The sequence below is a fragment of the Neisseria sp. genome, assembly GCF_030527965.1.
In the GTDB taxonomy this organism is placed as follows: domain Bacteria; phylum Pseudomonadota; class Gammaproteobacteria; order Burkholderiales; family Neisseriaceae; genus Neisseria.
In genome coordinates, this window is the sequence record NZ_JAUMZU010000012.1 from 1 (window position 1) to 57,671 (window position 57,671).

At 48.4% G+C, this 57,671-nt stretch carries 49 protein-coding genes, 1 tRNA gene and 1 pseudogene (1 of these 51 running past the window's edge); 18 read left to right on the plus strand and 33 right to left on the minus strand.

Annotation, left to right across the window (positions count from 1 at the left end):
- Positions 1 to 53 precede the first annotated feature (53 nt).
- From Q4A84_RS06555 to Q4A84_RS06565, 3 genes are all read left to right on the plus strand, one after another.
- Complete coding sequence (locus Q4A84_RS06555) at positions 54 to 878, plus strand: aromatic amino acid transport family protein (RefSeq protein ID WP_303088133.1); 825 nt, start codon at positions 54 to 56, stop codon at positions 876 to 878.
- A gap of 310 nt (positions 879 to 1,188) precedes the next feature.
- Positions 1,189 to 2,616, plus strand: a complete 1,428-nt coding sequence (locus Q4A84_RS06560) for an aminobutyraldehyde dehydrogenase (protein WP_303088134.1) — start codon at positions 1,189 to 1,191, stop codon at positions 2,614 to 2,616.
- 14 nt (positions 2,617 to 2,630) lie between these two features.
- Positions 2,631 to 3,050, plus strand: coding sequence for an ester cyclase (locus tag Q4A84_RS06565; RefSeq protein ID WP_303088135.1), 420 nt, complete (start codon positions 2,631 to 2,633; stop codon positions 3,048 to 3,050).
- A gap of 404 nt (positions 3,051 to 3,454) precedes the next feature.
- On the opposite strand, the pseudogene ccoP reads toward Q4A84_RS06565, so the two are convergent.
- The 4 genes and pseudogenes from ccoP to ccoN all read right to left on the minus strand — a co-directional run.
- Positions 3,455 to 4,507: pseudogene (gene ccoP, locus Q4A84_RS06570) on the minus strand (cytochrome-c oxidase, cbb3-type subunit III); the annotation flags it as partial.
- Between the two features lie 42 nt (positions 4,508 to 4,549).
- A complete protein-coding gene (locus Q4A84_RS06575; protein WP_303088136.1) occupies positions 4,550 to 4,699 on the minus strand; it encodes a CcoQ/FixQ family Cbb3-type cytochrome c oxidase assembly chaperone in 150 nt (49 codons plus the stop codon).
- 4 nt (positions 4,700 to 4,703) lie between these two features.
- The gene (ccoO, locus tag Q4A84_RS06580; protein WP_303088137.1) at positions 4,704 to 5,312 is read right to left on the minus strand and encodes a cytochrome-c oxidase, cbb3-type subunit II; all 609 of its coding nucleotides are present in this window, start codon (positions 5,310 to 5,312) and stop codon (positions 4,704 to 4,706) included.
- Between the two features lie 27 nt (positions 5,313 to 5,339).
- A complete protein-coding gene (gene ccoN, locus Q4A84_RS06585) occupies positions 5,340 to 6,776 on the minus strand; it encodes a cytochrome-c oxidase, cbb3-type subunit I (RefSeq protein ID WP_303088138.1) in 1,437 nt (478 codons plus the stop codon).
- Positions 6,777 to 7,104: 328 nt separating this feature from the next.
- On the opposite strand from ccoN, the gene Q4A84_RS06590 reads away from it, so the two are divergent.
- On the plus strand, positions 7,105 to 8,871 hold the full coding sequence (locus Q4A84_RS06590; RefSeq protein WP_303088139.1) for a M61 family metallopeptidase: 1,767 nt from the start codon (positions 7,105 to 7,107) through the stop codon (positions 8,869 to 8,871).
- 231 nt (positions 8,872 to 9,102) lie between these two features.
- On the opposite strand, the gene Q4A84_RS06595 is transcribed toward Q4A84_RS06590, so the two are convergent.
- From Q4A84_RS06595 to Q4A84_RS06640, 10 genes are all read right to left on the minus strand, one after another.
- Positions 9,103 to 10,281 carry a phosphoglycerate kinase gene (locus tag Q4A84_RS06595; protein ID WP_303088140.1) on the minus strand — a complete coding sequence of 393 codons (1,179 nt, stop codon included), beginning with the start codon at positions 10,279 to 10,281 and terminating at the stop codon, positions 9,103 to 9,105.
- Positions 10,282 to 10,384: 103 nt separating this feature from the next.
- Positions 10,385 to 10,810, minus strand: a complete 426-nt coding sequence (locus Q4A84_RS06600) for a TIGR01244 family sulfur transferase (RefSeq protein ID WP_303088141.1) — start codon at positions 10,808 to 10,810, stop codon at positions 10,385 to 10,387.
- 139 nt (positions 10,811 to 10,949) lie between these two features.
- Positions 10,950 to 11,732, minus strand: a complete 783-nt coding sequence (locus Q4A84_RS06605) for an acetoin reductase (RefSeq protein ID WP_303088142.1) — start codon at positions 11,730 to 11,732, stop codon at positions 10,950 to 10,952.
- 202 nt (positions 11,733 to 11,934) lie between these two features.
- A complete protein-coding gene (locus tag Q4A84_RS06610; RefSeq protein ID WP_303088143.1) occupies positions 11,935 to 12,417 on the minus strand; it encodes a type VI secretion system tube protein Hcp in 483 nt (160 codons plus the stop codon).
- Between the two features lie 82 nt (positions 12,418 to 12,499).
- On the minus strand, positions 12,500 to 13,996 hold the full coding sequence (gene tssC / locus Q4A84_RS06615; protein ID WP_303088144.1) for a type VI secretion system contractile sheath large subunit: 1,497 nt from the start codon (positions 13,994 to 13,996) through the stop codon (positions 12,500 to 12,502).
- A 39-nt stretch (positions 13,997 to 14,035) separates the two neighbouring features.
- Entirely contained in the window at positions 14,036 to 14,554 is a 519-nt protein-coding gene (gene tssB, locus Q4A84_RS06620; RefSeq protein WP_303088145.1) for a type VI secretion system contractile sheath small subunit, read from the minus strand.
- Positions 14,555 to 14,639: 85 nt separating this feature from the next.
- The gene (tssA, locus tag Q4A84_RS06625; RefSeq protein WP_303088146.1) at positions 14,640 to 15,701 is read right to left on the minus strand and encodes a type VI secretion system protein TssA; all 1,062 of its coding nucleotides are present in this window, start codon (positions 15,699 to 15,701) and stop codon (positions 14,640 to 14,642) included.
- Between the two features lie 5 nt (positions 15,702 to 15,706).
- Positions 15,707 to 16,273, minus strand: coding sequence for a TagF domain-containing protein (locus Q4A84_RS06630; protein WP_303088147.1), 567 nt, complete (start codon positions 16,271 to 16,273; stop codon positions 15,707 to 15,709).
- A 149-nt stretch (positions 16,274 to 16,422) separates the two neighbouring features.
- The gene (locus Q4A84_RS06635) at positions 16,423 to 17,220 is read right to left on the minus strand and encodes a Cof-type HAD-IIB family hydrolase (protein ID WP_303088148.1); all 798 of its coding nucleotides are present in this window, start codon (positions 17,218 to 17,220) and stop codon (positions 16,423 to 16,425) included.
- A 160-nt stretch (positions 17,221 to 17,380) separates the two neighbouring features.
- Complete coding sequence (locus Q4A84_RS06640) at positions 17,381 to 17,566, minus strand: MFS transporter (RefSeq protein WP_303088149.1); 186 nt, start codon at positions 17,564 to 17,566, stop codon at positions 17,381 to 17,383.
- Positions 17,567 to 17,720: 154 nt separating this feature from the next.
- Between Q4A84_RS06640 and Q4A84_RS06645 the strand changes: the two genes are divergently transcribed.
- Positions 17,721 to 18,413, plus strand: coding sequence for a Sir2 family NAD-dependent protein deacetylase (locus Q4A84_RS06645; RefSeq protein WP_303088150.1), 693 nt, complete (start codon positions 17,721 to 17,723; stop codon positions 18,411 to 18,413).
- Positions 18,414 to 18,477: 64 nt separating this feature from the next.
- On the opposite strand, the gene Q4A84_RS06650 is transcribed toward Q4A84_RS06645, so the two are convergent.
- The 3 genes from Q4A84_RS06650 to argG form a co-directional block, all read right to left on the minus strand.
- On the minus strand, positions 18,478 to 19,776 hold the full coding sequence (locus tag Q4A84_RS06650; RefSeq protein ID WP_303088151.1) for a DUF6792 domain-containing protein: 1,299 nt from the start codon (positions 19,774 to 19,776) through the stop codon (positions 18,478 to 18,480).
- Between the two features lie 2 nt (positions 19,777 to 19,778).
- Positions 19,779 to 20,441 (minus strand): hypothetical protein, encoded by a 663-nt coding sequence (locus Q4A84_RS06655; RefSeq protein WP_303088152.1) that lies wholly within the window; start codon positions 20,439 to 20,441, stop codon positions 19,779 to 19,781.
- A 247-nt stretch (positions 20,442 to 20,688) separates the two neighbouring features.
- A complete protein-coding gene (gene argG, locus Q4A84_RS06660) occupies positions 20,689 to 22,035 on the minus strand; it encodes an argininosuccinate synthase (RefSeq protein WP_303088153.1) in 1,347 nt (448 codons plus the stop codon).
- A 139-nt stretch (positions 22,036 to 22,174) separates the two neighbouring features.
- On the opposite strand from argG, the gene Q4A84_RS06665 reads away from it, so the two are divergent.
- Complete coding sequence (locus Q4A84_RS06665) at positions 22,175 to 22,954, plus strand: molybdopterin-binding protein (protein WP_303088154.1); 780 nt, start codon at positions 22,175 to 22,177, stop codon at positions 22,952 to 22,954.
- 92 nt (positions 22,955 to 23,046) lie between these two features.
- Here Q4A84_RS06665 and Q4A84_RS06670 read toward each other — a convergent pair whose 3' ends face one another.
- The 4 genes from Q4A84_RS06670 to tsaE all read right to left on the minus strand — a co-directional run bounded on the left by Q4A84_RS06670 (position 23,047) and on the right by tsaE (position 27,279).
- Entirely contained in the window at positions 23,047 to 24,189 is a 1,143-nt protein-coding gene (locus Q4A84_RS06670) for an 8-amino-7-oxononanoate synthase (RefSeq protein WP_303088155.1), read from the minus strand.
- Entirely contained in the window at positions 24,186 to 25,481 is a 1,296-nt protein-coding gene (gene bioA, locus Q4A84_RS06675) for an adenosylmethionine--8-amino-7-oxononanoate transaminase (protein ID WP_303088156.1), read from the minus strand. The genes Q4A84_RS06670 and bioA overlap by 4 nt, the downstream gene beginning before the upstream one ends.
- Positions 25,482 to 25,546: 65 nt before the next feature.
- The gene (locus Q4A84_RS06680; RefSeq protein ID WP_303088157.1) at positions 25,547 to 26,821 is read right to left on the minus strand and encodes an N-acetylmuramoyl-L-alanine amidase; all 1,275 of its coding nucleotides are present in this window, start codon (positions 26,819 to 26,821) and stop codon (positions 25,547 to 25,549) included.
- On the minus strand, positions 26,806 to 27,279 hold the full coding sequence (gene tsaE, locus Q4A84_RS06685; protein WP_303088158.1) for a tRNA (adenosine(37)-N6)-threonylcarbamoyltransferase complex ATPase subunit type 1 TsaE: 474 nt from the start codon (positions 27,277 to 27,279) through the stop codon (positions 26,806 to 26,808). The genes Q4A84_RS06680 and tsaE overlap by 16 nt, the downstream gene beginning before the upstream one ends.
- A gap of 182 nt (positions 27,280 to 27,461) precedes the next feature.
- Here tsaE and murI point away from each other — a divergent pair, with 182 nt between their 5' ends.
- Complete coding sequence (murI, locus tag Q4A84_RS06690; protein WP_303088159.1) at positions 27,462 to 28,271, plus strand: glutamate racemase; 810 nt, start codon at positions 27,462 to 27,464, stop codon at positions 28,269 to 28,271.
- Between the two features lie 212 nt (positions 28,272 to 28,483).
- Positions 28,484 to 28,645, plus strand: coding sequence for a hypothetical protein (locus Q4A84_RS06695; RefSeq protein ID WP_303088160.1), 162 nt, complete (start codon positions 28,484 to 28,486; stop codon positions 28,643 to 28,645).
- Positions 28,646 to 28,753: 108 nt separating this feature from the next.
- Here the strand turns inward: Q4A84_RS06695 and Q4A84_RS06700 are convergent, their stop codons facing one another.
- From Q4A84_RS06700 to pilC, 4 genes are all read right to left on the minus strand, one after another.
- Positions 28,754 to 30,724, minus strand: coding sequence for a DUF3488 and transglutaminase-like domain-containing protein (locus tag Q4A84_RS06700; protein WP_303088161.1), 1,971 nt, complete (start codon positions 30,722 to 30,724; stop codon positions 28,754 to 28,756).
- A gap of 94 nt (positions 30,725 to 30,818) precedes the next feature.
- Positions 30,819 to 31,763, minus strand: a complete 945-nt coding sequence (locus Q4A84_RS06705; RefSeq protein WP_303088162.1) for a DUF58 domain-containing protein — start codon at positions 31,761 to 31,763, stop codon at positions 30,819 to 30,821.
- The gene (locus Q4A84_RS06710) at positions 31,750 to 32,658 is read right to left on the minus strand and encodes a MoxR family ATPase (RefSeq protein ID WP_303088163.1); all 909 of its coding nucleotides are present in this window, start codon (positions 32,656 to 32,658) and stop codon (positions 31,750 to 31,752) included. The genes Q4A84_RS06705 and Q4A84_RS06710 overlap by 14 nt, the downstream gene beginning before the upstream one ends.
- A gap of 93 nt (positions 32,659 to 32,751) precedes the next feature.
- A complete protein-coding gene (gene pilC, locus Q4A84_RS06715) occupies positions 32,752 to 35,790 on the minus strand; it encodes a PilC family type IV pilus tip adhesin (RefSeq protein WP_303088164.1) in 3,039 nt (1,012 codons plus the stop codon).
- 554 nt (positions 35,791 to 36,344) lie between these two features.
- Here pilC and Q4A84_RS06720 point away from each other — a divergent pair.
- Entirely contained in the window at positions 36,345 to 37,874 is a 1,530-nt protein-coding gene (locus tag Q4A84_RS06720) for an MFS transporter (RefSeq protein ID WP_303088165.1), read from the plus strand.
- Positions 37,875 to 37,958: 84 nt separating this feature from the next.
- Here the strand turns inward: Q4A84_RS06720 and Q4A84_RS06725 are convergent, their stop codons facing one another.
- Complete coding sequence (locus Q4A84_RS06725; protein ID WP_303088166.1) at positions 37,959 to 39,062, minus strand: conjugal transfer protein; 1,104 nt, start codon at positions 39,060 to 39,062, stop codon at positions 37,959 to 37,961.
- A 666-nt stretch (positions 39,063 to 39,728) separates the two neighbouring features.
- Between Q4A84_RS06725 and pilB the strand changes: the two genes are divergently transcribed.
- From pilB to Q4A84_RS06755, 6 genes are all read left to right on the plus strand, one after another.
- On the plus strand, positions 39,729 to 41,405 hold the full coding sequence (gene pilB / locus Q4A84_RS06730) for a type IV-A pilus assembly ATPase PilB (protein ID WP_303088167.1): 1,677 nt from the start codon (positions 39,729 to 39,731) through the stop codon (positions 41,403 to 41,405).
- Positions 41,406 to 41,518: 113 nt separating this feature from the next.
- On the plus strand, positions 41,519 to 42,766 hold the full coding sequence (locus Q4A84_RS06735; RefSeq protein ID WP_303088168.1) for a type II secretion system F family protein: 1,248 nt from the start codon (positions 41,519 to 41,521) through the stop codon (positions 42,764 to 42,766).
- Positions 42,767 to 42,770: 4 nt separating this feature from the next.
- Positions 42,771 to 43,634: an A24 family peptidase gene (locus tag Q4A84_RS06740; RefSeq protein ID WP_303088169.1), complete on the plus strand. Its 864-nt coding sequence runs from the start codon at positions 42,771 to 42,773 to the stop codon at positions 43,632 to 43,634.
- Entirely contained in the window at positions 43,631 to 44,239 is a 609-nt protein-coding gene (gene coaE, locus Q4A84_RS06745) for a dephospho-CoA kinase (protein WP_303088170.1), read from the plus strand. Before Q4A84_RS06740 ends, coaE begins: the two co-directional genes overlap by 4 nt.
- 39 nt (positions 44,240 to 44,278) lie before the next feature.
- Entirely contained in the window at positions 44,279 to 44,458 is a 180-nt protein-coding gene (locus Q4A84_RS06750) for a DNA gyrase inhibitor YacG (RefSeq protein ID WP_303088171.1), read from the plus strand.
- Positions 44,459 to 44,486: 28 nt separating this feature from the next.
- The gene (locus Q4A84_RS06755) at positions 44,487 to 45,065 is read left to right on the plus strand and encodes a hypothetical protein (protein ID WP_303088172.1); all 579 of its coding nucleotides are present in this window, start codon (positions 44,487 to 44,489) and stop codon (positions 45,063 to 45,065) included.
- A 199-nt stretch (positions 45,066 to 45,264) separates the two neighbouring features.
- Here Q4A84_RS06755 and Q4A84_RS06760 read toward each other — a convergent pair whose 3' ends face one another.
- From Q4A84_RS06760 to adhP, 4 genes are all read right to left on the minus strand, one after another.
- A complete protein-coding gene (locus Q4A84_RS06760; protein ID WP_303088173.1) occupies positions 45,265 to 46,305 on the minus strand; it encodes a cytochrome d ubiquinol oxidase subunit II in 1,041 nt (346 codons plus the stop codon).
- Positions 46,262 to 47,611, minus strand: a complete 1,350-nt coding sequence (locus tag Q4A84_RS06765; protein ID WP_303088174.1) for a cytochrome ubiquinol oxidase subunit I — start codon at positions 47,609 to 47,611, stop codon at positions 46,262 to 46,264. The genes Q4A84_RS06760 and Q4A84_RS06765 overlap by 44 nt, the downstream gene beginning before the upstream one ends.
- 414 nt (positions 47,612 to 48,025) lie before the next feature.
- Complete coding sequence (locus Q4A84_RS06770; protein ID WP_303088175.1) at positions 48,026 to 49,870, minus strand: NAD(P)-binding protein; 1,845 nt, start codon at positions 49,868 to 49,870, stop codon at positions 48,026 to 48,028.
- A 233-nt stretch (positions 49,871 to 50,103) separates the two neighbouring features.
- On the minus strand, positions 50,104 to 51,147 hold the full coding sequence (gene adhP / locus Q4A84_RS06775) for an alcohol dehydrogenase AdhP (RefSeq protein WP_303088176.1): 1,044 nt from the start codon (positions 51,145 to 51,147) through the stop codon (positions 50,104 to 50,106).
- A gap of 453 nt (positions 51,148 to 51,600) precedes the next feature.
- Between adhP and Q4A84_RS06780 the strand changes: the two genes are divergently transcribed.
- A complete protein-coding gene (locus tag Q4A84_RS06780) occupies positions 51,601 to 53,082 on the plus strand; it encodes an aldehyde dehydrogenase family protein (protein WP_303088177.1) in 1,482 nt (493 codons plus the stop codon).
- 178 nt (positions 53,083 to 53,260) lie between these two features.
- Here Q4A84_RS06780 and asd read toward each other — a convergent pair whose 3' ends face one another.
- Together asd and Q4A84_RS06790 are read right to left on the minus strand one after the other, a co-directional pair.
- Positions 53,261 to 54,379, minus strand: a complete 1,119-nt coding sequence (asd, locus tag Q4A84_RS06785; RefSeq protein ID WP_303088178.1) for an aspartate-semialdehyde dehydrogenase — start codon at positions 54,377 to 54,379, stop codon at positions 53,261 to 53,263.
- A gap of 269 nt (positions 54,380 to 54,648) precedes the next feature.
- A tRNA-Phe gene (locus tag Q4A84_RS06790) sits at positions 54,649 to 54,724 on the minus strand.
- Between the two features lie 188 nt (positions 54,725 to 54,912).
- Between Q4A84_RS06790 and Q4A84_RS06795 the strand changes: the two genes are divergently transcribed.
- A complete protein-coding gene (locus tag Q4A84_RS06795) occupies positions 54,913 to 56,307 on the plus strand; it encodes a deoxyribodipyrimidine photo-lyase (protein ID WP_303088179.1) in 1,395 nt (464 codons plus the stop codon).
- Between the two features lie 33 nt (positions 56,308 to 56,340).
- Positions 56,341 to 57,498, plus strand: coding sequence for an FUSC family protein (locus tag Q4A84_RS06800; protein WP_303088180.1), 1,158 nt, complete (start codon positions 56,341 to 56,343; stop codon positions 57,496 to 57,498).
- Positions 57,499 to 57,558: 60 nt separating this feature from the next.
- Here the strand turns inward: Q4A84_RS06800 and Q4A84_RS06805 are convergent, their stop codons facing one another.
- Positions 57,559 to 57,671: the 3' portion of a sigma-54 dependent transcriptional regulator gene (locus tag Q4A84_RS06805; RefSeq protein WP_303088181.1), read on the minus strand. Its footprint extends 1,192 nt past the window's final position; only the last 113 of its 1,305 coding nucleotides appear in the window; its start codon lies beyond the right edge, outside the window; its stop codon occupies positions 57,559 to 57,561.

Genomic DNA, 57,671 nt, shown 5'->3' on the forward strand with positions numbered 1-57,671 from the left:
TAGGGATAATTCTAACTTAAATTTGAATTTCCCTAGTTATCTAGGACAGCCCCTTGTTTTTTATTCCGGCGGTGGTGATTCTGGGCTTGGGGCTGAAGGCTTTGGGGCGCAGTGAAAAGATGATTACTTTGCTGATGGTGTTGATGTTGTTGGTGCTGGTGGGGGCAACGCTGTTGTTTCCGACAACCGATTTCAGCCATTTGCTGGAGGGCAGTTGGGCTTATATGGTGCCGGTATTCAATCTGGTGGTGTTTATTTATTGTGCTCAATATATCGTGCCGGAAATTGCCCGCGGTTTGTCGCACCAGCCTAAGCAGCTGCCCAGAGCCATTGTTACGGGCATGGTATGCACGTTTGGCTTGCTGGCGCTGGTGCCGCTTTCGGTGATTTCGTTAAACGGTTTGGAGAATATTAGCCAGGTTGCGACCATCAGTTGGGGCAAGGCGCTGGGCAGTTGGGCGTTTTTTACAGCCAACGGCTTTGCTTTGTTTGCCATGCTGACTTCTTATTGGGGCATAGGCGGCAGTTTCTTAACCAATATTGCCGACCGTTTCAGCCTGCCGGTTGACACTAATCTGAAAGTACGGCTGCTTATCGTGGGCTTGGTGGCGCTACCGCCTTTTGCGCTGGCGTATAGCGGCATGGTGGGATTTGTGGATGCACTGTATTTTGTCGGCGTGTTCAGCGGCGTGGTGTTGAGTATCTTGCCGTTTCTGATTGTGCACGGCGCCCGTAAATTGGGCAACAAGCAGCCAGAATGGCAATGCCCAGCTTGGATGACCCGGCCGGTTATCTACATCATGATTTTCTTGTTATACAGCGCCAGCGCGGTATATGCTGTTTTGGCTAAGATGGATTTGCTGCCCGCAGGCTGGTAGCTCGGTGTGTTTCAGACAGGCATTGATGCCTGTCTGAAGATGATTTGCTATTTTCTGATTTACCCATTCTTTTTATATTATCAGTTTATCTTATTTGTTTGTGTCGTACCCCTTGATGTGAATGAAACGATAGGGTCTTTGCCGTTATGCAGCGCAGCATGTTTGGTTGAGCGGTCGTAATGTTCAAAAAAGTGGTTTGCCAGAACTTAATCGCTTATCCAACGTCATATAAAAATCAGAGGCGGTTACATGTTTGTCTTTGATATTAAAGCTGCTTTTTAAAAATAACTTTATACAGAGGAGAAGCAACATGAAAAAACTAAAACATTTCATTAACGGTGAATATGCCGAACCGAAAGGTGCGGAATATTTCGATTTGGTCAGCCCGGTAACGGGGGAGGTTTACGCCCAGTCGCCCAATGCGGTAGACGAAGATGTTGAAGCGGCTTACAAGGCGGCAGAGGCGGCGTTTGCAGAATGGAAAAACGCTACTCCATCGACGCGTCAGAAAGCCTTGTTGGCATTGGCCGAAGCGGTTGAGCAAAACGGCCAGCGGCTGGTTGACGCTCAAAGCTGCGAAACAGGGCAAATCAAAAGCCTGATTGCGAGCGAGGAAGTGGCGGTTTCGGCCGATCAAATCCGTTTTTTTGCCGGTGCGGCCCGTTGTTTGGAAGGCAAATCCACCGGCGAATATATGGCAGGTACTACATCCAGCATCCGCCGCGAGCCTTTGGGTATTGTAGGGCAGGTAACGCCTTGGAACTATCCTTTGATGATGGCCGTATGGAAAATCGTTCCGGCACTTGCTGCGGGCAATACCGTGATTTTAAAGCCCAGCGATACCACGCCGCAGAGCACGCTTTTGTTGGCGGAATTGGCAGCGCCGCTGTTTCCAAAAGGCGCGTTTAATGTGCTGTTAGGCAAAGCGGATGCGGGCAACCGAATCGTTGCTCATCCCGGTATCGCGCTGGTGTCGATTACCGGCTCCGTACGAGCAGGCATGCAAGTGGCCGAAGCAGCTTCGAAGCATCTGGCTCGGCCGCATTTGGAATTGGGCGGCAAAGCGCCGGTTGTGGTGTTTGCCGATGCCAATCTGGAACGGGCGGCCGAACATATCGCCATGACAGGATTCTTTAATGCGGGGCAGGATTGCACCGCCGCATCCCGTGTATTGGTTGAAGCAGAGGCGTATGACAAATTTGTTGCCCTGATGGTTGAGCAAGCTCGCAATACTCGATTCGGCGATCCTGATGATGAAAACGCTTTGTATGGTGCGTTAAACAACAGTAATCAAATGGCGCGTGTATCGGGCTTTTTTGAGCGCTTACCCTCTCATGCCAAAGTGGAAATCGGCGGCAAACGCGCAGAGCGCCCAGGCTATTATTTCGAGCCTACCATTATTACCGGCTTGAAGCAGGAAGATGAAGCGATACAAACGGAAATCTTCGGCCCGGTCATTACGATTCAGAAATTTAATAATGACGATCAGGCATTGGAAATGGCCAACGGCGTGCAGTATGGCCTTGCCTCCAGCGTGTGGACCGCCAATCATGCGCGGGCTCAGCGTTTCAGCCGCGATTTGGATTTCGGTACCGTGTGGATTAACACCCATATTCCGCTAACTGGCGAAATGCCGCACGGCGGTTTCAAAATGTCGGGTTACGGCAAAGATTTGTCGGCTTATGCTTTGGAAGAATATACCCGGATTAAACATGTTATGAGCAATCATGAAGTTTGAGAGAGGAGCAGAAAATGTCTGATCAATCATTTGAAGCCATCATCCGAACCTATATGCAGGCTTGGAGTAACCATGATATTGAAGCCGCCGCCGGATTTATGGCCGATGACGTGGTATTTTACGATGCCAGTATCGGCACGCCGTTGAAAGGGCGAGACAGCGCCAGAGATGATGGAATTGCTGTTTTTATCGGTGCCGTTCCCGATGTGAAATGGGAAATGACCAGCGAACCGATTGTGGGTAAAGACGGCATTGCCTGCCAGTGGCGTTTTTCAGGCACCAATACGGGGGCATGGGATGAGGATACGCCGGCCACCGGTAAAGCGTTTGCTTTTGAAGGTGCCAGTTTTATCCGCATTAAAAACGGCAAAATCGTTTATCAAGGTGATTATTATGACGCTTTGAATTTCCATAAACAGCTAGGATGGTTGTGAGCGGTATCAACCAACGGTTGCAATATGTTTTTAAGAGAAGCCTGATGTGATTTGAATCTAGGCTGTCAACCTAAATGCCTGTCTGAAAATGTTCAGACAGGCATTTTTTATGATTGATCACTTTGATACACAAGCAATTTGTAGAGAAAGCCTCCCCTCTGTCTTGGCCCAAGTCATTTGCATGCAATGGCGCCGATTTTTTGGTACTAAAGATGGAAATAAGCCAACTAACGGATAAATGAACTGTTCTTGATAAATGAACTGTTCTTTATAAATTGTGCAGCGGAGGTAAGTTTTATTCAAAATTGAAACAACCGGCCGGCTGTAAATAAAAACCCCAGTTGTTTCAACCGGGGCTTCTTTTTAAATAAACGTTTAACTTATTTGGTTTTGCCGGCCGATGCAGCCTCTGCCGAAGCAGCAGCTGGAGCAGATGCGGCGCTAGCGGCAGGTGCAGTTGCTTTGGCTTTAGCCGCCGCTTTCGCTGCTTTCTCACCTAAGGCATTCTCGGTGTCTGTCGGTAAAGGTTTACCATTCGGATGCGACAAGCCCCATACATAAGCAGTCATAATATGGATTTTATCTTCATCCAAGAAATTGCCCCATGTTGGCATTTGGTTATGCCGGCCGTTGGTAATGGTTTCGATAATGGCTTTTTGAGTTCCGCCCCATAACCAAACGTCGTCGGTTAGATTAGGTGCAGTGCCCTGAATACCTTGGCCTTTATCACCATGACAGGTATAACAGTTTGCCGGAGGGCCGTGGAAAATCGCATCGCCGCGTGCCGCACGTGAAGGATCGTATTGCCCTTCTGGTTTGGATAAAGACATTACATAGTTCGCAACATCTTTCACTCGTTCTTCGCCTAAAACCGGACCCCAAGCAGCCATGATGCCGATACGGCCGTTTTTGATGGTTTCATGGATTTTCTCAGGAGTGCCACCCCACAACCAATCGGTATCAGTCAGGTTAGGAAAGCCGCGGGAACCTTTGGCATCCGAGCCATGACATTGGATACAGTAAGTATCAAACAAGTTTTTACCGATGCGTTGCGCTTGCGGGTTTTTGGCAACTTGATCAATCGGCATTTTGGCAAATTTCGCATAAATCTGTTTGTATTGCTCGTTTGCCTGTTTTACTTCGGTTTCATATTGGTTTTTACTGGTCCAATTTCGAAAACCTTTAAAATCGCCCAATCCCGGATAAGCCAGCAAATAGCCGATACCGAAAATCACGGCGGAAATATAAAGGATAAACCACCAGCGGGGGAGGGGATTGTTGTATTCTTCAATACCGTCCCACGAATGGCCCATCGTTTTAACTTCTTCCCCTTTGGGCGGTGCTTTTACTTTGTTTTGGGAAAACAAAAGCCAGAGTAAACCGATAAGACTCAGCACGACAATGGCAATAATGTAGTAGCTCCAGAAGCTGCTGGTAAATTGTGAAGTTGTGTTCATTTGTTTTGCTCCGTGTTGTCACGGGATAGTTATTGGGTGCATTTATTGTGGAGAATCGTCATCTTCAATGATGCTGTTGGCCGCATCTTCATGGTTTTTCTTATTCCGTTTATTGAATACGATATAAAGTACCAGAATAAAGCAGACAAAAATCCAGATGGTAAACAAGCTACGCACCCAATTGATATCCATGACGTTACCTTTTTTTCAGTGCTAAGCCCAAACCTTGCAGATAGGCGATAACCGCTTCTATCTCGGATTTGTCTTTTAACATTTCGGGTGCTTTAGCGATTTCTTCATCACTGTACGGAGTACCAACGGCACGCAATGCTTTCATATGCGCAACCACTGCGTCCGGATCCACCTTATTGCGAGCCAACCAAGGGAAGGCAGGCATGTTGGATTCAGGAACCACGCTACGCGGATTAAGCAAGTGCAAACGGTGCCATTCATCAGAATAGCGGCCGCCGACACGAGCCAAATCCGGTCCGGTACGTTTTGAACCCCATTGGAAGGGATGGTCGTAAACCGATTCCCCGCCAACGGAATAGTGACCGTAGCGCTCTGTTTCGGCACGGAACGGACGGATCATTTGAGAGTGGCAGTTATAACAACCTTCGCGTACATAAATGTCGCGGCCTGCCACTTGTAAGGCGTTGTAAGGTTTGACACCTTTGGTCGGTTCAGTTACGGCTTTGGTAAAAAACAGAGGGACAACTTCAACCATCAGGCCCACACTAATAACCAAAAAAGTAAACAGAATCAGAAAACCAACTTTTTCTTCAACAAGTTGTTGTAATTTCATTTTGGTAGCCTATTTTCTTTATATTTTTTAGTGGTGTTGTGTTTGGGAAAGAACGGGGATTTTGGCATCAACCGCTTTACCCTCTGAAACAGTACGGAATACGTTATAAGACATAATCAACATACCGCTCAGATACAAAAGGCCACCGGCGAAGCGAACCATGTAGAAAGGTTTGCTGTCTTTTACGGATTCCACGAAAGAGTAGGTCAGCGTACCGTCTGTATTCAAAGCACCCCACATCAGGCCTTGCATTACACCGGATATCCACATGGATGCGATGTAGAGAACTACGCCGATGGTGGCAATCCAGAAATGCGCTTCAACCAGTTTAACGCTGTGCATTTCTTCGCGGCCGAATAAACGGGGAATTAGATAATAAATAGAACCGATGGTGATAAATCCTACCCAGCCCAATGCGCCGGCATGCACGTGACCTACGGTCCAGTCGGTGTAGTGGCTCAATGCATTTACCGTTTTGATAGACATCATCGGGCCTTCAAAGGTAGACATGCCGTAAAACGATAGAGAGACTACCAAGAATTTCAGAATCGGGTCGGTACGCAATTTATCCCAAGCGCCGGAAAGGGTCATGATGCCGTTAATCATACCGCCCCAAGAGGGTGCGAACAGAATCAGCGATAAAACCATGCCTAGAGACTGAGTCCAGTCGGGTAGGGCGGTGTAGTGCAAGTGATGCGAGCCGGCCCACATATAAGTGAAAATCAGTGCCCAGAAGTGAACGACAGACAAACGATAAGAGTAAACAGGACGACCGGCTTGTTTGGGAACGAAATAATACATCATGCCTAAGAAGCCTGCGGTCAGGAAGAAACCTACCGCATTATGGCCGTACCACCATTGCACCATGGCATCAATCGCACCCGCATAAACGGGATATGATTTCATCATTCCGGCAGGAATGCTGATATTGTTCACGATGTGCAGCAGCGCAACTGCCAGAATAAAACCGCCGTAAAACCAGTTTGCCACGTAAATGTGTTTGATTTTGCGTTTGGCGATGGTGCCGAAAAACACGATGGCGTAAGCAATCCAAACTGCGGCAATCAGAATGTCAATCGGCCATTCTAACTCGGCGTATTCTTTACCTTGGGTGTAGCCCAAAGGCAGGGTAATCGCCGCTAGAACAATGACGAGCTGCCAGCCCCAGAAGGTGAAGGCCGGTAGAAATCTGCCGCCAAACAGCCGGGTGTTGCAGGTGCGTTGTACAACGTAATAAGACGTACCTAACAACCCGCAACCGCCAAAGGCAAAAATCACGGCGTTGGTATGCAGGGGACGAATACGACCGAAGTGGAACCACGGGCCGATATCAGATAAGTTAAGCATGGGTGCAAACAACTGGGCGGCTGCAATGACGCCGACCAACATACCCACAACACCCCAAACTACAGTCATGATGGCGAATTGGCGCACCACCTTGTAGTTGTAAGTTTGCGTTTCCATAAAGGTCTCCATTAAACATGGCAATTTAAACATCTGGCAGGTTGTTAATGAAAGCCGCCTGAAACAGCCCGCATAAAACTACCTTAATTATCTTAATTTAACACCATAGCCGGGAAGGAAGCTTGACGGGTATGGAGGTTTAACCTTGGTATTTTAAATCAAAATATCGGTTGAACCAAGTCAAATCGGCATCGGGCAGGTTTCGATATTAAACGCAGGTTGCCAAATGCCGGATTTTGTAAGAGTATAAGCTTTATTAACAAGTTTATTTGACCGATGTCAAACAGCCTGAAAATCATAAACAAATCTTAACAAAATAAGACTACCTATGTTGCACTACACTCTAAGCCCAGAACCATTCAGCCACCTTTGGCGGATTACATTGACTTTCAAACAAGAGAATCATACTTCTTTTGTGTTGCGTTTGCCCAATTGGGTTCCCGGAAGTTATATGATTCGTGATTTTTCACGTCATATCATTACTTTGGATGCCGTTTGTAACGGGCAGCAGATCGATTTGGCGCAAATGGCGAAAAATCTGTGGCAGGCGCAAGGGCAGGCAGGAGAATGGCGGATTAGTTATACCGTATATGCGTTCGACCTTTCCGTGCGCGGTGCTTACCTGGATACTCGACGCGGTTTTTTTGACGGAGCGTGTTTGTTTCTCAGCGTGGGCGGTAGGGAAAATGAGACGTGTGTGGTCAATGTGGAAAACCTGCCGCGCGGTTGGCGAACTGCTACGACCTTGCCATGCCTGTCTGAAAACGGGTATCAGGCAACCGATTATGCTGAATTAATTGATCATCCTTTTGAGTTCGGCGATATTGAAACGATTGCATTTCAGGCTTGCGGTATCCCGCACCGTATCGCCATCAGTGGCTATCACGCGGGTTTCGACAGGAATCGTTTGAGAAACGACATCCAAAAAATTTGCGAAACCCAATTAAAAATGTTTCCTGCTCCGGCTCCGTTTAAAGAGTATTTGTTTATGTTGTTTATCGGCGACAATATTTACGGCGGCTTGGAGCATATCAGCAGCACGGCTTTGCATGCCGACCGCCGATGCCTGCCGGCTGAGGGTATGCAAGAAGCCGATGAAGACTATACCTTACTGCTCGGCCTTTTTTCCCATGAATATTTCCATGCGTGGAATGTCAAATCGATTAAGCCCGCCGCTTTTATCCCTTATCGGCTCGACAGTGAAAGTTATACCGAGCAGCTTTGGGCTTTTGAAGGCATTACGTCTTATTATGATGATTTGTTTTTGGTGCGTAGCGGTGTGATTAGTGTGGAAGCTTATCTGAAGCTACAAGCGAAAAATCTGACTCGTGTGCAACAAGGCAAAGGCCGCTTGCATCAAACATTGGCGCAATCGAGTTTTACGGCTTGGAACAAATATTACAAACAAGATGAAAACAGCCCGAATGCCATTGTCAGTTATTACCAAAAAGGCGCTTTGGCGGCGATGTGTTTGGATTTGACGATTCGTCGGCTTAGCCTTGGCAAGCTGAGTCTTGATGATATTATGAGTACGCTATATCAAGATTGGCTGGCTAGCGGCAAAGGCCTATCTGAAAATGAATGGCAGCAGCGAGCGGAAGAGATTACCGGTTTGAATCTGCAAGATTTTTTTCAGATCGCTTTGTTCAGCACTGAAGATTTGCCTTTGGAAGCCTGTCTGAAAAGTGCGGGCGTTGAGTTGATGTGGCAGAGTGCGCCCCGAGGTTACGGCGGTGCGCTGGTTGACGCCTTTTCAGCGCCTGAAGCCATACCTGATTTCGGCGCTCGTTTTAAACAGAATGCGGAAGGTATTGTTTTAACCCATGTGTTTAACGGCGGCAGTGCTGAAAATGCCGGTTTGTGCGCTCAAGACAAAGTCATCGCGCTCAATGGTTTTTGTTGCACTGATTTTGCTCGGCAGTGGTCGCAGCTGGTTGTTGGCGAGTCGGTAAAGTTGCATTATTTCCGTCATGGTGTATTGCATGAAGCGGAGACTTTGATTCAGGCGGCCGAGGCCGATACCGCGTTCTTGAAAATTGACGATCGCCGGTTGCTCAATGCTTGGTTGGCTATTGCGGATAAGATTTCGGCGTAACTTGGCAGATGATTTGCTGCCATTTCTTAATGGGCGAGTGAAAGACTATAAGCAGCCTAAGCTAGCTTTAATGAAATAATAAATGCCTGTCTGAAAACGTTCAGACAGACATTTTTTTAGATAAGCCTGATTGGTACTACAATCAGGTTTTCAGGCAGTCGGCCGTATTTTTATTGCCTTTTGTCGTTGCTATGCGACGTTGCTTGGCGAGGCAGATTTATTCCGCTTTCTTTAGCCGGCAAATTTTTCCAATGCGGCGACTGCCGGCAATTCTTTGCCTTCCAAAAATTCAAGAAATGCGCCGCCGCCGGTAGAAATATAACTGATTTTATCGGTAACGCCGAATTTAGAAATGGCCGCCAAGGTGTCGCCGCCGCCGGCAATAGAAAATGCAGCGCTTTCGGCAATTGCTTTGGCCAACGCTTCGGTTCCGCCGGCAAATTGGTCGAATTCAAACACACCCACCGGGCCGTTCCATACGACGGTGCCGGCCTGTTTCAGTAAACCGGCCAAAGCGGCGGCTGATTGCGGGCCGATATCCAGAATCATCTCATCGGCAGCAACATCATCAATGGATTTGACTGTTGCTGCTGCGTTTTCAGCAAACTCTTTGGCCACGACCACATCGGTCGGTAGCGGTACGGCGCCGCCTTTGGCCGCCATTTTCTGCATAATTTTTTTGGCTTCTTCCACCAAATCTGGTTCGGCCAGCGATTTGCCAATGGGTTTGCCTTGAGCCAGCAGGAAGGTGTTGGCGATGCCGCCGCCAACAATCAGCTGATCAACTTTATCTGCAAGGCTTTCGAGAATGGTCAGCTTGGTTGACACTTTGCTGCCGGCTACAATCGCAACCATCGGGTGGGCGGGCTCTTTCAAGGCTTTACCCAAAGCATCCAATTCACCAGCCATTAAAATGCCGGCTACGGAGAGCGGTGCGGCGGCGGCTACGGCTTCGGTGGAAGCTTGTGCGCGGTGGGCGGTGCCGAAAGCATCGTTGACAAACACGTCGCATAAGGCGGCATAGGCTTGGCCTAATGTGGCATCGTTTTTCTTTTCACCTTTGTTGATGCGCACGTTTTGCAACATGGCCACTTCGCCCGCTTTCAAGGCCGGGCGGTTTTCACGCCAATCGTTCAATACTTTAACGTCTTTGCCCAGTAACTGACCCAAATGGGCGGCCACCGGTGCAACATCGTCTTCAGGGTGGAATTCGCCTTCCGTCGGGCGGCCCAAGTGGGACATCACGATAACGGAAGCACCGTTATCCAGTGCGTAACGAATTGAAGCGAGCGACGCGCGGATGCGGGTGTCGTCGCTGATTTTGCCGTCTTTAAACGGAACGTTCATATCCGCACGGATAAGCACGGTTTTGCCTTGCAGGTTTTGGTCGGTCAGTTTGAGGAATGCCATTTCACTATCCTTTGTGTTGAGAAGGGGTTTATTTCAGTATATTAACATAAAAGGAATGCCTGTCTGAAACCTTGGGCTTAGCGGTTTCAGACAGGCATAGTGTTTATGGCAATTGCAGCTTGGCGGCGAAGTTGCTTAAATCCAATCCGGTTGCCGCTTTGACTTTGGCAATGATTTCAGTGGCATCTCGGCCTTGTTCGACTTGATTGATTGCCCATAACAGCGAGCAACGCGTGCCGGTGCGGCAATAGGCTAGAACAGAGCCTCGGCTGTTTTCCAGTTGCTCGGCAAAGGCTTTGGCATCGTTGGCGGTAATTTGCGGTGCGATAACAGGTTGGTGCCGTATGTCGGTTATTCCTGCTTCGGCAAACCAGGCAGCCGCTTCGGAAAACGCAGGTTGGCCAGGCTCTTCCTGATCCGGCCGGTTGCAAATCACGGTTGTGATGCCCAGCTTGGCGGCTTCAGCGGCGTCGTTACGATTGATTTGAGGCGAAATATACAGTTTGTCGGTTAAACGGAAAAAATTCATGGGTTTCCTTTCTGGTGGTCGGATGATGGTTTTTTTAATCTGAGCATTATTATCGCTCAAGTATGTTTTCAGACAGGCTTTCAATGCTGAAAACCGCCTGAAGTTCGGCTTCAAGCGGCTTGTGAGTCGACGATTCGGCTTAGCGGAATACCATGCCGCCGTCGGTAATGATGGCTTGTCCGGTGATGTAGTCGGAATCTGATGATGCCAAAAAGCTGACTAGTGAGGCAACATCGGAAGGAATCTGAGTGCGCCCCATCAAAATACCGGAAGCAAATTTTTCGAAGGCTTCGCCCGGTTTGAGCCCTAAATGTTTGCCCATTTCCTCGTCAATACGATCCCACATTTTGGTACCGGCTACGCCGGGGCAATAGGCGTTGACAGTAATTTTACTCTTGGCAAGCTCTTTGGCTGCGGCTACCGTCAATGCGCGGGTGGCGAATTTACTGGCGCAATAAAGACCGAGCAAATCATAAGATTCATGTGCGGCGATGCTGCAAGCGTTGATGATTTTATAAACGCGATCTCCGCCTTGTTTTTTCATTTGCTCGGATGCGGCTTGAATACCCCATAGCACGCCTTTTACATTGATATTGAAGATGCGGTCGAAATCGGCCTCTCCTGCTTCGTTGAGCAACATCACTTCTTCGATACCGGCATTGTTGATAAATACGTCCACCCGCCCGAAAGTATCAACGGCATATTTGACTAACGCAAACTGGTCATCCCGCTTGCTGACATCTCCGCGAAACGCGCCTACTTCAAGATTTTGCGCTTTGAATTCGGCTTCTGTTTTTGCCAATGTGTCAGGGTTGATGTCTGACAGCACTATGGCAAAGCCATCTTGTGCCAGTCTTTGGGCAATGCCTTTACCCAGACCATCGCCGGAACCGGTAATCACAGCTACTTTTTTGTTACTCATCGTATTGTCCTTTACTTATATGTTGAGAGGATCTAGCAGTAAGATATTAATACAAAGCGCCAACGGCTTCGCGACAATGAAGATAAAGTTATGTTTGGCAAGGTAAAGCCAATGTGATAATCGGCCCCGGATAAGGCTTTGCGGTTTGCACAAAAAAGCCCGGTTTAACCAATTCAAACCGGGCTCGGCAACAAAACCTGTTTTAAGCGGATTTGTTTTCTTTAATGTTGAAGGCCATTTGCACTTCAGCGCCTTTAGAACCTTTATCTGTTTGCTCCCAGTATTGGTTTTTCACTTTGGCGGCTTGGAAGGAGTAACGTATTTTTAAAGCATCGTTTTCCTGTACGCCAACGAATTTTACACCGGTTACCAACACGTCTTCCAAAGTGGTGCGCGAATATTCAACTTGTTCGCCACCAGCTTTGCATACGGAAATTTCGACTTTGCTCAAGTGTTGGCCGGTTGCACAGTTTTTCAGAATGGTGGGCGCCGCTTTGTCAATCGCAGCAACTACGGTCAGGTCGTTGAAATTTACTTTACCCGCACCGCCACCACCACCGGTAGTCATAGAACCGGGTTGCTCGGCACCCCAGTCGAAACTTTCAATGTCGGTCCAGTCTTTGTGATTGGCATCTTTCGCTTCGCCGTTCACACCTTCAACTTTCATAAACATATCAATAGCCATATCCATACTCCTTTATACTAAGATTGAAATTAAAGCCATCAGGCAATAAGGGTGCGAAACACCCGACTACAAACCAAACTTGCTACTCCTGTTTGGCTGAAGGCAGTTTGGAAACCAAGCGCAATGAAACGGTTAAGCCTTCAAGCTGGTAATGCGGCCGTAGGAAGAATTTGGAAGTGTAGTATCCGGGGTTGTCTTCCACTTCTTCCACGACAACTTCTGCCGCAGCCAGCGGTTTACGTGCTTTTGTTTCCTGAGTAGAGTTGGCCGGATCGCCGTCTACATAATTCATAATCCATTCGTTCAGCCAACGTTCCATATCTTCGCGTTCTCTGAACGAACCGACTTTATCCCGTACGATGCATTTCAGATAATGTGCAAAACGGCAGCAGGCGAAGAGATACGGCAGCCGTGCAGACAAGCGTGCATTGGCTGTGGCATCCGGATCATAATATTCGGCCGGTTTATGTAGGGATTGGGCGCCGATGAATGCGGCCAAGTCTGTGTTTTTCCTGTGTATCAACGGCATGAAGCCCAAAGCGGCCAGTTCGGCTTCGCGGCGGTCGCTGATGGCGATTTCGGTCGGGCATTTCATGTCGACACCGCCGTCGTCGGTCGGGAAAGTATGGCAAGGCAGGTTTTCTACGATACCGCCCGATTCTACGCCGCGAATAGAGGTACACCAGCCGTAATATTTAAACGACCGGTTGATGTTGACCGCCATGGCGTAAGCAGCGTTGGCCCATGTGTATTTGTTGTGATCGGCGCCTTCCACTTCTTCTTCGAAGTCAAACTCGTCTACCGGATTGGTGTTGGCACCGTAAGGCAGGCGCGATAGGAAACGGGGTAGAGCCAAGCCGATATAGCGCGAATCTTCAGATTCCCGCAGGCTGCGCCAAGGTGCGTATTCGGCATTCTGGAAGATTTTGCTCAAATCGCGAGGGTTGGCCAATTCCTGCCAAGATTCCATTTGCATCAGTTTGGGAGAAGCGCCGGCGATGAAAGGACAGTGTGCCGCTGCTGCAATTTTTTCCATACTTTGCAACATTTCCACATCCGGAGCGGATTGGTCGAAGTAATAATCGCCTACCAAACAACCGAACGGCTCGCCGCCGAACTGACCGTATTCTTCTTCATAAATGCGTTTGAATAAGGGGCTCTGATCCCACGCGGTACCTTTGTAGCGCTTCAGGTTGCGTGCCACTTCTTTTTTGGAAATAGGCATCACTTTGATTTTCAACAAAGTATCGGTTTCGGTGTTGGTTACCAAATGGTGCAAACCGCGCCACGCACCTTCAAGTTTTTGGAATTCTTCGTGGTGCAGGATTTGGTTGATTTGCTCCGACAACTTGCGGTCTAGCTCTGCAATAATCGCTTCGATGGTTTGGTATGTGTCATCTGAAATGGTTACGACATTTTGCAGCGCCTGTTGTGCCAGTGTGGCTACGGCGTTGCTGACCGCGCTGCGCGCTTCTTCGGTTTTGGGCTTAAATTCTTTTTGCAGCAGCTGCTCGAATTCGTTTTGTGCAAATGCGACCTGAGCGCCGCCCCCTTGAATGTCTAATTGCTTCTCAGCCATTTTTCATCTCACTTTAAAAAGTTGAAGTTTCAGTTTGGGTTACTGAGTTTTGTCTGATGATTCTTTAGGTGCTGCGGCGAGGCTTTTCAGTAATTCGCTGTCGCCCAGAACCTTGCCGATTAATTCTTCCGCTCCTGTTTTACCGTCCATGTAAGACAACAGATTGGAAAGCTCGGTGCGAGCTTGTAGCAATTCATTCAGCGGTTCGACTTTTTTCGCCACGGCTGCGGGGGAGAAGTCGTCCATGCTTTCGAATTCTAGCTCTACGTTCAAATTACCTTCGCCGGTCAGTGTGTTTTTTACATTGAAGGCGACGCGCGGTTTCAATGCTTTCATCCGGTCGTCAAAATTATCTACGTCGATTTCTAGAAATTTGCGTTCGGCCAATTCCGGCAGCGGCTCTACAGGCTTGCCAACCAGGTCGGCCATGACGCCCATGATAAAAGGCAGCTCGATTTTTTTCTCGGAGCCGTACAACTCAACATCGTATTCGATTTGTACGCGTGGCGCTCTGTTGCGGGCGATGAATTTTTGACCGGATGATTTGTTCTGTGCCATAGCTGATATTACCTCGAAAATGATTGATTAAAGACGTTAAGTAATTTGTTTTTAAAAAGCTTCGGCCTACTCCAACTTGACCTTTTTACTCGTCGGAAGTTCCCGATTCCTCCGGCCTTCCGATTAAAACTTCCAGATTGCCGACGCTCTCCGGGCTGATGTCTTTCATGATGTCGTAGAAGTCCATATTCATCAGCCGTTGTACCCGCCGAATGAATAAAGGGGCAGGGTGGCTCGGTTCGAAATTTTCAAAATAAACGCAGATTTTTTCTAAAACCAAATCCACATCCGCTCGGTTTTTGATGTTCAGGCGCCGCCATGCTTCGCTGTTGGCTTCCTGCGCTAAAATCGAATCCGACAGTTTGACTTCGGCAGGTTGCGTTTGCTCTGTGTTTTCCTGTTCTTGCACCGTATTGCCGGTTGCTTCGTAGCCTGCCGCTTGGTCGATTAAAGACAGGGGTTTTAATACGGCTTCGAAATCCAGGGGGTATTCGTCGTTTAATTTTTCGGAAAAAAAGCCTTGAATCGATTTCAAACAGGCCAATACTTGTTTGACGGCCTGCAATTCAGGCTTGCCCGTATCGGCGCCTACTCTGATATCCAGCATCAGGCGGTCTTTACCGCCCGGATAGTTTTGCTGATCATTGCCTTGTAAAACTGCTGCTGCTTCTTTTACGGTAACCGGCATTTGGGTCAGTCCGTTGACCAGCAGTTTGGCAGGAAGCAGCTCTTTTGCCACGCCATCTGGGGTGGAGAAAATGCTCAGGGCGTTGATGCGGTAGAAGGGATCGTATTCGCCGTCTTCATCTTCCAGACGTGGGAAAACACTGTCCCAATACAAATCGATGTTTGCTTTGATGGCTTCGCAACCGGCCAAAAAGCCCGGCAGGCCGTGCCGTGCCGTTAGGGCTCGGGTGTAATAGGCCAACACGCGCAGGTCTTTTGATTCGGCAAGTAGCTGGTTGCATAATTTATCCACCACCGCCCAGTCGGGCTCTTGCGCGGGGATGATGGTTTCTCCGTATTGCTGCTCCGGCTTGCCTTCGGCCGCACTTTGTAATTCCAGAAAGCGGCTGTCGTATTCAATGTTGACGCCGGCCGGCGCGTCGGCGGAAATGGGTTCGTCCCAATGAGGAAAGGTTTTCATGGGTTTTAAAATCCAAATAATTTATTGAACAGGGCGCACGAGGGCATTCCTTCGGATTCCAAATAATGCCTGTCTGAAAGTGCATACCAAACACTGTGTGCTCCGGTTGAATGGGATTGGAGCCGTTGTGTCAGGTTCGGCGGAAAATCTAGATGCTCCGCTTGGGTATCAGTAGGGGCAAAGTGCTTATCTTTGGCACTTTTGCCCTCGTTTAAAATGGCCTGAAAAACACCTGAGTAGGCACTCATTTCTTGCAGCCGTTGCAGCAAATTGGTTTCAAAGGCGTCATGCTTGCGAAATAAAACGAAAGGATAGCGTCTGCCGGTTTGGTCGGCACTTAATGCGGCCAGGCCTGTATAGTTCATTTCCGGCTGGAGTATACAAAAGAGCCAGATTCGGGGCGCCGTATTGGTTTTCCGGGTAAACGGAATCAATCGGCTTTGCCCACCGCAACGATTGAACCACCCTTCCCAGAAATGTCTGTCTTGTTGTTCGATATCGGCTGAGGCAACAAAATCGCGAGATTGGTTGAGTTTCCCGAAAAAATAAACCGCAGGTTGTGCTTGCTCCATCGTTGCCCCAATTTATATTCACTGTTTTGTCATGGTCTGCTTTTATTATTAAAAAGGAGTTGCCTGTTTTATGCAACAAGTATAAAGGCTGGATGACCGCTCGGCCGGAAATACTCACGCTTGGTTGGAGATTAGTGAAAAATCAACCGTTAATCCAACACATTAAGCGCTTGCAGACCGCGGTAAACACCGTCTTCCCAAACCGATGGGCAGACAAAATCGGCTACCGCTTTTAAATCGGGATGGGCATTGCTCATTGCCACGCCGAAGCCGACGGTTTGCAGCATTTCTATATCGTTTAATCCGTCGCCGAATGCCATGGCATCGGCCATTGTCAGCCCCAGTTTGCTTAGAGCGGCCTGAATGCCACGTGCTTTCGAGCCTGTTTTGTCGAGCAAGTCGACACCGTTGGGCTGCCAGCGCACGGTTTTGAGGCGTTCGGGCAGTTGGCTTTCGATGTGTTTTCCGGTGTTTTCATCGTAAAACGCCATCATTTGGTAAATCGGGTAACGTTGGTACAGCAACGGGTCAATCTGGTAAGACAAGCCTAAGGCGCCGGTTGCATCGAATAATGGCTGGGTTTCGCGGGATACGCTGAAATGCTCGTTAGAAACGAAGCCGTAAGCAATGCCTTCGGCGTCTAATAAAGCGGCGGCGGCTTCCATGTCGGTTTTGTTCATGGGAAACTCGGCCAGTATTTTATTTTGGTAGCGAACGAATTGGCCGTTAATGCTGACCAGCATGTCGATGCCGGTTTCTGTAATCAGATTGCGGATGGGCAGGGGAATCAAGGCAGGCGAGCGGCCGGTGGCGATGGCTGTGATGATGCCTTTTTGCTTAAGCGTTTTGAGCGCTTGGCGGGTGCTGTCGGCAATGCGTTTTTCATCTTTGATGTATAGGGTATCGTCTATATCGAAGAAGATGATTTTGGGGTCGGGTTTCTGCATGATACTCCCTGATTTGTTGGGTTTTATTCCTTGGAAATTGTAGCATAGGGCGTTAGCCGGTTTGGCAAATCGTGCTTGAGCGGGCGGGTTTGCGAATAAACCGCTCCCTTTGGTTTGGGAACGCTGTGTTTTTATTGTGTTGTGATGCTTGTCTGAAAAATCAGGGGGTGGTTGTGGCTGCCGGTTTGGTCGGATTTGGTTTCGGTTTGGATTGTTGGGCGGCTTTTTTTCGCAATACCGCTTCTTTCAGCCGTTGTTGCGATTGCTCGTTTGGCGTCATATAACATACGCCTGCGATGCTGATGCTCAGCAGCGCGATGTAAAACCAGACTTTGTTCATATTCATGCGGATTGCCCCGGAGTGAAAATTCAAATGTATCTGAAAACGGAATGGGCGGCAATTTTCAGACAGGCTTTTGATATTGGTATGGTCGAGCGAAGCTGCTATAGTGAAGGGCAGCTACATTGATGATTGGGAATTGGGAATAAGGAGTTGGCAGATGAAAAAATGCGTTATTCTGACCGGCGCAGGCATCAGCGCCGACAGTGGCCTGAAAACGTTTCGTGATGCGGGAGGGTTATGGGAAGGCTATCGTGTTGAAGATGTGTGCACGCCGGAGGCTTTTGCCCGCAACCCGCAGCTGGTGCTGGATTTTTACAATACGCGCCGTCGTCAGGCGCGGGAGGCATTGCCTAATGCGGCACATCGGGCTTTGGTTCGGCTCGAACCTTATTACGACGTAAGCATTATCACGCAAAACGTAGACGATTTGCACGAACGCGCGGGCAGCCGCCATGTGCTGCATCTGCACGGGGAATTAAACAAGCTGCGCAGCACGGTTGATGAAGCCGAGGTTATAGAGTGGACTGGCGACCAAACGATGGCTGATGCCGACAGCAAAGGCCGCCCCTTGCGCCCGCATATCGTTTGGTTCGGCGAAGATGTGCCGCTGTTTCCGCGTGCGGTGGATATTGTGCGCGGCGCAGATATTGTGTTGGTTATCGGCACCTCTTTGCAGGTTTATCCGGCAGCTTCGCTGTTGCACTATGCACCGCCGCATGCCGAAAGGTATTTGGTCGACCCGCATCCGCATGCTGATTTTTCGATAGAAGTGGTGCCGAAAAAAGCGGCGGAAGGTGTGCCGCCATTGGTTGACGAACTGATTTTAAAGGCGCAGCGGCTTAAGAAATAAAAAAAAGCCTGTCTGAAAATTTTTCAGACAGGCTTCTACCTTAATTTCGGAGCAACTTTTTAGATTAAGCTCTACTCATCCCATTTGACTGATTTTGCGCGATTTGACGATTCTGCTCTTCCTGCGCTACTTGCTGAATACGGTTGATGCTCTCCTCAACGGGAGTGGTAATGGCTTTATCTACATCTATTGAAGCTGTAATCAAGCCCGGATTACGTTCGCCAATTAAAAATTGCCCGTCTTTAACGTTAAATAGAGGCGTATCGCCCATATTTTTTGCATAGCCTAAAGCAGCGAGTGCCATCGCTGAATTCTCCAAACCTTCTTTCTCGTACGGTAGGTTGTTTTTTTGATAATAAGCAGCCAGATGCTCTTTGTTTGTATGGTAAATCTTTTGGGCCGCCTCCGGCATATCGGCGAGACCCAAGGTAGGTGCGGTTTGGTTGTCTTCCATGGATAAGGGCGAATGTTTACGGATTTCTTTCAGCATCATTTCGGCAGGGCTGAAGCGCATGATGTCGCGGGCTTTCCGATTGACTTCGATACCGCCATGAACGCCTTCTCTGATGCTGGCGACATCGCTGCGAAAATCCTCAATCATATGTTTGTTGTCTTCCGCCAGCGAGCGGGCGTGGCGGAAATTCTGTCGGGAAAGAATCGAATCGGGGCCGACGAAGTTATCGATGGTATGGGCGGCACCCATAGTGGAAGCCGCGGCACCGAAGGCTCGGGTCAGCATTGTGTTGCTTTTATTGTTGTAGCCGTATTCGGCCAGACCGTTGAGCTCTTGCTGCGTAGCGAGAATTACGACTTTGCCGTAATGAGAGCTGGCGGCGGATACGACATCGGCGGCTGTTGAGAAATTGGTAACCATGCTGCCGCCTTCGGGGATGTGATACATGCCTGCGACACCGTAGGCATTGAAGGTCATGCCTTCCTGATGGAAGCGGTAGGCGCAGATTTGGGCGAGCGCGCCGCCTAGGGAATGGCCGGTTTGGGTAATAGTGGGTACGGGGTCTTTAGGAAATTTGGCATGGAAATCAGCTGCCTTTTTAATCGCTATCCGAGTTAATTCAGCAGCATCTTCAGCCTGAGCATTGGCCTTATCGGTAACCATCTTGAGGTCGGTTTGGGCATCTCTCCAGTCTTTGAGAGGCGATTCGGTTCCCCGGTGGACAACGATAATCTCATTGGTTTTTGCATCTTGATACACTGCGCCATAATAGCCTGTTTTAGGATTGGTATGAACTTTAAGCACTTTATAGTCGTGCCCGCCAATTGGGATAGTTTGGTTTAATGTAGTCTCTTTACGCGTGTTATAAGCATCTGCCGCAAGGTCTGCATTTTGTTGTTTTGTAGTCATGATTATTTCACCTCCTCAAGTGTAACCATGATATTAAATAAATTTCTGCGTTGTTCATCGGTATACATATCTAGCGAATTAGGTGGAGTGCCGAAATCAACCATATCATCACTCTTGTATATTGAACCATCATCATTCCGATAATACGGATAACCACCTTTCCAATAATACTTAGTTAGTGTTTTTTGCTCTATCAGGTATTTCATCAGGTCGCTGACATTAAATGCTGTTTCTTCAGGCTTACCCGTCGCTTTAAAGGCAGTGCCGAAGTTTTCAACTTCCCATTTGCAGACGCCTTTTCCAAAATAGTCTTCATCCTGCATAGCATCAAAATAAATGATGCTCTCATACTCATCTTGCCCGATTTGACGAATTTTGTTTGGAATGTCTTTGTGTGGATTGGTTGACGCACCTTCAAACTCATTAATGACATAAGAACAATTTTGAGCCGTATAGCCTACATACATATCGCCAATTAGCTTCAAAGGTCCGGGGGCATCGTTAATTTTGATTTTGATGCGGTAGGCTTTTGTAGGGTGTGGATTGAGTTGGAAACGTTTTTCAGTCTGCTCTTGAATGCTCATACGGTTCTCCGACCCGCCGCAGGCGCTCAGGCTGGCGGCGGATAATAAGGCTGCGGTTAGAAGGGAAGTAAAGGGTTTCATAAAGGCTCTTTCTTTACGAATGGATAATCACGCTGTTCGAGGCTTTCAGACAGCCTGATTGATTTTAAGATAGAATGATTGAAAAGTATTTTATATCAGATTATCGGTAGCTTTGTTGTTAATATGTTTAGTATATTAAGAACACTTAGTTTCATTTTTGATTGTTTTATGAGGTATGAAAAGCCTATCTGAAAACTTTTCAGACAGGCTTTCTGTTTCATATTACCGCGTTTCAGTTTTGACCGAGTTATTCTTTACCGCTTTCTCCAAGCTGCGGTAAGACGGAGCCTTCGCCCAAGGATAATAGGCCGGTTTGGGAATACAGACCAAGTTTGCCGCGGGTGTCGGTGATATCCAGATTGCGCATGGTTAGTTGGCCGATGCGGTCGGCCGGGGTGAAGGCGGCGTTTTCTACTTTTTCCATGCTCAGGCGTTCGGGCGCGTAGGTGAGGTTGGGCGATTCGGTATTCAGAATCGAGTAGTCGTTGCCGCGGCGCAATTCAAGGGTAACTTCGCCGGTAACGGCTTTGGCTACCCAACGTTGGGCGGTTTCGCGCAGCATTAGTGCCTGTGGGTCAAACCAGCGGCCTTGGTAGAGCAAGCGGCCGAGACGCAGGCCGTTGATACGGTATTGCTCGATGGTGTCTTCGTTATGAATGCCGGTAACCAAGCGTTCGTAGGCGATGTGCAGCAAAGCCATTCCGGGGGCTTCGTAGATGCCGCGTGATTTGGCTTCGATAATGCGGTTTTCGATTTGGTCGCTCATGCCGAGGCCGTGGCGGCCGCCGATTTTGTTGGCTTCTAAGAATAGGGCGACGGGATCGGCAAATTCTTGGCCGCTCAGGGCGACGGGCACGCCTTCTTCAAAGCGGACGCGTACTTCTTCGGCTTTAACGGCAACGTTCTCATCCCAGAAGGCGACGCCCATAATCGGTTTGACGATTTTGATGCCGCTGTTGAGAAACTCTAAATCTTTGGCTTCGTGGGTGGCGCCGAGCATGTTGGAATCGGTGGAGTAGGCTTTTTCAACCGACATTTTGTAGTTGAAGCCGTTGGCAATCAGAAATTCGCTCATTTCATGACGGCCGCCGAGTTCGTCGATAAAGGTTTGGTCGAGCCAAGGTTTGTAGATGCGCAGGCTGGGGTTGGTCAAGAGGCCGTAACGATAGAAGCGTTCGATGTCGTTGCCTTTGTAGGTGCTGCCGTCGCCCCAGATGTTGACGTTGTCTTCTTTCATGGCGGAAACCAGCATGGTGCCGGTTACGGCGCGGCCGAGCGGGGTGGTGTTGAAATAGGTGATGCCGCCGGTGGAAACGTGGAAGGCGCCGCACTGGATGGCGGCGATGCCTTCATGGGCAAGCTGGCTGCGGCAATCAATCAGGCGGGCTTGCTCTGCGCCGTATTCGAGGGCTTTTTGGGGGATGGCGTTGTAATCGTCTTCATCGGGCTGGCCGAGGTTGGCGGTGTAGGCATAGGGCAGGGCGCCTTTGAGTTTCATCCATAATAAGGCGGCGGAGGTGTCGAGGCCGCCAGAGAATGCGATGCCGACTTTCTGGCCGACGGGCAGGTTTTGCAAGATGGTATGATTGCTCATTGTGAAAGGATTCCTGTGTTGGTTTACGCGGATGTTAAAATAAGGTTTATTATTGTACGAATCGTTTGGTTCGTCTAGGGCAAACTGGAACGGCGGTTTGGGGTTTTTCAGACAGGCATTTGTATGGTTGGGGTGAAATATGCAATTTAATCTGATGATTATCGGCGATGAGATTCTGTACGGCTCGCGTCAAGACAAGCATTTTGATTTTTTCAAAACATTGTTGGCGCGACACGGCTTGCGGTTGGGGATGGTGCAATATCTGCCGGATGAGAAAGAAATATTGGTGCGCCAGCTGAAGCGCAGCTTTGCCGACGGCCTGCCGACCTTTGTTACCGGCGGCATCGGCGCGACGCCCGACGACCACACGCGGCAAGCGGCAGCCGAAGCTTTGGGCTTGGCTATGGCCGTGCATCCGGTGGCGGCGGGTTATATTGACGGGGTTACGTTGCAGCGCGGAGAAGCGCTGGATTCGGACGAGCATAAGCGCCGTTTGGAAATGGCGAATTTTCCGGTTGGTGCGGAGCTGGTGGAAAATGCGTACAACACGATTGCGGGTTTTTCTATTCGCGAACATTATTTTCTGCCCGGTTTTCCGGTGATGGCTCAACCGATGGCCGAGTGGGTACTCAATCGTTATTATGCCGACCGGTTTAACCAAGTGGAAAGCATGTCGCGTTCGATTTGGCTGTTTGGCCTGCCGGAATCCAGAATCGGCGATTTGATGGAGCGCATCGAGCGCGATTATGCAGGGGTGAAAACGTTCAGCCTGCCCTGCGAGCAAACGGAACAGGCCGCGGCGCATATTGAATTCGGTGTTAAAGCATCGGGCGAGGCTTGCGTGCTGATTGATGCGGCGTGGCAGGATGCGCGTTCGGCATTGGAAAAATTGGGCGGGCGGTTGCAAGAAGTGCCTTGAGGGCCGAGTCGGTTTTGTTGAGAAAATACGGTTCCCCTGCCGTTTTCAGATAAGCCTGTCTGAAAACGGCAGGGGAGTTTTATTGGGTTTGTTTATTTAGTTAGCCGTGTGTCGGGCAGCTCGGGTAGCAGGGAAATCAACCAGTCGATATCGGTTTCGCTCATGGCGGCAGTTAGTGAAAAGCGCAGGCGGGCGGTGCCGGGCGGAACGGTGGATGGGCGGATGGGTAAGCTGTAGCAGCCTTGTCGTTGTAGCTCTTCGGCGGCTTGTTCGGCTGCGCGATTGCTGCCTAGGATATAGGGAACGATATGGCTTTGGCCGGGCATGGGCAGATGGCGTTGGCTTATTGCGCTGCGTAGGCGGGTGGCGATATGAGCAAGATGGCGCCGTTTGTCTGACCAGCCGGCGAATTTCTGGAAGATGAAATCCGACCATGCGGCTTGCAGCGGCGGCAGGGCGGTGCTGAAAATCAATGGGCGGGCGGTGTTGATCAAATAGTTTTTTAAAATATCGTTACAGATGGCGTAGGCGCCTTGCGAGGCGGCGGCTTTGCCGAAGGTGCCGACCAGAATGTCGATGTCGTTCAGACAGGCTTCTTGTTCGGCCAGCCCTAAGCCGGTTGCGCCATATACGCCGACGGCATGGGCTTCATCGAGATAGAGCAAAACGTTGGCGTATTGTTGTTTGAGTTGAACCAAGCGGGCCAGGGGTGCGAAATCGCCGTCCATGCTGAACAGGCTTTCGGTTACGATGATGACGTGTTGGTAAGCGGCGGCATGTTGCTCAAGCAAAACGGCAAGCTGAGCGGTATCGTTGTGGCGGAAGCGTTTATACGGTGCGCCGGATAGGCGGATGCCGTCAATCAGGCTGGCATGAACTAGTTTGTCGGCCAGAATCAGGGTCTGCCGGTTGGCTAGGGCGGGCAAGATGCCGATGTTGGTGTGATAGCCGCTGTTGAAGAGCAGAGCCGGCCGGCCGTAGGCCTGTTGCAAGGTATGTTCGAGTGCTTCGTGATGTTCGGAATTGCCGGTTAAAAGGCGCGACGAGGTGCTGCCGAGGGCAGGCAGCGGCCTGTCTGAAAAGCGTTCAAGGAACTCGGCCTGCCATTTGGGGGATTGGGTCAAACCGAGATAATCGTTGCCGCTGAGGTTGAGACGGCAGGTCGGGGCGGATGTCAGGCGGCGCAACTGGCTTTGCGCTTGTAGCTGTTCGAGCTGAGCTTGGTAGCGCTTCATTCTGGTATTCCGTATTCTTGCCGCAATGCGCGGAGCAGCCCGTCGGTAAGGCGGCTCAATTCGTTTTCGCTGATGATAAACGGCGGCATGATGTAAGCCAGTTTGCCAAAAGGCCGTACCCAAACGCCGTTTTCTACCAAGCGCGGTTGCAAGGTTTGCATGTTGACGGGTTCTTTCATTTCAATTACGCCGATGGCGCCCAAAACGCGCACTTCTGCTACGCAAGGCCATTGCGCAGCGGGTGCTAATTGGGTTTTCAGACAGGCTTCAATGTTATGCACACGCTGCTGCCAGTTGCTTTCGATTAATAAATCAATGCTTTCGGCTGCGATGGCGCAGGCAAGCGGATTGGCGGTAAAGGTGGGGCCGTGCATCAGGCAGGCGGCATCGCTTTGGCTGATGGTGTGGGCGATGTGGCGGGTGGTGGCGATGGCGGAGAGGGTAAGGTAGCCGCCGGTCAGGCCTTTGCCTAGGGTGATGATGTCTGGCGTGATGCCGGCGTGTTGCAGCGCGAACAAGCGGCCTGTTCGGCCGAAGCCGGTGGCGATTTCGTCGAAAATCAAGAAAACGCCGTGCTCGCTGCATAGCTGGCGCGCTTGGCGCAGATATTCGGGATGGTAGAAATACATGCCGCCGGCGCCTTGTACGATGGGTTCTAAAATCAGGGCTGCGATTTCGTTGCTTTTTTTAGCTAATAAGTCGGCCAGCGGTTCGATGCTTGAGGGTTGCCATGGGCCGTGAAAGCGGCTGCCGGGTTGCGGCAGGAAATATTGCACGGGCAGGCTGCTGCCGAACAGGCCGTGCATGCCGGTAACCGGATCGCACACTGACATGGCATGCCATGTGTCGCCGTGATAGCCGGAACGGATGGTGGCGAAAGTGCGCTTTTCAGGCAGGCTTTTTGCATATTGGTATTGCAGCGCCATTTTCATCGCCACTTCCACCGCAACCGAGCCGCTATCGGCAAAGAAAATTTGGTTGAGGTTAGGGGGAAGAAGGGCAACGAGTTTTTCCGCCAGCCGGGCGGCAGGTTCGTGGGTTAGCCCGCCGAACATAACGTGCGCCATTTTTTCAAGTTGCTTGTGTGCAGCGGCATTGAGCCGCGGATGGTTATAGCCGTGTAATGCGGCCCACCATGAAGACATGCCGTCGATAAGCGTTCTGCCGTCAGCAAGCGTCAGCGTGCAACCTTGAGCCGAGGCTACTGGGTAGACCGGCAAAGGATTGGGTATGGCGGCGTACGGATGCCAGATGTGCTGTTGATCGATACGGAGGATGTGTTCGGGGGTCATGGTATGGCTTTAGTTACAAATGCCTGTCTGAATTTTTTCAGACAGGCATTGTGAGTTAATACTGCTTAACGGCGTAACACGGCTTTGTTCAGATAGGATTTGATGCCGGAAGCAATGGCATCGGCGCATTTTTCGCGGAATTCGTTGCTGGCGAGCAAGCGTTCTTCGGCAGGGTTGGAAATAAATGCGGTTTCCACCAAAATGGAAGGAATGTCGGGCGCACGCAATACGGCGAAATTGGCGCGGTCGACGCTGCCTTTGTGCAGTTTGTTGTGCTGCTTCATTTCATCCAATACTTTTTGCCCTAGCGTCAGGCTGTCTTTATTGGTAACGGTTTGCGTCATATCCAAAATGGTGCTGTCTACATCTCGATTACCCACGGTGCGAACGCCACCGATTAAATCCGAATTGTTTTGGGTTTGCGCGAGGAATTTGGCGCCCGCGCTGGTGGCGCCTTTGGTACTAAGCGCATAAACACCGGTGCCGCGGGCTTCGGGGTTGGTAAAGGCATCGGCATGGATGGAAACGAAAACGTCTGCTTTCAGCTTGCGGGCTTTGGCCACGCGCACACCAAGAGGAATAAAGATGTCTTCGTTGCGGGTAAGGTGGGTTTGGTAGCCCATCGCTTCAAGCCGTTTTCTGGCCATGCGCGCAATGGCTAGTACCACGTCTTTTTCATGCAGGCCGGTGGAACCGGTTGCACCAGGGTCTTCGCCGCCGTGGCCGGGGTCGAGCATGACGATGGCTTTGCGTCTGCCGTTTTTATGGGAAGGCGTAGGTTCGTAATCTGCATCGGCAGACGGTGGATTAACCGGCGGGGTGTCGGCACCGGTGCCTTGGCTGGTGATTTTCCCTTGGGAATAGTCTTCGAGCAGCGCCATAAGCGGGTCGCGTGCGTCGCCGGCAAGGGCGGGGTATAAGTCGACGACCAAGCGGTGTTTGAAATTGGCGACGGGATTCAGGCCAAATACCTGCGGATTGACGGCGGCTTTCAAATCGATAACTACGCGCACCACGCCGGGCGCGTTTTGCCCGGCACGGATGCTTGAGATATAAGGGTCGTTGCGCTGAACTTTGCCGGCTAGTCCTTGCATTGCGCTGTTGAGCGTGACGCCGCTGATGTCGATGACCAAACGGCGGGGATTATCCAGCGTGAAAAATTTATAATCGATGCGCTGGCTGGCTTCAATGGTTAGCCGCGTGTAGGCGTTGGCAGGCCAGATGCGCACGGCCAGAAACTGAGGCGCGGTTTTACGGCCTAAGGCAATAGGGGAAACACTGAGGAGCAGGCCGGCAGCGGCACTGCGCATGATTTGGCGACGGGTTAGTTTTTTGTCCATATTTCCAAACTTTTCTGGCTTTGCGGTGTGTGTGCGGTCAGGGTACACAATCTGCCTTCATCTTGATGCTCAAACGATAAGGTTATTTCGGCCTGTGGTACGAAATCGCCGCCTTGTTGCGGCCATTCTATGAGGCAGATGCTTTTCTCGTTGAAGAGTTCATCCAAGCCCGCATCTTCCCATTCTTCGGGGGAAGTAAAACGGTAGAGGTCGAAATGATTTAGGATGAATGAAGGCAGAGGGTAAGATTCGACTAAGGTGTAGGTGGGGCTTTTAACGGTCCCTGTGTAGCCCAGAGTGCGCAGCAGGCCGCGTGTGAATGTGGTTTTTCCTGCTCCCAGCCCGCCTTCTAAGTAGATAACCAGCGGCGCTGATAAATACGGTGCAAGCGAGGCGCCCAGAGCGGTCGTAGCGGCCTCGTCGGGCAAAAAGACTGTATGGGTAACAGGGCACGTCATATTTATATGATGAGAAGATCGAAATAAAGTGTTTATTATGCGTGAATTGAAACGTTTTGCAAACCGTGGCGACTGCTAAATTTGATTAAAATAGGGCGTTTAAATCGGTGTACAATAATAAATTCTTGATTAACCGTACAAGCATTTGCTTGCCTGTGCTTTCAAATACAATAGAACCGGACATGACCAATTTAAACCAGCGCCCCATCGGGGTGTTTGATTCAGGAGTAGGCGGGTTGACTGTGGTGCGGGCGCTGATGGAGCGTTTGCCGATGGAAAATATCGTTTATTTCGGCGATACCGCCCGCGTGCCTTATGGCGTAAAATCGCGCGCGACCATAGAAACATTCACTGCGCAAATCGTTGAATTTTTATTGCAAAACGAGGTTAAGGCGTTGATTATTGCCTGTAATACCATTGCGGCGGTGGCCGGGCAGAGGGTGCGCCAGATGGCGGGCAATATGCCGGTGCTAGACGTGATCACCGCGGGTGCGCAAGCTGCCTTGACGGCTACGGCAAGCAACCGAATCGGTGTGATTGCAACGAATACTACTGTTAACAGCAATGCTTATGCCCGCGCCATTCATGGCCGTAATCCGCAGGTTTTGGTGCAGTCGCAGGCGTGCCCTTTGTTTGTGCCGCTGGTGGAAGAGGGGTGGCTGGACCATGAGGTTACCCGGTTGACGGCGCGGGAATATCTGAAGCCGTTGCTGGCAGAAGACATCGATACGCTGGTGTTGGGTTGTACGCATTATCCGTTGTTGAAGCCGTTGTTGCGCAGAGAGGCGCCGGGGGTGACTTTGGTTGATTCTGCGCTGACTACGGCAGAAGCCACTGCGCATGCACTGGCGGAAACGGGTTTGCTGAATGAGGCGGGTTCCGTTGCGGATTACCGTTTTTATGTGAGTGATATTCCTTTACGTTTCCAAACAATCGGCGAGCGTTTTCTGGGAAGAAGCTTGGAACAGCTGGAGATGGTGAGTTTAGGCTAATATATTGTTTTTACATAATTTCATGACAATGTCTGTCTGAATAATTTCAGACAGACATTGTTGCTTTTGGGAAAAAGGATATTTGTAAAAACGGTTTAAATCTGAAAAAACAGGAACTTTTTATTCAGAATGCGTTCTTATTTCCCAAATAGCATAAAAATTATGTTGTTTTCTTTCTGAATTGTAACCATAGAAGTTAAAGGAGCTTTATTATGAAAAAATATGTTGCTATCGTTGCTGCCGCTTTGGTTTCCAGCATGGTAATGGCTGCCCACAAACCGCACCGTATGCCGGTAAAAGCAGACGCTGCCAGCGCTCCTGTTAGCGCCAGCGCTCCTGTTGACGCTGCTAGCGGCACTTCTCTGCAAAAATAAGCTTTTAACGCTTAGTTGTTAAGCTTAAAAACCGGATTTTTAAATAAATCCGGTTTTTTGCATTTGTATTTTGTATGAAGAATTCGTCGCTAAGTAGAGACGGTCGGTCTACGGGTTTTTAGCGTAAGCCTTCAACGCTTTTCTGACACGAGCCAGCCATGCGTGTTGTTCGGCCGGTTTCGGTGCTTGATCAGCGGCGTATTGCCAGTATTCGTATTGCTTCAAAAGGTCTTGTAGCTGGTGGTTGCCCATGCCGTTTTGCTGCATCATTTCCCGTAATTCGGCGGCGGTCAGGCCGTGGCGGGTATCGTCGTCTTCCCCGAACAGTGCTGTTTTGAGCAGAGCAAAGCCTTCTTGCAACGGGTTTTGGTCGTTGCGGCGGCCTTTTCGCCACCATAGGGCGATTGGAACCAAGGCCAGTAAACCGCCTAGTCCTAAAACCAGTATGAAATTGCCGAAGTTAAAACCGCCCAATCCGAGTTGAGCAAACAAGCTGTTTTGCCGGCTTTGATCATAATTGACCACCCATTGCTGCCAATAATACTGGCCGGTTTCGCGCCATTGCGAGAGCGAATCGCTGTTGTGGATTAAGTTTTGTTCCGATTGAGGAAGTGCTTGTTGCAAACCGCTGCTGATACGCTGGGAAGATACGGCGGCGGTAGGGTCGACGCGCAGCCAGATGCGTTCTTCCGGCAACCATACTTCGGCCCATGCGTGGGCGTTTTTGGCGCGGATTTGCCAGAAGCGGCCTTCGCTGATGTATTCGGCGCCCTGATAGCCGGTAACAACGCGCGCGGGCAAGCCTGCGGCTCGCATCATGACAACGAAGCTTTGCGCATAGTGTTCGCAGAAACCTTGTTTGGTTTCGAACATGAAAGCATCTATGCTGTTGTTGCCTTCCGTTAGCGGTGGTTGGAGGGTATAGGAAAAAGTGTTGCGACGATAATAATTTAATGTTTTTTGAATGAAATCGCGTGGGCCGGATGATTGTTGCGCCAGATTTTGCGCCAGAATGCGGGTGCGCGTGTTGCCTTGTGGCAGGCGGCGGTAAAAATTGGCTACCGCTGGGGTCAACGGCTCAAACAGTTGCGTGTCGGTTTGGGCTTCCAATGACACGCGGCGCAGGCTTTCGCGGCTCCGTTCCGCTCGCAATACGTTCCCTGTACGGCGTACGATGCCTTGCGGTAGAGCGCCGGAAGGGTAATCTAGAGCTGGAATAACGCCGTTTTGATCGCGCAATATCATTTGATATGACAGGGTATGCGCTTGATCGGGTTTGGCTGACGAATCGTCGGTTGTGTCGCCGAGCGGAGCACGCCATGTGGTGCCGTCGAATTCAGTCATGACGATGGCGCGCCAATACATTTCTTCCGGTTTGGGCACTCGGTTGGTGAATGTGATGTTGGCTACCCATTCGTCGCTCTGCACCAGATTGCTGATGCTGCCCGGCTTCATGGTATCGGAAAGACCGGTTTTCGCTTGGTTGGACGAAGGTTGCGGGATGCGCCATAAAGGCTCGCTTTTACGAGGCGCGGCAATAAACAGCACAACCATCAGAGGCAGGGTCAGCAATAAAGCCTGCATGCCGGTTTGAGCCGCATTCTTCAGCGTCAGCCCGCCTAACATGCCGAAACAGATGCTGATGCCAAAGAGGTTGAGCAAGACCCATAAGCCTACAGACAGGCTTTGGTTGAATAATACGCCGGTGCCGATCAGAATCAGCATCGCCAACAGAAGCACTTGCCAATCGCGTCGGGTTTGGCTCTCGAAGGCTTTAAGCACGACCATCAGCAACAGAAAGGAAATACCACCTTCCCTGCCGTATAGGGCGCCGAGCTGAGTCCATACGAGTGCGCCTGATGCTACCAGTAAAATGAGCAATGCGGCGGGCGGAGTTTTGCTGCGGCCGATTTGAATCAGTAAGAGGCGTGCGGTTAAGAGTGCCGTAAACATCAGCATGATGCTGACGGGCAGATTCATCGCCAACGGCAGCGCGGCCATCAGCAGCACCAACAGAACGGCCGCTTGCGCGGCAGGGCGGGGCTGCTCGGATAGGAAGGGTGGGTTTTGAATAAACATGGTGGTTAGTCAACGTAATGTGTGTTTTTCAGACAGGCATTTATGGTTTTAGGTTTGCAAACATGAATGCCTGTCTGAAAACAGGCATGCTGTTTTAAAGCAAGGCTAAGGCGGTCAGTGCGATTTCGCGCTGGCCTTTTTGCGGCATCACGGTTTGATGAGGCAGCTCCAGAATATAGGGCAGATTGCTGCGTTCGGCTTCCAATACCCGATAACAAAGCAAACCGGCCAAACGGTCTTTATCGGCTTGGGCAGGATAATCTCGATATGAAATAACCATATTGCGCAGCGCGGCTTGCGGCTCTTCAAAGCGTTTATCCAGCATTTCTCCGGTTTTTGCGTAAGTTTTCCACGCCACATGCTGTAAAGACGTACCGGCTTGATGCACTTGGAGATAAGCCAATTCATCGCCGCCTTGAATCCGTGGGCGGGCCGGGTCTTCTTCTCCGTCGGGCAAGGTTTGCTGCGGTGCCTGATGTTCGATTGGTGCCGGATAAACAACCGATTCGGTTTGAAATTGCCATGCGGTTTGCAACATGCTTAAACCGAAGGGTGCGATAGTGGCCACCTGCAAAACCGGAATATGCAGATAACCGCGCCGTAGTGTTACTACCTGCCAAATAAACGGTTCGGGCGTTTGGCTATCGATTATCCAGTTTTGCCATACGGGCAAACTGTTTTCCTGATGCCTGCCTGAATCCGTGCAAAGCCATAGCCAACGATTCCGTTTGTTTTCACTAGACGCGTAAAGCGCTAAATCGGCAGACATACCGGCAAATATTTCATCCGGCATACGGATATTGGTTTTCAAAGCAGAAAGCTGACGTATGTTTAGTAATACAGCAATTACCATAAAACCGAGCAGCCAGAATGCAACGGCATAAGCTAGATTGACCTGATATTGCAAACCTACCAACCAAAGCAACCCGACCGCAACCAAAATTCCCACGCCGAAGCGGGTCGGGCGCAGGCGAAAGTGCCCGACGGCAACGGGCTCGGTTGCCGGAATAACAACGTCTTGCCGATTAAACAGAGACATGGCTTAACAAACCTTCCAGAATCTGACGGCTGCTTTGCTGTTGCTGCACGGCTTGTAAACGGTGGGCAGCCACTGGCACCCACACGGCTTTGACGTCATCCGGCAGGATATGCTCACGCCCTTGCATGAACGCCCATGCTTTTGCTGCGGCAATCACCGCCAAACCGGCCCGCGGGCTCAAGCCGGTAACGAAACGGTCGGGCTGGCGGGTAGCCTGTACCAAACGGAGCACATATTCCGCCGCTGCCGACGAACATTTCACTGCGCCGGCTTGTTGTTGCCATTGCACCAATGTTTCTGCATTGCACACAGCTTGAATAGCTTGTAATGTTTGGCGTTTGTCGCCTTCGAGATACAGTTGCTTTTCTGCTTCTTCGGCGGGATAACCCATGCTCAGGCGCATCATAAAGCGGTCGAGTTGCGATTCGGGTAGCGGGAATGTGCCTAATTGTTCAACTGGGTTTTGGGTGGCTACGACCAGAAAAGGACGCGGCAGACGGTATGTTTTGCCATCTACCGAAACTTGTTTTTCTTCCATTGCTTCGAGTAGGGCGGATTGGAGTTTGGGCGAGGCGCGGTTGATTTCGTCGGCCAACAGGAAAGAGTGAAATACAGGCCCCGGATGAAATTCGAATTGCCCTTCGTTTGGCCGGTAGATATTGATGCCTAGCAAATCGGAGGGAAGCATGTCGTTGGTAAATTGAACGCGGCGGTAGTTCAATCCCAGTATTGCCGCCACACCGTGTGCCAATGTGGTTTTTCCCACACCGGGCACGTCTTCGAGCAACACGTGCCCGCCTGCCAAAACGCAGGCGAAAAGTTGCTGCATGACGGTTTCTTTCCCTAAAATCAGCGTATTGAGCTGTTGTAATGCGTTTTTTATAGGAGTATTCATGGTTTTCCTTTATTTTTGATTATGGCAAGCAATGATAGAAAATGCCTGTCTGAAACGTTCAGACAGGCATTATTTCTGAAAATGCAGAATCAATCAAATCAATTCGCGCCAGCTGATGCGGCGGACGTTTTGTCCGCATTGTGGACCGCTTAAATCAGGTGTTTCCGGTGATCCGCTGGTTTTGCCGATAACCACAAGGCCTTTTTCCGCAGATGTAAAGCAAGTATTCTGCGGCCTTTTGATATTGTTGCTGCTGATCATGGCCTCGTCCAAGCCGCTGCCACCGCCTTGCCCGTCTAAAGTTGTCGGGCTGGTGTTGTTGGTTGCGGATTGGTAATTGGTGCTGATCAGGCTGCCAAGGAAGGCTTTTGCGTTGGCGTAAAATGTTTCTTTAGTTTTGGGATCAACGTAACTACCTTGATAATAATTAATTCGAGCGCTTTTAGCCGTTAGCGCACCGCCGTTTTCACTATTCATTTGAATCTGGCGGCTGTCGCTGGCTACCTTGGTGGTTTCTGTATCCGGTAGGCAGAGGTCGCTTTTGCTGGAGGTTTTCGTGGTTGACTCCGCTACATAGGCGCGGGTATCCAGCACGGCCGTTTTCAGAATCATTTTACCTTGAGTTACCACACGTTCTCCAGTTTTGAAGCCGGTCAAATCGATTTGCCAGCCTTTATGATTGCTCTCTATTTTGTTGTTGCTCAAATAGTAATTCTGGCCTCTTTGGGTAAAGGTTTGTTTCAACAAATCGTTTGAGGTTGCTGAAGCGGTTGGTGTTTGGCTGACATCATCGAAAATGCCGTAAATAGATTGGGCATCTTTATTTTCCAAGTCTTCGTTGTAAATATCGCTGCCCGTGCCAAAAATAATGACATACTTATCTTTTGAGCGGTATGAAACTATAGGTGCTGCCGTAATAGGCTGCGTACGCTTGCCGGCAAAGATACGGGTAACTTTCCAGTCTTGCAGATTACCGCGCAAATCAAAACGATACATATTGCCGCCATAATCACCGGCATAGGCAAGATCGTAAATACCGTCAAGGTTCGTGTCTAAAAGCACGGGCGATGAAAGGCCGCCGACACCGTTATTAACAACGATTTTTTTCAACAAAGTGCCTGATTTTCCTTTTGCCGCTCCCGTGTTGGCATCTTGCCCCAGCATATCGTAGATATATAACGCGGTTTCATTGTCCGTATCTTGATTGGTAGATTTAACATCAGGTTTTTTGCTGTAGCCGCTGGCTAGGAAACCGGCATAGCGAATGTCTGATTTCTCAGAATTAATCGATACCCGACCGATATTCGGCGTGCCGATGGTATATCCCAGTTTGTTGTTTTTGCCCTTTTCTGTTTCGAATAAAGGAACTTCCTTATCCCATGCAGATGAATTGTTGTTTAAGGCAATGGCGGTATTGTTAACGCGATTATAGCCGCCGATGTTGAGGGCATACGCACCGCGACCACCTTGGCCCATTGCACCGAACATAAAGAATTGGCGGCGGCCTTGTTTGTTAGGTGGCGTTCCTATGGCAGTCAATCCGCCGTTGATTAGGTAGCGGTGGGGATGTTCTGCATCTTTGCCGTATTGTTGATTAGCGACTTCTTTTAAGGTTTTGGCTAAAGTGTCTCCGCCCGAGCCGTTTTCTCCGCCGCGTTCCATTGCGGCCGGGATATAGCTCAATTTCAAATCATAAGGGTTGTTTGCGCTATTGGCGCTTTGGAAAATATGCACCATGCCGTCGTTAGCTGCGGTAACAAGGAATTCTTGCCGTCCGTGCGATGTCGGGCCGATGGCAGTTAAAGGGCTGTCGATAATATCGCCCAAGTCGCGTTTGCCTTGTTCGCGGATACGGTAAGTTTGCGAGTAATTGTTATTTTTAGCCTCTTGCTGGATGGCTTCATCGGTTTTGCTATTGCTGCGAACGGTCCACGGCAATAGTGCGTTCAGCCATTCTGTTGAGTTTTGCCCGTTATCGGTGATGCCGAAAAATTGGTTATTCAGCCCGGCATTGTTATTGGCCGATATTTGGTCTACGAAGTAGGTTCCGGCGCCGGTATTAATCAAGGTTTTACGGTTTGTAAAAGAAGGCTGTTTGTAGCTGTTTAAAATTTTATTATTGTTTATCACATAAAGATGTATTTGGCTGCTCCAAGAACCGCTGTCTAATTGTACGGCTGATACAGCATTGGCCGACTTGGTTCCGATAATGGCCGGTGCTGCGGTACTGCCTGATTCAATGGCAGTATTGGCATCGGAGGAGGTGGCAATTTCAAAAATCTTTTTAAAGGCGAGGCTTAGTTCTTCTGCATCATCCGCTTTGTAATAAAAACTGGCATCGCTGGCACCGTTTTGGAGATATGTTTCCCCCTGTCGGGTCATGCCTTTGCCGAAACCGACGGTAAAGGTGTTTACCAATTGTTTGGCGTATTTGCTTTTGCCGTCTACTTTAGGATCATTCGGCCCGCCGTTCCAGCTAACGCCGGTGGCATCGGTGCCTTCCGTTTTGAAATCACGGGTCGCCAAGGTTTTGCTGAACCATTTTAAACCATCGTTGCGATCCCAAATGGTATCCCAAATGTCAACTTGTAATGATCCTCGGTTGAGAGTAACGGAATAATCAAAATCACCGCCTTCCCGGGTGCCGAAGTAGCTGTCTTGCAGGCGGTTTCTTGCGCCGAATACGGGATAAACGTTATTCGGCGAGTATGAGTTGTCGCGCCGGTGATTGTGGTTATATCCTCTAACCCATCGGTCAACCGTATAGCTGTAGTTAGCATCGCCGTCAGACATTACGACGATATAGTTAGGCTGACAACGGTATTTCGTTTGATCTCGTACAAACTGAGAAACTTCATAATAACGTCGGGTAGTAGGTGTGCCCCCCTTTGCTGTTATGTTGTTTACTATGTTTTTTACGTTTTGCCAGTTGTCTGTATAGTGAGCCATTTGAACATCGTTGTTGTTGTTCAATGTTTGCAGGCTCCAATTGAGTTGATCTTGATATTTATCTAATACTATATTTAATGCATTTTTGGTAATGCTTAATCTTGATTCTTCTCCGTTATATCTTGGTTCTCGGTCTGTTTCCGGTATCCATTTCATACTGCCCGAATCATCAATGAGCAACATGATGTTCGGTTTGATTTTTGTTTTGCTTTTTGTTAGTGTTTGATTTTTAAGTAAAAAAGGTGCTGTAGATAGCTGTGCAGCATAGGCGCTGCCGCTTAGTGATATAAATGCTAAAGCACTTAACACGCTTTTGCATAAGGGTTTCATAGCTTGTTGAGACATTTTCTTCTTCCCCAGAAGTTTAATCAGTTTAACTATAAATTTGGATGTTTGAAGGAATGCTAGAGGGTCATTTTGAGTCGTGCAACAATATTTTTTATTCCGTGATAAATGGTATTTTTTAACTACCCAGCGGTTTTAAATTCCTTGAGTTTTTAGTTAGTTAGGTGTTTGTATATCGGGTTATTATTTGCGGGGCGGGATGAGTCGAATCAATCATGTTGACTGTATTTGTGTTTAGTCTGTTATATATATGATTTAATATATTGAATGTCTTGTGGTTCATATTGTGCTTTTGCTGATTTGAGATACAATCTGACATCTTGATTTTTCAGCTTGTCTGCCATCCGATTGTGTTTGTGAGGATGCTTTCAGATAGGCATTTAGGGTTTTTCATGTCTGCAACGAAAACAGGCTGGGGCAAGGCCTTGGCTATTTATTGTGATCATCGTGCCGTCACGCTTTTTTTTCTCGGTTTTTCGGCCGGAATGCCGCTTTTGCTGATTTTCTCCAGTCTTTCGCTTTGGTTACGCGAGGCTGGCGTTGATCGGGGCACGGTGACAATGTTCAGCTGGGCGGCGTTGGCTTATTCTTTTAAATTTGTTTGGGCGCCTTTGATTGATTCGCTTCAGATACCGTTGTTGAACGGATTGCTTGGTAAACGCCGCTCGTGGTTGCTGACGGCTCAGGTTTTTATTGTGATTGCGGTTTGCTGCATGGCTTGGATAGATCCGTCGGACGGAGGCGCTTTGGTTGTGATGGCGGCAGCGGCGGTTTTGCTGGGGTTTTCGTCGGCCACGCAAGATGTGGTTATTGATGCTTATCGTATTGAGGTGGCGAAAGGCAGCGATGCGATGCAATCGGTTACAGCCGCCACTTATAATGCGGGCTACCGTATCGGCATGATTGTGGCCGGTGCCGGTGCCTTGTTTCTCGCGTCGTGGCTGGGTTCGAAAGAAGGGGCTTATGTTTATACGGCTTGGCGTCATACTTACTTAATTATGGCGTTGACGATGGGAGTTGGGATTTTGGCGACTTTGTTGTGCCGCGAACCGGACGTTTCAGACAGGCATTCTGAGGCAGGCGGCTCTGCCGATAATTTTCGTTTGTTGCTTTTGTTTGTTTTGATGGCATCGGCTTTTGTGATTGTTTTTTCGATGCTTGGCAAGGTATTGCCGAAAACAGATGTTGTGCTGGCGGCGTTTTTGATTGAGGCAGTTCGTTTGTTGTCCGGTTTGGCAGCGGCGGGATTGACTTGTGTGTTGGTGGTGAAAAGCGGTTTGGTTCCGGCTCGGTTGGCGAAAAAAACTTGGTTGGATCCGGTGATGGATTTTTTTCACCGTTATGGGAAATCGGCGGTTCTGTTGCTTGCGTTAATCGGGTTGTACCGGATCTCTGATATTGTGGCCGGTGTGATTTCCAATGTGTTTTATCAGGATTTGGGCTTTACCAAAGAGGAAATTGCGACTGCAGTTAAGACGTTTGGCTTGATTATGGCGATTGGTGGTGGATTTTTGGGCGGTTTGTTGGCGCAGCGGTTTTCTTTGATGAAGATGATGATGTTGGGCGGCGTGTTGGCTTCTGCAACCAATTTGCTGTTTGTGCTGCTGGCGGGAAGAGGGCACGATGTGGCGCTGATGTATTTTGCGGTGGCGTCTGATAATCTGGCAGCCGGTTTGGCTGGGGCGGTGTTTGTGGCGTTTCTTTCTGCTTTAACCAATATCCGTTTTACTGCCGTTCAATATGCGATTTTCAGCTCGTTGATGACTTTGTTACCGAAATTGCTGGGCGGTTATTCAGGGATGATCGTGGATAAGGTTGGCTATCAGAATTTTTTCTTGATTACGGCTGTTTTGGGCGTGCCGGTGTTGCTGCTGGTTTATTGGGTGGATAAACAGATTTTCTGCAAACAACAAAGGCATTGATGATTCCTTGTGCCTAATATATTGATAAATGCCTGTCTGAATTTTTTCAGACAGGCATTTATCATTGATATTGCAATGAGACTACTAGATATTTTGTTGTTGCGTAAATAGAGGATTGTGGCCGGGCTGTTGCAGTGCTTGCTCGTAATCGGGTAATTCCGCATTTTCAGGCAAAGCGTTATGCAGTAGACGGATGTGCTCTACTTGGCATTCGACCATCAAATCGAGAAAATTTTGTTGTACGGTTGCAATACTTTCGGCGGGAGACAGCGGCCATGAAAACACTTGCGGTTGTAGGCCGAAGCGGCGGTCGGTGGCGTTGAACCCGAACAATAAGCGTCCGCCTGCTTGTGCTGCCATCACAACGCCGACGCGCGGGTTTTGAAGGCGCACGGCGCGTATAGCGTTTGCAGCGAATACGTCCAATGCCATACGCAGGCGCATATGGTTGCCTTCTGTGAGTGCGTGCAAAGGCGATGCCGGCGAGAGCGGGTTGGTAAACAAAGTTAATTTCGGGATGTTAAGATTTTCTTGCCATACTTGCATCAGAGGGAGGGCGGCTTCTTTCAGATTGATATTAAGCGCAGGTAGCAAGGAGCGATTTCCGTAGCCTAGTGCGTAAACTACATGTACGGACTGGCCCGCAGAAATGGGCAGCGCTTCCTTCGCAAAAGACGAAGCTAACTCTGCCGCCGCTTCGATGCTTTGTTTGGCCGCAAACCATTGCCCTGCATTTATAGCAGAAAGACTGGCAGCCGAAACAAGTTGCGGCAACCAAGTAGCATGGGTCAGCGGACGGGTGTGCGGATAATTGGCCAGACAGGCCGCTAATTCAATGGTCGGGGCATCAGGAGTAAGCGTAACGCTTTGATTGCATCCTGCTACCAAAACCACAGGTAGTGCAAACCATTGAATTTCATCGTCGGTTTTGGCTTGCAGCGCCTTGTCGAGGTTGTTTAACAAAACACGGTAAACGGCAGCGTCGGGTACCATGCTCATGGCAACGGAAAGGCCGAGGTAATGGTTTTGTTTTAACATGCCGTATAGCGCGGCATCCAGAGATTCTTCCGCCAGTTTTTTTTGGGCGTTGTGTGTGGCATGGATAATTTGATTTGCATAGAGCAGCAAATCATTTTTAACCGGGTCGGTAGGGTAAGGGCGGGTATCGGGCAAGATGTTCTGGTTCATGGAGCTTTACCTTTTGGGGCCGGTGATGCGAAGAAGTACTGGGAGCGCGATTATAGCGTAAAAACGGTTAATAAAGAGATGGGGGCAGATAGGCCGAAGTAGATGAATGCCTGTCTGAAAGTATGGACCATTTTGTATTAAAGCCAAAGATAGGGATTGTTCGGGAAAAAGGGAAGGTATTTGGGAGAACCATCGGGCATGAAGCAGATAGTGCGGATTGTTGGGTTATGATGCAATTCCATGCGCTTGAGGGTTATGGCTGGTGAAAGCATTTTTTATAATTTCGGCGGTTGTGTTGAGGAGATGTTGTCGTAAAATAGTTGCAATTTTACGATACTTTATCGTCGGTTTCAGATGTGGGGATGTCGTGTGTTTTGAGATTGGCGACTAGATGGCGTAAGGCAGACACAAGGCGAAATTGCGAACTTATGCCTTTCTTTGTTCGGGCGTTCTGGTAAGGTTTAAGTCCTTTTCATGTATAAGGTAACGGGTGGGATAGAGATGGTTGGTGCGGTTTAATGATAAGTAAATTTAAATAATCCGGTGTGATGCAATGGCAACTTATTTTATAATCTAATTTAATTCAATAATTTTAAAACGTCATTTGGGGACTCACTTTTGCAGGCATTACCCTGCAAATTAAAAGGTTCAGATTGGTTAAGTGAAATGAGTGTAGGACTACTTCGCGTTTTGGTGCAAAGTCAGGTTATCTCTAATGAGCAAGCTGCCGGATTTCAAGAAGCACTGAAACAAAAAAAAGATATTACGCCTTTGTTGTTTGAAGCGAATATTATTACTCCCGAAGCCTTGGCCGAGTTGTTGGCTAGGGTTTTCAGTTATCCTTTATTGGATTTGTCTTTCTATCCCAGAAGCAATGTATTGACGGATATTCTGTCGGAAGAAGCCATGCTGGAAAATCGCTGTTTGCCGATTTTTCGTAGAGGCGGAAAAGTGTTTCTGGCCGTGGCTGATCCAACACAAATCCAAACATATCAGAAAATCGCCTTTACCGCGGGCGTTACGTTTGACTTGGTGGTTGTACGCAGTGATCAGCTGGATACCATTCTGGAATGGCAAAACCAGCGATCTACTTCTATCCTGAAAGAAATGAGTATGGAGCAGGATGTTTCGACATCTGCCCAATCTCTCTACATCGATAACGAAGAAGCCGAAGACGGCCCGATTCCGAGGTTTATTCATAAAACCCTGTCTGATGCGTTAAGCGTAGGTGCATCGGATATCCATTTTGAGTTTTATGAACAGGTTGCACGCGTACGTTTCCGTGTGGACGGACAGTTGCGCGAAGTAGTACAGCCACCCTTGGCCGTAAGGGGGCAGCTGGCTTCCCGTATTAAAGTAATGGCCCGTTTAGACATTTCAGAAAAAAGAGTGCCGCAAGACGGCCGCATTCAGATTGCATTTTCAAAACATGGCCGGCCAATCGACTTTCGTGTGAATACGTTGCCGACCTTGTTCGGTGAAAAAGTGGTTATGCGTATCTTGAACTCGGATGCGGCTACTTTGAATATCGACCAATTGGGTTTCGAACCGTTTCAAAAAGAATTGTTGTTAGACGCCATCCAACGTCCTTATGGCATGGTATTGGTAACGGGTCCGACTGGTTCCGGTAAAACGGTTTCACTGTATACCTGCTTGAATATTCTGAATACTGAAAATGTTAATATTTCCACCGCAGAAGATCCGGCGGAAATTAACTTGCCAGGCATTAATCAAGTCAATGTAAATGAAAAACAAGGCTTGACTTTTGCTTCCGCACTGAAAGCGTTTCTGCGTCAAGACCCGGACATCATCATGGTCGGCGAGATTCGAGATTTGGAAACGGCGGACATTGCGATTAAAGCTTCGCAAACCGGTCACATGGTTTTCTCCACCTTGCATACCAATAATGCTCCGGCAACGCTTTCCCGTTTGCTGAATATGGGCGTGGCTCCGTTTAATATTGCCAGTTCCGTCAGCTTGATTATGGCCCAACGCTTGTTACGCCGCTTGTGCAGCTGTAAGGCACCGGTAGAGAGGCCACCTGTTGAGGCTCTGAAACATGCCGGTTTTACTGATGAAGACTTGTCGAAAGAATGGACGATGTACCGCCCGGTTGGCTGTGACCGTTGCCGTGGTAAAGGTTTTAAAGGTCGGGCCGGTGTTTATGAATTGATGCCGATTACCGAAGAAATGCAACGGATCATTATGGAGGGTGGTAATGAAGTGGATATCCAGGAAATGGCCTATAAAGAAGGCATGGTTGATTTGCGTCGAGCAGGCCTATTGAAGGTAATGCAAGGTATTACTTCTCTTGAGGAAGTATTAGGTAATACAAATGATTGACATTTGTTTGAAGTGTTAAATTATTAAAATGGCTATAGAAAAGGAAAACGGCATATTTGTCGTTATCCTTGGTTCATATAAGTTATCAGACTACAAATAAAAAGGTAATAATAATGGCATCAGATCAAAATACGGGCGGTCTTTTCGGCATCGGCGTGAAAGATAAAGGTAAGCGTTTTACATTTGAAGGTAAGAATACATTAACTGATCAAATTGTACGCGGTGAAGTGGTTGCGAAGGATGAAGAAGAGGCCCGCAAAAAACTGCAACGCCGCAGCATCAAACCGCTTCGCGTCAGTAAAGTAAAGAGTACGCGCAAAAAGAAAATTACTCAGGCCGACATTACTATTTTTACACGTCAGTTGGCGACAATGATGAAGGCGGGCTTGCCGGTTATGCAGGCTTTTGAAATCGTAGCCAGAGGACATTCCAATCCTTCGATGACCCAGCTCCTGATGCAGGTGCGCGGTGATGTGGAGCAAGGTAGCCCGATGGCACAAGCATTTGCCAAACATCCCAAATACTTCGATCGATTTTACTGTAACTTGATTGCTGCCGGTGAAACCGGCGGTGTTTTGGAAGGCTTATTGGATAAGCTTGCTTTATATAAAGAAAAAACCCAAGCGATTAAAAAGAAAGTTAAGAGTGCACTGACGTATCCGATCGCGATTGTTGTAGTAGCAATCGTATTGGTTATGATTATGATGATGTTTGTCTTGCCTGAATTTGGTAAAGTATATGAAGGCATGGGGGCTGAACTGCCGGGTTTGACGCAAATCATGATGGCTATTTCCAGATTCTTTGTAGCATGGGGCTGGTTAATTATTGTTGTTATGATTGCTTCTGTTATCGGAGCGGTAAAAGCAGTGCAAAACTCTCCGAAATTGCAACGTCGGGTTGATGCTTGGTTGTTGCGGATGCCTATTTTCGGCAATATTGTGCGCAAAGCAACCATTGCCCGTTGGGCTCGTACTACCTCTAGCCTGTTTGCTGCCGGAGTGCCTTTAGTTGAGGCGTTGGATTCGGTAGCCGGTGCTTCTGGTAATATGTTGTATGAAGAAGGTACACACGATATTCGTGCAAAAGTAAACCAAGGTATGTCATTGACTTCCAGTATGCAAAGCACGGAACTTTTTCCGAATATGGTTTTGCAGATGGCTTCTATCGGTGAAGAATCCGGTTCGTTGGAAGATATGTTGAATAAAGCGGCAGAGTTTTATGAAGATGAAGTGGATAATGCCGTGGCACAGCTATCTTCTTTGATGGAACCGATCATTATGGTGGTATTAGGTTCTATTATTGGTGTGATTCTGGTAGCGATGTATCTGCCGTTGTTCAATTTGGGCAACGTGGTAGGTTAGGATTATGGCATTGGAAATTTATGCGCAGTTTGTTGTGCCGTTGGCCATTGTGTTGGGATTATTGGTAGGTAGTTTTTTAAATGTCGTTATCTACCGCATTCCAGTAATTATGAATCGGCAGTGGACGCTATTTGCAAAAGAGCATCTTAATATTGAGCCGACAACAGATGAGCAAGAGCCTTTCTCTTTGGCGTATCCGCCTTCCCGATGTCCAAAATGCCAGAATCCGGTTAAGCCGTGGCAAAATGTACCTATTGTCAGCTATTTATTGTTGAGGGGAAAGTGTAATCATTGTAATACGCCGATTAGCTTGCGTTATCCTTTGGTTGAATTGTTGACTGCAATATTATTCGGTATTGTGGCCTATCAATATGGGTGGTCTTGGTTGACACTGGGTGGTTTGGTATTGACTGCAATGTTGGTTGCATTAACATTCATTGACGCAGATACGCAATATTTACCGGATTCTTTGACGTTGCCTCTGATATGGCTTGGGTTGATTTATAATTTAAACAGCGAGTTTGTGCCTTTGAAACAAGCGGTATTGGGTGCGATTGTTGGCTACGTGAGCCTGTGGTTGTTGAATTATATCTTTAAGAAAATCCGTGGTATTGATGGCATGGGAGGCGGAGATTTTAAATTGTTCTCTGCATTAGGTGCTTGGCTTGGTATCAGTACTTTGCCTGTCATTATTTTTGTTGCAGCATTGGTCGGTTTATTGGCAACTGTGGTGTTGCGTGTGACCAATGCACAACAACAGATTGCTTTCGGTCCTAGTTTGGCTATTGCCGGATGGCTGGCTTTTGTTGCAAACGCTCCTTTGCATGGGGCCATTGCTTGGTGGTTGAAGTCTTCAGGATTGACATGACTATTTGGATAGGCATAACCGGCGGCATCGGCAGTGGCAAATCTCAGGCCGCTGCCGAATTTTTGCATTTGGGTGCTCCCGTGATTGATGCAGATGCTATCAGTCGCCAATTAACTGCCGAACATGGAGAGGCACTGCCGAAGATTAGGAAAACCTTCGGAGATGCTTTGTTTGATGAAAATGCCCGTCTGAAAAGAGAAGCGTTACGAAATTTAGTGTTTTCTTGTGAGGACGCTAGGAAACGTTTGGAATTTTTAATGCATCCTTTGATTTTAAAGGAAATCAAAGCACAGCAGGCTACATTGACATCACCTTTGTATGGCATTATTGAGCTACCGTTGTTGGTGGAAAAACCAATATTTCAAAATGTTGTTGATAGAATACTTACCGTAAATAGTAGTGAAGCAACTCGGATTCTTAGGGTTATGCGGCGAAGCGGACTTTCTGAAGAAAATGTGCGCGGTATTATGCTTACCCAGGCCGATGATGCTCAACGGAAGCAAGTTGCAGACGATGTACTGATAAATGAAACTACATTGACCGAATTGCAAGAAAAAGTGTGGCGCCTGCACCGCTATTATCATTATTTGGGAAGTGTGGCATAGGTTATGCGGGTTAGGCCCTTTTTAATCGTGGAATAAAAAATGAAAGAAATTTTGGTTGTGAAATGCCCGACTTGCGGCGGTGAGGTCATGTGGGTTAAGGGCAACTCGCACAGACCCTTTTGTAGTGAGCGCTGTAAAAAGATTGATCTGGGTGCTTGGGCGAATGAAGATTTTAAAGTGGCGTCTGCTGCGGAAGTGTTTTCTGATCAATTAAACTGAAAATGGTGTTCGTCAAAAGTTACTCGCTATGAAAAATAATAAAATAAATTTGCAGAATAATCGGTTGAGTCGGGCTCGTTTTGCGGGGTATTGCTTGCCATCTTTGGTTATCTTGCTGGTGGTGATGTGGCTGATGCCGCAAGTATTGGATCCGGTATCTGGCAAGGGTTTTCATATTCCTTCTTTCTTTTCTTTTAATATGAAAAGAACGGTAACGGTATTTATTTTAATCGGCTGCGCTTTGGTTTATTACCAGCATAAATTACTGGAGAAGCGGTGTAATGATGCCGGTTTGAATTGGCAGATTGAAGAATTTTTGTTTAAGCTGGGTTTCGTGGTGGCATCTTTGGGTTTGTTGCTGAGGCCTTTGGGATTATTGGTATTGGGTGTGGTGTTTGCGCAATTTTTATACGGTATTTACCTAAGAGATAATTGGCTGCCCAATTTAAATGGAAACCCTAGGCGGAACGATAATTTTGTTTTGTTAACGGCCGCAACTTCTTATTTGGTTAGCATCGGTTTAGTATTGCTTTCCACTCAGTGGTTGAGAACTTGGTTTTATCAGGTTAGTGAAGGGTTGAAATTTTTTTTCTGGCGTTTGCTCTAATTTGGTTAGTCTGTCGAATATCTGGTTGGATTTTTGCTTGTGAGAGCAAGAGGCAAAAGGCCAAGTGGAAAACTCAACTAAATGACTCATTGCTTTTATAGATATTAAAAAGCGCTGTAATCCAAAATTACAGCGCTTTTTGATTAGGTTTTGTTTATTGCTTGTTTTTCAGGTAGGCATAATAATGCGGTTCAAATGTTTAACCGTAAGTTAAATTGGAAGCTTTGCCGCGGAAAGCCCAGTAGGAGAAAATACTGTAGGCAATAATGCACGGTACGGTAATGCCGACGCCGATTAGTGTGACTGCTAAAGTTGGCACGCTGGCAGCGGCTTCCCATACGGTTAGTTGGCCGATAACCGCATACGGATACAAGCTAATGCCTAAACCGAGCGAGCAAAGTACTAATGTAAGAATAACCAATATAAACGGTTGCCATATGCGTTGATGCAGAATATTTTCGTGGCGTAGCAATAATTTGGCGCGCAGCAAAAATATGACGCTTAATATGGGAACCGGTGCTAAATAGAGTATGTTAGGCAAAACAAGCCAACGTGTCAGAACATTTTGGCTGACATACGGCGTACTGAGAGAAATTAAGAGCATGCAAGCAACCACCGGCCACCATGCTTGGTTTGCCCATAATTGTGCTTTCTTTTGCAAGGCATCTTCGGTTTTGGCAATCAGCCAGCAAGCGGCCAGCAATACGTAGACGGCCGGTACCGAGAACATGATGCCGAGTGAAAACAGATAATCCCAAACACCGGTTCCGAAAGCGGTAACATAACGACCCAGCATCCAACCTTGTGTTAGAGCCATGCCTGCCGAGCCGAGCATGAAGGCAATGTTCCATAGTTCTTTATGGTTGTCGTCGGCTTTTACGCGGAAATCAAATGCTGCACCGCGTACAATCAGGGCAAACAGCATAAAAGTGGCAGGCAGATAGAGATTGCCCAGAACGATGGTGTTGGCCTTGGGAAATGCAATAAATAATACGCCTGCGCCCAATACCAGCCAAGTTTCGTTGGCATCCCAGAAAGGGCCAATCGAACCGACCATCACATTTTGCTCATCTGGTTTTGCTCGAGGCATCAGCATGCCGACGCCCAAATCAAATCCGTCCAACACGACGTAAATTGTCATTACCAAACCGAGCAGGCCGAGAAAAACCAACGGCAGCCAATAATTCCAGTCCATTTTAATTCTCCGTTTCGATAGGTTGGCCGGGTAGGTGAGCATCATGCTCCGGATGCTCCGCCATATGTTTGAGCACCATCAGATAAGAGAGCAACATAGCACCGTAGAGCACGATATACATAACCAGGGTAAGTCCGACATCTCCCGACGGTACGATTTTGGTCACGGCATCGGCCGTATGCAATACGCCTTGCACTAAAAAGGGTTGGCGACCGATTTCGGTAACATACCAGCCCGCCAATGTGGCGACCCAGCCGGAAAAGGTCATGCCGGCAAACAGGTAGAGCATCCAACGCGGCAGTTTTTGAGGTTGCCAACGTGTTTTACGCAGGCGCCACCAGCCATACCAGCTCACGATCAGCATGACCATGGCCATGCCCGCCATGACGCGAAAACCGAAAAATACAGGCGCAACAGGCGGATGTTCTTTAAATTCGTTTAAGCCTTTAATTTCGCCGTCCATGCTGTGCGTCAGAATCAAAGAACCGAGATAGGGCACTTTCAAGGCATAATCCGTGCTGTGAGTTTTCTCATTGGGCCAGCCGATGAGGGTAAGCGGCACCGGTTTTTCGGTATGCCATACGGCTTCGATAGCGGCTAATTTGGCCGGCTGGTGTTCTTTGGTGTTCAGGCCGTGCGCATCGCCGGCAATAAACTGCAATACGATGGCCACTGCGGCAATTGTTAATCCAGTTTTCATCACTTTGGGTGTAGCGGCGTTAGCTGTTTTTTTGAGCACCTGCCATGCTGAAATACCGGCGAGAAGAAAAGCAACGGTTAAGGTGGAAGCTAGAATTTTATGGATAAAACGATAGGGGAATGAAGGTGTGAAAATCACTTCCAGCCAGTTTTTGACATGAATGATGCCTTGTGCATCAATCCAATAGCCTTGGGGTGTTTGCATCCACGAGTTCAGCGCTAAGATCCAGAAGGCGGAAATGGTTGTGCCTATGGCTACGATAACCGAAGCGACCAGATGGACGCGCTGGCTTACTCGCTCACGCCCGAACAACATGATGCCGAGAAAACCCGCTTCCAAGAAGAAAGCGGTCAGCACTTCATAACCAAGCAGAGGTCCGGCCACATTGCCCGCCCGTTCCATAAACCCGGGCCAGTTTGTGCCGAATTGAAAGCTCATGGTAACACCGGAAACCACGCCCATGGCAAAGGTAACCGCAAAGATTTTTGTCCAAAAACGATAAGCTTGCAGCCAGCCCTCATTGCTGGAGCGACCGACTTTGGCGCGGAAATAAACAATTACCCAAGATAAAGCAATACTGATGACGGGGAATAGAATATGGAAACTGATGTTGACAGCGAACTGGATTCTGCTCAGTAATAAAGCATCCATTTTTTTACCTTTTGATGTGAATATTATCGTTCTGGCATCCGAACCATTACCCGAATGCCTGTCTGAAACGGGCTTCGGCAAACAATGGGGATTGAGAATTTAATTAAATAGAACCGAGCATGTTCTATACCAAAGGTATTATACCCACTTTCATTGGGCCGCCCAAACCGGTATAGAGCTTGTAAACGGGGGCAATAGAAGGAATTTTGCCGTTGATGCCTTGCTTTCCGTTTAAACAGCCCCTGATTAAATGCGAGGTAAAAATATGAAAACGGCAAATCGAACTCATCTTAACGAACGGGTCGATACTCTCGACGAAATCATAGTATTGTTGCTGCCGATAAAGCAAAAAGCCTGTCTGAATTATGTTTTCAGACAGGATTTTTGCTTTAATTTTTCATTCTAAACAAAGAATTAAGCCGAAGCTTCCCGCACGGCGCGGTAAGCCTGATCCACTGCGTATTGCAGATAAGGTTTCCATGCAACGTCGCAACCGGCCATGAAAATATTGCCTATCGGTTTTTGCATGGCATGGGTATTTTTTTTCATGGATTGATCGGTATCCCACAAAGTGGTCTGTTCGTAGCTGTAGCCGTGAGCCCAGCGGTTTAAAGTAAAATCGACTACTGCGTCATCAAATTTTTCTCCCGCCGCATCGTATAAATGGCGGAATTGTTCGAAGAGTTGCTCTTTCAGCACTTCGTAATTTTGCGATGCCAGCTTGCGGCGGCCGCTACGGTATTTGTCTCGTGCCGTTTGGCCTTCGAAATCTGTTGCGATACGTACTGCATGGATGATAATCGGCTCATCCGGCTGTTTTTGGGCTTGATAACTGCCGATGTTAACCGGATCGTCAAGCTGTATCAGGCAATAGGGCGAACAGGGGGCATACAATGAATAGATACCGAGCTTTTTAAATGCCTGTGCGTTTTTGACCAAAATCTTGGCGTAAATCATCGGGATTTTTACACAAGTTTTTTCCGCCTGTTGCTGCGCTTCGGGCATCTGGGGAATAATGCGGGCGGCCAGAGCGCTGTGTCCGGCAAAAATACATTTCTTCGCCTGAACGCGAACCAGATTTTCTTCTCCCTTTTTCAGATAAGCTACGGCAACGCCATCGTCATTGTTTTCGGCTAAGAGTGCGGTGCTGTTGAGGCGGATGCGCACCGGATTTTTTGGTAAATCGATTTTGCTATAATCGAATTTAGCCAACACAATGTCTTCCATGGTGTTGCCCGGCGCAATGCCCGGAATCAGTTTGCGTACCAATAATCGTGCGATGGAGGCGTTGCCGTCGGGAAAATGGTAGATGTAAGGCTCTTTAGGTTCTTGTTCTCCCGTAAGCCCCAGATGCTGCACGCCCGGGTAGCCTTCTTCCAGTGCATCCGATACGGCAATCGCGCTAATTGGATGTCCCCAGTATTCTGAGCTGATGTCTTTCAGATAGTTTAAAGCGTCTTCGGGAAGCTTGACGGTATTTTTCAAAAAATCATAATAGCTGGTTTTTTCTGCAAATTCGTTACGTGCATGTTTTTTCTTGCCCTTGAGATAATCGATTTTGCCGGTATAAAGCTCAACCAAAGCTTTTTTGCCTTCTTCGGAAAGCGGAAATTGCCGGATAACCGTTTCCGCATCGGCTTGGTCGATTTTGGGTAATGCATTGACGACGGCCGTTTTGCCAAAGACATCGGGTGTAAAGAAGGCGCCTTGTTTGAGCTGCCATTTCTTTTCATACAGGCCTTGGTCGAAATACTGTTCGAATTTTTTATAGTCTACGCCCAAACTCTCCAATAACGCATGAGCTTGTTTGGAATAAGAAGTTTTAGGCGAGTCTAAAGATTCGCTGCCGCCGTAGGTCACGAATGTTCGGCCTTGGTAAGTAAATTCGTTGCGTTTGGCGTGGCCACCGAAATCGTCATGGTTGTCCAAGATCAATACTTGAGCCTGCGGGTGTTTCTGGCGGTAGAGATAAGCGGAAGTCAGACCGCTGATGCCGCTGCCGATGACAACCAAATCGTAATGTTCGGTAGCTTTTTCGGGGAAGGTATAATTTTTTCCTTGCAACGCAACGCTGTGAGGACCGTTCTGGCTACCGTCATGGTCGCCCCGCAGCCCGGTCAGTGCGGGCGGGTAATAGGCTTTAACAATATTTTCTGGTTGGGCGGGGCGGTAGGTTTTATTGCAAGCGCTGAACACTAAACTGCCCGTTAATGCTGCCGAACCTTGCAGGAATCGGCGGCGGGATAATTTGTTATTCATAATATTTCCTATGCATTTTATAAAAACGCGCGATTATAAAACTTTATTAAGATATTTTAAATGCCGAAATATTAATTTACGCTGAAAATATAAAATGCCTGTCTGAAAAATGTTCAGACAGGCATTTTTTTACCATTTTGATAAAGTAAATATTTGATTAATTTATTAATATTGGTATGGCAAGTTGGAGATAATAGTGTTGCTAAATAATCAAAAAGATTTGTGGTTATAAATTAATGATTTGCGCAACCACAGCTCTTTTTCATATCTATAACCATGCGACCTTGGATTTTCCCGTCGCGCATTTCTTGGAAAATGGCATTTGTTTCGTCTAATGTGCGGGTTTGCACGACAGGAACCACAATGCCTTCTGCACCGAACTGGAAGGCTTCTGCCAAATCTTGACGCGTACCGACTAACGAACCGACCACTTCGATGCCGTCTAAAACAATGCGCGGAATAGACAAGTCCATTTTCTCAGGCGGCAAGCCGATGGCAACTACGCGACCACCGGCTCGCACGCAATCTACCGCCGAATTGAAAGCAACGCGGGAAACGGCAGTAACGACAGCTGCATGGGCTCCGCCCACTTTTTCTTGCATCACTTTGGCGGGATCTTCTTTACTTACATTAATAACGATGTCCGCGCCCACTTCCTTGGCCAGCGCCAGCTTATCATCGTTAATGTCTATCGCAATGACATGCGCGCCGAATACTTTTTTCGCATACTGAACACCCAGATTGCCCAGACCTCCGGCTCCGTAGATGGCAATCCATTGGCCGGGGCGTACGCCTGAAACTTTAATGCCTTTGTAGGTGGTTACGCCGGCACAGGTAATAGAGCTGGCCTGAGCTGGATCCAAACCGTCGGGCACTTTGACCGCATAATCCGCATCCACGATGCAATGAGTTGCCATGCCGCCGTCGGCAGTGTAGCCGGCGTTCAGCACGCTGCGGCATAAAGTTTCGCGGCCGGTATCGCAGTATTCACAGGCTCCACAGCTTTTAAACAACCATGCGATGCTGACGCGATCGCCTTTTTTCAAACGGGTAACGCCGGGAGCCGTATCAGTCACGATGCCGATACCTTCATGACCCAGCACGCGCCCCGGTTTTTGGCCGTAATCGCCGGCCGCAACGTGTAAATCAGTATGGCATACGCCGCAATACTCTACTTCAACCAAGGCTTCGTTGGTTTCCAACGGGCGAATGTCGCGTTCAACGATTTCTACGTTGCCGTCATTATTTTGACTCACCACTGCTGCTTTCATTTTCATAGTATTGCTCCTTTGATTGTTCGCTAATTTGCGGGAGATGCCGAACTGTTAATAGACCCATACTACAAATGATGCGTCGTTAACCGGTTTCGGCGAATATTGCTGCATTCAAGGTGAGGATAGGCCTGCTTAAGGTTTGATGTCAATAGAAAAATGATAGTAACTATTTGATAAATATAAATATTGTTACAATATAACATTGCTTTCCCGAGAGTTTAATAGGGAACAAAATTTTACATATGGAAAAACGGCATCATGCTATGAGCCAAACAGGTTTGGTTTGTTAGGCAGAGCGCTGTTTTATTCCTATGAAAAGGTATGCGGAAAATTTTCGAACGGCATCAATTATTTTGATTAATCTTGAAACAAATTTCAAAAAGGACTAAGCTGGTTTCTGCCTGAATGGCAAATTAATAGAAATGACAAACAGTTAAAATACAAAGGAGAATGGTTATGGCGAAGGATCTGAATGTTTTTGATAAAGAATACGGCTTGTTGATTAATGGTGAATGGACCAAAGGCAGCAAAGGGGAAATGCTTGTGTCGCATAATCCCGCCGATGGTGCGGAATTGGCAAAATTCGTTGATGCAAGCAATGAAGATGTTGATGCAGCGGTCTCAGCCGCACAAGAGGCGTTCCGAAGCTGGCGTAAAACAACTGCGGCCGAACGTGCGGCTGTTTTGAATAAAATCGCCGATGTGATAGACGAGCATAGCGAATTGTTTGCTTTACAGGAAACATTGGATAACGGCAAACCGATTCGCGAAACGCGTGCCGCAGATATTCCGCTGGCTTCCGATCATTTTCGCTATTTTGCCAGCGTGATTCGAGGCGAAGAGGGTACTTGCAATCAGCTCGATGATGAAGATTTATCTATTGTCTTGCGTGAACCCATTGGCGTGGTCGGGCAGATTATTCCGTGGAACTTCCCTTTTCTGATGGCTGCCTGGAAAATCGCTCCGGCATTGGCGGTCGGCTGTACCATCGTTATCCATCCTTCCAGCAGCACTTCTTTGAGTTTGCTCTCGTTTGCCCAGAAAGTGAATCATCTGTTGCCTAAAGGCGTGTTGAATATTATTACCGGAAAAGGCTCGAAATCGGGTGAATATATGCTGCACCATAAAGGCTTTAATAAGCTGGCCTTTACCGGTTCTACTGCGGTGGGGCGTCATGTCGGCATCGCTGCGGCAGAAATGCTGATACCCGCTACTTTGGAACTGGGCGGTAAGTCGGCCAATATTTTCTTTGACGATATGCCTCTCGACAAGGCGTTGGAGGGGGCGCAAAAAGGTATTTTGTTTAATCAAGGTCAGGTATGTTGTGCCGGTTCGCGTATTTTTGTACAGGAAGGCATTTACGATAAATTCGTTGCGGCTTTGGCCGAGGAGTTTAAAAAGGTCAAAGTCGGCTTGCCGTGGGAAGATGATACGCAAATGGGTGCTCAAGTGAATGCGGCTCAACTCGATACCATTTTGAAATATGTGAAAATTGGTGAGCAGGAAGGTTGCCGCATTATTACCGGTGGTAAAAAAATTGAAGGGGCTTTAGCTAAAGGCGAATTTGTTGAGCCTACTTTGATTGCTGCCGCAAGCAACGATGCGCGCGTATCACAAGAAGAAATATTCGGCCCGGTGGCAACTATAATCAAATTCAAAACCGAAGATGAAGTGGTAAAAATGGCCAATGAGTCGGAATATGGCTTGGGCGGTGCGGTGTGGAGTAAAGACATTAACCGTTGCCTAAGGGTGTCGCGTGCGTTGGAGACCGGTCGTGTTTGGGTTAATTGCTATAATCGGTTGCCCGCAGGCGCTCCGTTTGGCGGATATAAAACGTCTGGTATCGGCCGCGAAACGCATAAAATGATGCTGGCGGCTTATACACAGGTGAAAAATATTTATATCAGCACTCGCGAAGAGCGCGAAGGTTTTTATTAATGCCTGTCTGAAAAGGTGTGAAACTTATCGCCCGAATGCAGATCACGCTTCGGGCGTTTTGATTTGTGATAAACATGATGCCTGTCTGAAAATTTTCAGACAGGCATCATGTTTATAGCGAATAAAAGTGGGGCTGTTTGATTGTGAACGGCTTATTCTCTATATCGTGCGGAGTTCATTACAGCAGTTTGCCTAATATAATATTCAAAATGCGGCGAATGGGTTCGGCGGCACCCCATAATAATTGGTCGCCTACGGTAAAGGCGCTGATGTATTCTCCGCCCATACCCAGCTTGCGGATGCGGCCTACCGGTACGCTCAGAGTGCCGGTTACGGCTGCGGGCGTCAGATCATTTATCGATGCTTCTTTTTCGTTCGGGATAACTTTTACCCAGCTGTTGGCGCCGGATAGCAGGCTCTCGATTTCAGCCAGCGGTAAATCTTTTTTCAGTTTAAGCGTTATCGCCTGGCTGTGGCAGCGCATAGCACCGACACGCACACACAGGCCGTCTACCACGGTCGGATTATCGCTTCGACCTAGAATTTTGTTGGTTTCCACGCCGCCTTTCCATTCTTCTTTGGATTGCCCGTTGCCTAAGTCGGCATCAATCCATGGAATCAGGCTACCGGCAAGCGGCACGCCGAAGTTGGCTTTGGGATAGAGGTCGCTGCGCAAGAAATCGGATACTTTCCGGTCGATTTCCAGAATGGCGCTGGCAGGATCGGCCAGCTCGTCGGCAACTTGGGCATGCACCGCACCCATGCCGTTAATCAGCTCGCGCATGTTTTTTGCACCGGCACCGGAAGCGGCTTGATATGTCATGCTGGTTGCCCAGTCTACCAAATCATTTTGGAATAAGCCGCCTAAAGCCATCAGCATCAGCGATACTGTGCAGTTGCCGCCGATGTAATTTTTAACGCCGCTGTTTAAGCCTTTATCGATGACATTGCGGTTTACCGGGTCCAATACGATGATGGCATCATCATTCATACGCAGAGACGATGCGGCGTCAATCCAATAGCCGTTCCAGCCGCGTTCGCGCAGCGGTTTGAATGCAGATTTAGTATAGTCGCCGCCTTGGCAGGTAACGATGATGTCCATGGAAGCCAATTCGTCGATATTGTTGGCATCCAGCAGGGTTTTAGCGGTTTGGCCAAAATCGGGTGCCTGGCCGCCTACGTTGGATGTGGTGAAGAAAAAGGCTTCTTTAATATTGGCAAAGTCGTTTTCTTCTTGCATGCGCTGCATTAAAACAGAGCCGACCATGCCGCGCCAGCCGATAAAACCCACTTTCATTTCGTAGCTCCTAAAGTTTTTCAAATTTGTGAAACAGTTGGTTTGGGAATGATGTTTAGAAATTCTGCCTGATGGGGTATCAAGGATAATACGTTACAAACGGCCTGAATTTCTTGGAATTATGTGCGTAGATGTTAACGCAGGAAGGGTGGCGCTAAATATACTCTTTATAGATAAGGTATTCAATAACATTATCTGCATCGCGGATATGAGTTAAGCTGCCTTGAGCGGCGTTCGGGCAAAAAAATAACCGCATCGGGCGGTTTAATTGGTGGCCAGAGGCGGGATCGAACCGCCGACACACGGATTTTCAGTCCGTTGCTCTACCAACTGAGCTATCTGGCCTTGCTGTGAAGACGCGTATTAAACCATAGCTGCTTGTCTTGTACAATATGTTTGCCGATATTTTTTTACAAATGGTTATTTTGTTTAGAATAAAAGTGTAGATTATGGCGGTTTGGGTAAGGCTGATGTATTAAGGTTTGGGTCAATCGGGTAAAATGCGAATTCGGAAAATAATCGGATGGTCTGCCATGCCTCAAACGACGCTTGTTTGGTTCCGCCGCGATTTGCGTGCGTCCAATCATCTTGCTTTACAAGAAGCTGTTGGGCTGGGGTTGCCGGTAATCGCTGTGTTTTTGTTTGAAGACGGGATGGTGGCCGATGATTCTGCCGGAAATGCAAGGCGGCTGACCTTTATTCATCAATGCCTGTCTGAACTTCATGCCGAACTTGCAGCCAAAGGCGTGCCTTTATTTATTTTGCGCGGGGCGGCCGAAAATGAAATTCCGGCATTCGCGGCGAAGATAAATGCGGCTTGTGTGGTTTGTACGGAAGAAGATGAACCGAAATCGTTGTTGCGAGACGGTATTGTTGCAGCCAAATTGATTGAAAACGGAAGGCATTTCCGAGCGTTTAACGATTGGCTGTTGCTTCCGAAGTCGGTTTTGGTGGAAGCCACAGGCCAGCCTTATACAGATTTCACGGCATATCAGAAAGCATGGTTGGCAGTTGCGGGGCAAGCTGGTGTTGCATATCGGAATGATTGGCCGGCATTGCGCCAAATACAACAAAGCCTGTCTGAAAATTGGCAACGGGCGCCTTCGGTTTTGTCGTTGGCACAATTGGGTGTGCAGGCACAGCCTTTGGTTTTGCAGGGCGGCGAAAAGGCGGGTAATCGGTTGTTGATGGATTTTTTGTCACACATAGACACTTACCATCTAAACAGAGATTTTCCCGCCCTGCAGCATGCATCGCAACTTTCGGTTTATCTGCGCTTTGGTGTGCTTTCGGTACATAAGGTGGTAGATTCAGTGAACCGGTTGTCTGGCAACGGGGCAACAGCATGGTTGGGCGCGTTGGCCAAACGGGAGTTTTATCATCAGTTGCTTTACCATCATGCTGGTATTTTGAAAGAAAGCTTTAACTCCAGATTTCACAATATGGCTTGGCCTGGAGGCTCGGCATATCTGGCTGCGTGGCAATGCGGAAAAACGGGCTACCCTTTGGTAGACGCGGCGATGCGCAGATTGAATCAAACAGGCTTTTTGCCTGCAAGTTTGCGCAGATTTGCCGCTGAGTTTTTAACACAGGTTTTGCTGTGTGATTGGCGGCAAGGTGAAATTTATTTCGCCCAACAATTATTAGATTTCGATTTGGCGGTAAATAACGGCAACTGGCAAGATGCTGCGGGCGTGGGAACGCAAACAGGCAAGCCGCTGCGTATAATCAATCCTCTAGTGGAATCGCAAAGGCTCGACCCAGACGGAATGATTGTTCGCCGTTATATCCCCGAGCTGGCTCGTTTGCCCAAAGATGTCATCCATAGCCCGTGGCTGGTTAAAAATACCATTCAAACCAATGGCTACCCCGATCCTATAGTCAATTATGCAGTTCAAAAACAACAAGCCCTTGCGCTATTGGGCTGAGAAAAAATTTCAGACAGGCATTTGCTTATCATCATGATTTACGCCAAATACAATCAATTCGTCCAACAATGGCTTGATCCTTACAAGCGCTACCGGCATACCCGAACCATTCACGCTTTGCGGCTTGGGCTGGCAGTATTGGTGGCGACGCTGATTGCCCGTTTGTTTGATTTACCTCATGGGGAATGGATTCCGATAACGGTGTTTGTGGTGTTGGGCATGATTCAGTTTCAGGGCGCCATTTATGTGAAAGCGCTCGAGCGGATGTGGGGAACGCTGATTGGTTTGTTCCTCGGTATTGTGTTGCTTTGGCTGAATCAATACTACCTGCATAATAATTGGATTTTTTTCTGCTGCATCGGGGTAATCAGTTCGGTAATGGGGTGGGGCGCCGTTGGTAAAAACGGTTATATTCCGATGCTGGCGGGCCTTACCGTGTGTATGCTGGTCGGGGAGGGCGGCAGTGATTGGTTTCAAGGCAGTTCCATCCGTGCCATGAATGTGATTATCGGTGCACTGATTGCGCTGGCCGCTTCTAAAATTATGCCGCTAAAGTCGACTATGATGTGGCGTTTCCTTTTGGCCGATAATCTGACGGCCTGTAACCGTCAATTGGGCGCGGTGTATGGGGGAATCCCTATCGGCGGGAAGAATTGGCGTGTTCTGCTGGCGAACCAACAGCTTATCAATGCGCGTCTGGTTAAGGCTCGCAGCCATATGGCGGCAATGATGCAAGAAAGTAAAATCAGTAAAACCATGATGGACAGTATGCAGCATAGCCATCGAAAGATTGTAAGCAGTATCGATTTATTAATGAATGCCGCTCTAAAACTGCCTGAATTAACGATTAATGAAGACGAAAAATCGCTTCTGACACGACATTTTTTAAATCTGGAACAAGATTTGCGCCGTACGGCGCATTATTTGAAGGGTAATTATGGGCGCCGTTTTAAGCCGGATGACAGTACCGATATTGCTGTCAGAGAGCTGGCGGGCAAACTGTCTTTCGAATGGCAGGGCTTTATCTGGCTGAGCATTAATTTGCGGATGGATTTGAACACTCTATTGTTAATGTTGCAAAACAGCCAGCGCCGTTGGCATACGAAAGGCGAAATCAAACGGTTTCAACAACATGGTGTGCAAGTTTTGCAGGATAATGAAGAGGATGCCGGCAAAAATATGCCTGTCTGAATGTTTTCAGACAGGCATATGTTGCATCAAAGAAGGCGGTAAAGTAATGACGCTTTTGGCCTATTCTTCCGTATCGGCTGCACTCTCACCCGTTTTGCCGTTTGCGTTTTGGCGACGGGAAAATTGAATTTGCAACTGTTTGAGCTTGCGATATAGATGTGTGCGCTCCAAGC

What these genes read in the sequence shown, in the direction of transcription:
- Q4A84_RS06765 (WP_303088174.1), bottom strand. Translation starts at nt 47,611, where the DNA reads ATGGATGCTTTATTACTGAGCAGAATCCAGTTCGCTGTCAACATCAGT.
- Q4A84_RS06565 (WP_303088135.1), top strand. Translation starts at nt 2,631, where the DNA reads ATGTCTGATCAATCATTTGAAGCCATCATCCGAACCTATATGCAGGCT.
- Q4A84_RS06700 (WP_303088161.1), bottom strand. Translation starts at nt 30,724, where the DNA reads ATGTTTATTCAAAACCCACCCTTCCTATCCGAGCAGCCCCGCCCTGCC.
- ccoN (WP_303088138.1), bottom strand. Translation starts at nt 6,776, where the DNA reads ATGGAAACGCAAACTTACAACTACAAGGTGGTGCGCCAATTCGCCATC.
- Q4A84_RS06655 (WP_303088152.1), bottom strand. Translation starts at nt 20,441, where the DNA reads ATGAAACCCTTTACTTCCCTTCTAACCGCAGCCTTATTATCCGCCGCC.
- Q4A84_RS06590 (WP_303088139.1), top strand. Translation starts at nt 7,105, where the DNA reads ATGTTGCACTACACTCTAAGCCCAGAACCATTCAGCCACCTTTGGCGG.
- Q4A84_RS06710 (WP_303088163.1), bottom strand. Translation starts at nt 32,658, where the DNA reads ATGAATACTCCTATAAAAAACGCATTACAACAGCTCAATACGCTGATT.
- asd (WP_303088178.1), bottom strand. Translation starts at nt 54,379, where the DNA reads ATGAAAGTGGGTTTTATCGGCTGGCGCGGCATGGTCGGCTCTGTTTTA.
- Q4A84_RS06670 (WP_303088155.1), bottom strand. Translation starts at nt 24,189, where the DNA reads ATGAAGCGCTACCAAGCTCAGCTCGAACAGCTACAAGCGCAAAGCCAG.
- Q4A84_RS06780 (WP_303088177.1), top strand. Translation starts at nt 51,601, where the DNA reads ATGGCGAAGGATCTGAATGTTTTTGATAAAGAATACGGCTTGTTGATT.
- Q4A84_RS06795 (WP_303088179.1), top strand. Translation starts at nt 54,913, where the DNA reads ATGCCTCAAACGACGCTTGTTTGGTTCCGCCGCGATTTGCGTGCGTCC.
- tsaE (WP_303088158.1), bottom strand. Translation starts at nt 27,279, where the DNA reads ATGACGTGCCCTGTTACCCATACAGTCTTTTTGCCCGACGAGGCCGCT.
- Q4A84_RS06600 (WP_303088141.1), bottom strand. Translation starts at nt 10,810, where the DNA reads ATGAATTTTTTCCGTTTAACCGACAAACTGTATATTTCGCCTCAAATC.
- tssC (WP_303088144.1), bottom strand. Translation starts at nt 13,996, where the DNA reads ATGGCTGAGAAGCAATTAGACATTCAAGGGGGCGGCGCTCAGGTCGCA.
- Q4A84_RS06760 (WP_303088173.1), bottom strand. Translation starts at nt 46,305, where the DNA reads ATGATGCTCACCTACCCGGCCAACCTATCGAAACGGAGAATTAAAATG.
- murI (WP_303088159.1), top strand. Translation starts at nt 27,462, where the DNA reads ATGACCAATTTAAACCAGCGCCCCATCGGGGTGTTTGATTCAGGAGTA.
- tssA (WP_303088146.1), bottom strand. Translation starts at nt 15,701, where the DNA reads ATGAAAACCTTTCCTCATTGGGACGAACCCATTTCCGCCGACGCGCCG.
- Q4A84_RS06740 (WP_303088169.1), top strand. Translation starts at nt 42,771, where the DNA reads ATGGCATTGGAAATTTATGCGCAGTTTGTTGTGCCGTTGGCCATTGTG.
- Q4A84_RS06610 (WP_303088143.1), bottom strand. Translation starts at nt 12,417, where the DNA reads ATGGCTATTGATATGTTTATGAAAGTTGAAGGTGTGAACGGCGAAGCG.
- Q4A84_RS06665 (WP_303088154.1), top strand. Translation starts at nt 22,175, where the DNA reads ATGCAATTTAATCTGATGATTATCGGCGATGAGATTCTGTACGGCTCG.
- argG (WP_303088153.1), bottom strand. Translation starts at nt 22,035, where the DNA reads ATGAGCAATCATACCATCTTGCAAAACCTGCCCGTCGGCCAGAAAGTC.
- pilB (WP_303088167.1), top strand. Translation starts at nt 39,729, where the DNA reads ATGAGTGTAGGACTACTTCGCGTTTTGGTGCAAAGTCAGGTTATCTCT.
- Q4A84_RS06705 (WP_303088162.1), bottom strand. Translation starts at nt 31,763, where the DNA reads ATGTCTCTGTTTAATCGGCAAGACGTTGTTATTCCGGCAACCGAGCCC.
- Q4A84_RS06680 (WP_303088157.1), bottom strand. Translation starts at nt 26,821, where the DNA reads ATGGACAAAAAACTAACCCGTCGCCAAATCATGCGCAGTGCCGCTGCC.
- Q4A84_RS06800 (WP_303088180.1), top strand. Translation starts at nt 56,341, where the DNA reads ATGATTTACGCCAAATACAATCAATTCGTCCAACAATGGCTTGATCCT.
- pilC (WP_303088164.1), bottom strand. Translation starts at nt 35,790, where the DNA reads ATGTTGCTCATTGATGATTCGGGCAGTATGAAATGGATACCGGAAACA.
- Q4A84_RS06640 (WP_303088149.1), bottom strand. Translation starts at nt 17,566, where the DNA reads ATGAATATGAACAAAGTCTGGTTTTACATCGCGCTGCTGAGCATCAGC.
- coaE (WP_303088170.1), top strand. Translation starts at nt 43,631, where the DNA reads ATGACTATTTGGATAGGCATAACCGGCGGCATCGGCAGTGGCAAATCT.
- adhP (WP_303088176.1), bottom strand. Translation starts at nt 51,147, where the DNA reads ATGAAAATGAAAGCAGCAGTGGTGAGTCAAAATAATGACGGCAACGTA.
- Q4A84_RS06650 (WP_303088151.1), bottom strand. Translation starts at nt 19,776, where the DNA reads ATGACTACAAAACAACAAAATGCAGACCTTGCGGCAGATGCTTATAAC.
- Q4A84_RS06770 (WP_303088175.1), bottom strand. Translation starts at nt 49,870, where the DNA reads ATGAATAACAAATTATCCCGCCGCCGATTCCTGCAAGGTTCGGCAGCA.
- Q4A84_RS06735 (WP_303088168.1), top strand. Translation starts at nt 41,519, where the DNA reads ATGGCATCAGATCAAAATACGGGCGGTCTTTTCGGCATCGGCGTGAAA.
- tssB (WP_303088145.1), bottom strand. Translation starts at nt 14,554, where the DNA reads ATGGCACAGAACAAATCATCCGGTCAAAAATTCATCGCCCGCAACAGA.
- Q4A84_RS06560 (WP_303088134.1), top strand. Translation starts at nt 1,189, where the DNA reads ATGAAAAAACTAAAACATTTCATTAACGGTGAATATGCCGAACCGAAA.
- Q4A84_RS06725 (WP_303088166.1), bottom strand. Translation starts at nt 39,062, where the DNA reads ATGAACCAGAACATCTTGCCCGATACCCGCCCTTACCCTACCGACCCG.
- Q4A84_RS06695 (WP_303088160.1), top strand. Translation starts at nt 28,484, where the DNA reads ATGAAAAAATATGTTGCTATCGTTGCTGCCGCTTTGGTTTCCAGCATG.
- Q4A84_RS06755 (WP_303088172.1), top strand. Translation starts at nt 44,487, where the DNA reads ATGAAAAATAATAAAATAAATTTGCAGAATAATCGGTTGAGTCGGGCT.
- Q4A84_RS06720 (WP_303088165.1), top strand. Translation starts at nt 36,345, where the DNA reads ATGTCTGCAACGAAAACAGGCTGGGGCAAGGCCTTGGCTATTTATTGT.
- Q4A84_RS06575 (WP_303088136.1), bottom strand. Translation starts at nt 4,699, where the DNA reads ATGGATATCAATTGGGTGCGTAGCTTGTTTACCATCTGGATTTTTGTC.
- Q4A84_RS06595 (WP_303088140.1), bottom strand. Translation starts at nt 10,281, where the DNA reads ATGGCATTCCTCAAACTGACCGACCAAAACCTGCAAGGCAAAACCGTG.
- Q4A84_RS06630 (WP_303088147.1), bottom strand. Translation starts at nt 16,273, where the DNA reads ATGGAGCAAGCACAACCTGCGGTTTATTTTTTCGGGAAACTCAACCAA.
- Q4A84_RS06635 (WP_303088148.1), bottom strand. Translation starts at nt 17,220, where the DNA reads ATGCAGAAACCCGACCCCAAAATCATCTTCTTCGATATAGACGATACC.
- ccoO (WP_303088137.1), bottom strand. Translation starts at nt 5,312, where the DNA reads ATGAAATTACAACAACTTGTTGAAGAAAAAGTTGGTTTTCTGATTCTG.
- bioA (WP_303088156.1), bottom strand. Translation starts at nt 25,481, where the DNA reads ATGACCCCCGAACACATCCTCCGTATCGATCAACAGCACATCTGGCAT.
- Q4A84_RS06605 (WP_303088142.1), bottom strand. Translation starts at nt 11,732, where the DNA reads ATGAGTAACAAAAAAGTAGCTGTGATTACCGGTTCCGGCGATGGTCTG.
- Q4A84_RS06645 (WP_303088150.1), top strand. Translation starts at nt 17,721, where the DNA reads ATGAAAAAATGCGTTATTCTGACCGGCGCAGGCATCAGCGCCGACAGT.
- Q4A84_RS06750 (WP_303088171.1), top strand. Translation starts at nt 44,279, where the DNA reads ATGAAAGAAATTTTGGTTGTGAAATGCCCGACTTGCGGCGGTGAGGTC.